This is a genomic window from Pseudomonas sp. GW823-FHT02E01 (genome assembly GCF_058797535.1).
This window is the reverse complement of sequence record NZ_JBXAJS010000002.1, coordinates 453,795-509,860: the sequence shown is the minus strand read 5'-3', so window position 1 is coordinate 509,860 and position 56,066 is coordinate 453,795. Positions and strand designations below refer to the sequence as shown.

Here is a 56,066-nt window from a genome sequence, read left to right as displayed (position 1 = left end):
GGCCCTGGGGCGGGCGCAGGAAGCTGTCCACCAGGCTTTCGTACTCGCTGAACAGCACCGCGATGATCGCCTGCTTGTTCGGGAAGTGGTAGTACAGGTTGCCCGGGGAAATTTCCATATGGGCAGCGATGTGGTTGGTGCTGATGCTGCGCTCGCCCTGCTGGTTGAACAGCTCCAGGCTGTTCTGCACGATGCGCTCGCTGGTTTTGATCCGTGGGGCCATGGCTTGAGCTTTAATTCAGAGTGCGTTGACGGGCATCTTAGATCTATCCGCGAGCGGATAAAACAAAGCTGTTCCAGGATGTCATTTGACTTTTTAGAGCATAGACTCTAAAAAGTGCTTCATTACAATAAATCCGGAGCCGACCATGACTGCTGAAATTTCCTACCTGCAGAACCTACAGCAGCCGCTGGAAGAGCTTCAGGCCCTGTTCGACGCCCAGCGTGCCGCGTACGCCGCCAACCCGATGCCACCGGCCGCGCAGCGCCAGCAATGGCTCAAGGCGCTAAAGGATTTGTTGAACAATGAACGCCAGGCCCTGATCGATGCGATCAGCCAGGACTTCAGCCATCGCAGCGCCGATGAAACCCTGCTCGCGGAACTGATGCCCAGCCTGCACGGCATCCATTACGCCAGCAAACACCTCAAGGGCTGGATGCGAGCCTCGCGACGCAAGGTGGGCGCCGCTTTCCAGCCGGCTTCGGCCAAAGTGGTTTACCAACCGCTGGGCGTGGTCGGGGTCATCGTGCCGTGGAACTACCCGCTGTATCTGGCCATCGGTCCGTTGGTCGGCGCGCTGTCGGCGGGCAATCGGGTGATGCTCAAGCTCAGTGAGTCGACCCCCGCGACCGGCCTGCTGATGAAGCAACTGCTGGCGCGAATCTTCCCCGAAGACCTGGTTTGCGTGGTCCTGGGCGAGGCTGATATGGGCGTGGCGTTTTCACGCCTGCCGTTCGATCACCTGCTGTTCACTGGCGCCACCAGCATCGGCAAACACGTCATGCGCGCCGCCGCGGAAAACCTGACCCCGGTGACCCTGGAACTGGGCGGCAAATCCCCGGCCATCGTTTCCCGGGATGTGCCGCTCAAGGACGCCGCCGAGCGCATCGCCTTCGGCAAGACCCTGAATGCCGGCCAGACCTGCGTGGCCCCGGACTACGTGCTGGTGCCGGAGAATCGCGTCGGAGGTTTCGTCGAGGCCTATCGCACAGCCGTCCGTGGGTTTTATCCGACGCTGGCCGACAACCCGGACTACACCGCGATCATCAATGAGCGACAACTGGCGCGTCTCAACGGTTACGTCAGTGACGCCACCAGCAAGGGTGCGCTGCTGATGCCGCTGTTCGACCAGGGCCAGGGCCGCCGCATGAGCCATAGCCTGCTGCTCAATGTCACGGACGAGATGACGGTGATGCAGGACGAAATCTTCGGGCCGCTGCTGCCTATCGTGCCGTACAAGGATCTGGAGCAGGCATTTGCCTACATCAACCAGCGCCCTCGCCCACTGGCGCTGTATTACTTCGGCTATGACAAGCGCGAACAACAGCGCGTGCTGCACGAAACCCATTCCGGCGGCGTGTGCCTGAACGACACCCTGCTGCACGTCGCCCAGGACGACATGCCGTTTGGTGGCATTGGTGCCTCGGGCATGGGCCACTATCACGGACATGAAGGGTTCCTGACCTTCAGCAAAGCCAAGGGCGTGTTGATCAAACAACGGTTCAACGCCGCGAAGTTGATCTATCCGCCGTACGGCAAGTCGATTCAGAAGCTGATCCAGAAGCTGTTCATCCGCTAACGATAATCACCGTCGGGTAATAACAATAATGACCCCCAGCCTGTCCGATACACCCGCGCTGTCACGGCGCGGGTTGCTTAAATTCAGCCTCGGCGCCACAGCTTTCCTCGCCACCGCCGGACTCGGAGCCAGCCTCAGCGGCTGTTCGTCGAGCGTCCCGGCCAATGGCTTCGTCACGTTACGCAGCGGCGACCTGCTGTTTTTGCGGGCGTTGATCCCGGTCATGCTCGAAGGTGCCGTGACCGCAGAACGGATGCCCGAGGCTGTCGGTGGCACGCTGAAAAGCCTGGATTACAGCCTGGCCCACCTGTCGCCGGAAATGCTCAAGCTGACTCAACAACTGTTCGATGTGCTGGGAATGGCCGTGACCCGCGGACCGCTGACCGGGATCTGGGGCAGCTGGGAAAACGCCAGTGCCAACGACATCCGAGCTTTTCTCGATCGCTGGGAAAACAGCTCGTTGAGCCTGTTGCGCATGGGCCACAGCTCCTTGCTGCAACTGGTGATGATGGCCTGGTACGGCCGCAAGGAATCGTGGGCGCATTGCGGGTATCCCGGGCCGCCAACCGTCTGAAAGCTCGCGATAGCGTCAGCCGCTTCACCGCCTACTCCAACAATAAAAAGAGAATCCGAAAATGCCCGTACCCGATCCGTTCCGCGAAGGCATGGCCCGAGGCTGGAAAACCTACAACGGCTCGCAACTGACCCAGGACCTTACACTCGAAGCGGACGTGGCGATCATCGGCAGCGGTGCCGGCGGCGGCACCACCGCCGAAATCCTCAGCGCAGCCGGCTACAAGGTACTGCTGATCGAGGAAGGCCCCCTCAAGACCAGCAGCGACTTCAAGCTGCTCGAAGACGAGGCCTACGCCAACCTTTATCAGGAAGGCATTGGCCGCATGAGCAAGGACGGCGCGATCACCATCCTCCAGGGCCGGGCGGTGGGCGGTACCACGCTGATCAACTGGACCTCAAGTTTCCGCACCCCGGAGCCGACCCTGGAACACTGGGCCAAAGAGCACAACGTCAAGGGCCACAGCCCGGCGGAAATGGCGCCGTGGTTCGAGAAAATGGAGCAACGCCTGGGCGTCGCGCCGTGGATGGTGCCGCCCAACGCCAACAACGATGTGATCCGCAAGGGCTGCGAAGCACTGAATTACTCATGGCACGTCATCCCGCGCAACGTTCGCGGCTGCTGGAACCTCGGATACTGCGGCATGGGCTGCCCGACCAACGCCAAGCAATCGATGATGGTCACCACCATTCCGGCGACACTGGAAAAAGGCGGCGAGCTGCTTTACCTGGCCCGCGCCGAAAAACTCACGATCAGTGGCGACAAGGTCACCGGCCTGCAATGTTCGGCGATGGATGAACGCTGCGTCGCACCGACCGGACGCACCATCACGGTCAAGGCGCGGCATTTCGTGCTGGCCGGTGGCGGCATCAACAGCCCGGCCTTGCTGATGCGTTCCGGGGCACCCGACCCGCACAAGCGCCTGGGCAAACGCACATTCCTGCACCCGGTAAACATGTCCGCCGCGTTGTTCGACGAAGTGGTCAACCCCTTCTACGGCGCGCCGCAGTCGATCTATTCCGACCATTTCCAATGGCAGGACGGCACCACGGGCAAAATGTCCTACAAACTGGAAGTCCCGCCTCTGCACCCGGCGCTGGCCACGACATTGCTCGGTGGTTTCGGTCAGGAAAACTCGCAACACATGGCCAATCTGGCCCATACCCACGCCATGCTGGCGTTGCTGCGGGACGGTTTTCACCCGGACAGCCCCGGTGGCAGCGTCGAATTGCGCAGCGATGACACGCCGGTGCTGGACTATCAGCTATCACCCTACGCCTGGGATGGATTGCGCCGGGCGTTCCATACCATGGCCGAGATACAGTTTGCCGGTGGCGCCAAGGCCGTGATGCCGATGCACGCCGACGCCCGCTACGTGAAGACCCTCGCCGAAGCGCGCACGCTGATCGACGGCCTGAGCCTGGAGTTGTATCGCACACGCCTGGGCAGTGCCCATGTGATGGGCGGTTGCGCCATGGGTGAAGACCCGACAATCGCAGTGACCGACAGCCTCGGCCGGCATCATCAACTGGGCAATCTGTCGATCCACGACGGCTCGCTGTTCCCCACCAGCATTGGCGCCAATCCGCAGCTGTCGGTCTACGGACTGACGGCGCAACTGGCGACATCCCTGGCCGAGCGTTTAAAAAACCCATGAAAATGACGATAATTCCCATCGTCTATAGTGCTTTCTTACCCAACAGGCGACTTGGCCGACCGGGAAGGCTGCGATACCATCCGACTCCCCAACGGATTCCCGCCAGGACGACGCGATGAACCGAGTGTTGTACCCAGGTACCTTCGACCCTATTACCAAGGGCCATGGCGATCTGGTCGAACGCGCCTCGCGCCTGTTCGATCACGTGATCATCGCCGTCGCCGCGAGCCCGAAGAAAAACCCGCTGTTTCCTCTGGAACAACGGGTAGAACTGGCGCGCGAGGTGACTAAACATCTGCCGAACGTTGAAGTCGTCGGCTTCTCGACGCTGCTGGCGCACTTTGCCAAAGAGAAGAATGCCAACGTGTTCCTGCGTGGTTTGCGCGCGGTGTCGGACTTCGAATACGAATTCCAGCTGGCCAACATGAACCGCCAGTTGGCGCCGGACGTGGAAAGCCTGTTCCTGACCCCGTCCGAGCGTTATTCGTTCATTTCCTCGACGCTGGTCCGTGAAATCGCAGCCCTGGGCGGCGATATCACCAAGTTCGTTCACCCTGTGGTGGCGGACGCACTGACCGAACGCTTCAAGAAGTAAACTGTAGGAGCGAGCCTGCTCGCGATGGACGTCAACGATAACGCGGGAAACCTGACACCCCGCGGCGTTCTCAGGTTTTTCGCGAGCAAGCTCGCTCCCACAGCGCCAATGCGGCACAATTAGACGCATTGGTTTATTGCGCCCGGGCCTGCCGCCCCGGCTGGAGTTAGCATGTCCCTGATCATCACCGACGATTGCATCAACTGCGACGTCTGCGAACCCGAGTGCCCGAACGCCGCCATTTCCCAAGGCGAAGAGATCTACGTGATCGACCCGAACCTGTGCACCCAGTGTGTCGGCCACTACGACGAACCGCAGTGCCAGCAAGTCTGCCCGGTGGATTGCATTCCACTGGACGAAGCTCATCCGGAGACTGAAGAACAGTTGATGGAGAAGTACCGGAAAATTACCGGCAAGGCTTGAATGATGCAGTGCTCTTTCGGGCCTCATCGCGAGCAAGCTCGCTCCCACACTGGAATTGCATCGTTCACAAAACCCCTGTGGGAGCGAGCTTGCTCGCGATGACGTCATCAGCCTCACTGAAAATCTGACTGACTGTCAGCTCTGACAACGCGGGCAAAAAACGCTGGCACGCTGCCCGAGTTTCACTTCCCGAAGGCCCGTGCCACAGACCTTGCAGTGCTCACCACCACGGCCGTACACGAACAGTTCCTGCTGGAAATAACCAGGCTGACCGTCGCCACCGATAAAGTCCCGCAGCGTGGTACCGCCGCGCTCGATAGCGGCCGCCAGGATGCGCTTGATCTCGATAGCCAGCTTCAAGTAACGCGCACGGGAAATGCTCTTGGCTTCGCGGCGCGGGTCGATCCCGGCAGCGAACAACGCTTCGGTCGCGTAGATATTGCCGACGCCCACCACTACCGCGTTATCCATGATGAACGGCTTGACCGCCATCGAACGCCCACGGGACAGCTGGAACAGGCGCTCGCCGTCGAACAGGTCGGTCAGTGGTTCCGGCCCCAGGCGGATCAGCAATTCGTGATTGAGCGGGTCGAGGCTCCAGAGCATTGCGCCGAAACGCCGTGGGTCGGTGTAACGCAAGGCCAGGCCCGACTCCAGTTCGATGTCCACATGCTCATGCTTGGCCGCCGGCAGCCCGGCCTCCACCAGACGCAAATTGCCTGACATGCCCAAATGGCTGATCAAGGTGCCGACTTCGGCATTGATCAGCAGGTATTTGGCGCGCCGCTCCACCAGTACGATGCGCTGCCCGGACAACCGCACATCAAGGTCCTCGGGAATTGGCCAGCGCAAGCGGCGCTCACGCACAATCACCCGGCTGACCCGCTGGCCTTCCAGGAACGGCGCGATACCGCGACGGGTGGTTTCGACTTCTGGCAATTCAGGCATGGTGCTCTCGGATCAGGCGCATGGCCTGGAAGGTTCCGACACTCAGCGATGAGTGCCGAGGTCGCGGATCGTCTGTTTGAGGGTCTCGAAGTCGTAGTCCGAGAGGCCGACATAATCGAGCACCAGCGGCGCGATGCTGTTCCACTCGTGATCTTCGGCCTGATTGCCCAGCACCCGGTACGACGCGCAAATATGCTCGGCCATCTTCAGGATCGCCAGCAGGTTCTTCAACGAACTGTTGCGCGAAGATTCATCACTGAATATCGCCAGGGCATTGTGGTGATTGGCGATCGCAGCACTCACATGTTCCGGCAGACGCCAGGACTTGGCCGTGTAATACCCGACCACCGAGTGATTGGTATTGAACACCTGGTTCTCCGTGTCGACCACCCGGCATTCGGCGCTGGCGTTGGCATAGGCCTGCTCCAGTACACCCATGTAGTCGGGGAAACGCTGGAGCATCAAGGGAACGCCGCAGTCATGGAACAAGCCCAGGGCATACGCTTCGTCGCCATTTTCAACGCCGATGCGCTTGGCCAGGGTCAGACAGGTCATTGCCACGTCCTGAGCGGTGTCCCAGAAACGGTTCAGGGTGACGATGGTGTCGTCATTCATCTCGCCCTTGATCGACTGTGCATTGATCAGGTTGATGACCGAGCGGCTGCCCAGCAGATTCACCGCGCGCTGGATCGAGGCAATCTTGTTGCTCAGGCCGTAATACGGCGAATTGACGATTTTCAGCAAGGAACCGGAAAGGCCCGGATCCTGGGAGATCAGCTTGGCGATGACTTCCAGATCCGGGTCGGGCATGTACTGCTCCATCTGCAAATCCACCATGATTTGCGGCTGGGCCGGTACGCTGATGCCCTGCAGGGCTTGTTGGATCTGTTCGGAAGTCAGCTCTTGGGACATGTGTGCACACTCTGGGTCAGACGGCGATTCTAACCTTTATGAAGTTGGATCCGACATACCAAATCGCAAGACAACCCTCGCCACATGTCCACTTGCAGGCCAATCCGGGGCCTCAACACGCTATACTCCCGCTCTTTTTTCCGGAGCGACGACATGTCCCTGCCTAGCCTGCGCCTCAAAGCCAACGCCGACCGTCGTCTGCGCAACGGTCACTTGTGGGTCTACAGCAACGAAATCGATGTAGCCGCTACGCCTTTGCACGGTTTCAAGGCCGGCGACCAGGCGATCCTCGAAGCCGCCGGCGGCAAGCCGCTGGGCATCGTCGCCATGAGCCCGAACAACCTGATCTGCGCCCGCCTGCTGTCGCGCGACATCAAGCTGCCGCTGGACAAATCGCTGCTGGTGCACCGCCTGAACGTGGCCCTGTCCCTGCGCGAGCGCCTGTTCGACAAGCCGTTCTATCGCCTGGTCTACGGCGACTCCGACCTGTTGCCAGGCCTGGTGGTCGACCGTTTCGGCGACATCCTGGTGGTGCAGATCGCCTCAGCGACCATGGAAGCCCATAAAGACGACGTGATCGCGGCGCTGACCCAAGTGCTCAAGCCAAGCGGCATTCTGTTCAAGAACGACTCCGCTGCCCGTGATGCCGAAGGCCTCAACCGCTACGTCGAAACCGTGTTCGGCCTGGTGCCGGAGTGGGTTGCCCTTGAAGAGAACGGCGTGAAGTTCGAAGCCCCGGTCATCCAGGGTCAAAAAACCGGCTGGTTCTACGACCACCGCATGAACCGCGCACGCCTGGCGCCTTATGCCAAGGGCAAGCGCGTACTGGACCTCTACAGCTACATCGGTGGCTGGGGCGTGCAGGCTGCCGCATTCGGCGCCAGTGAAGTGTTCTGCGTCGACGCATCGGCCTTCGCCCTCGACGGCGTCGAGCGCAACGCCGCGCTGAACGGTTTCGCCGAGAAAATGACCTGCATCGAAGGCGACGTGTTCGAAGCCCTCAAAGAGCTGAAAGCCAGCGAAGAACGCTTCGACGTGATCGTGGCCGACCCGCCGGCGTTCATCAAACGCAAGAAAGACATGAAGAACGGCGAAGGCGCCTACCGCCGCCTGAACGAGCAAGCCATGCGCCTGCTGACCAAGGACGGCATCCTGGTCAGCGCATCCTGCTCGATGCACCTGCCGGAAGACGACCTGCAGAACATCCTGCTGACCAGCGCCCGTCACCTGGATCGCAATATCCAGATGCTGGAACGCGGCGGCCAGGGTCCGGATCATCCGGTGCATCCGGCCATCCCGGAAACCCGCTACATCAAGAGCATTACCTGCCGGTTGTTGCCAAACAGCTAACAACCCAGACCACTGTAGGAGCGAGCTTGCTCGCGATGGTCGTCAACGATAACGCGGGGAACCTGATGCCCCGCGGCGTTCTCAGGTTCATCGCGAGCAAGCTCGCTCCTACGGGGTTATTTCCTTCGGGATAATCCCGCATCAAAACGGGAAACTCCCTACAACGCTTTTGATTGTATTCCCTGCGTCCCAGACTAGTATCGGTTTCTGGTTTCAAGCATGACCGCTTGATCACTCCGGAAAACAAAAACAATGTCTGAGTCCTCTTACCCAGCTCTAAGTGGCGACCTGAAACGCCAACGGGCCTCCCGCTTTATCCTCATTACCAATATTTCGTTAATCAGTTTTTTCCCGCTGAATATCCTCCTGCCTTCTTTTCCTGCCTTGGCCGAGGAATTCAACACTTCAACCGCAGAAATCGCCCTATCCACCAGCCTGTTCACGCTGGTTTTTGCAATTTCTCAATTAATAACCGGCCCGCTCTCAGATAAGTGGGGGCGTAAGGAAGTTCTTCTTGGTTGCATCGTTGTTTCTACGCTCGGCTCGATAGGGTGCGTGCTGGCTACGGACTATCCGGGCTTCCTGCTATTTCGCGCCATCCAGGCAATCGGGTGTGGTTTCTTTGTGCTGGGTCATGCACTGGTGGAAGACTTGTTCGAAGAACAGGATCGGGCCCGAGTGCGAATTTACTACATGACACTGAGCGGCTCCTTTGTTGCACTGTCGCCGCTATTGGGATCATGGTTGCAAACCACGTTCGATTGGCAGGGAAGCTTTTATGGTTTTGCACTCATGGCGCTCGGCATGTTCATCCATGCCCAAGTAATACTGCCCTCCAAAGCAGTCAGCCATCAAAGAACATCCGTTTCCGTGCTACGCACGCTGAAATCCATTGCTGGAAATCGAGACTTCATTCGCTACTGGTGGATTGCCGCATTAGTGTTTGCTTGTTATTTCGCGTTGATCAGCGTAACGCCGCTGATTTTCATGGATGAGTTCAAGTTATCCGAATACCAGTACGCGCTGGTGCTTATGGTGTATGGGTTGGCCTATTTCCTTGGCGGGATAGTTGCCAGCGCCGTGCAGAAACATATCTCCCTCACGCTGCAAATCAACACCGGGCTTGGATTGCTGGGTGTCGCCGGTGTGTTGTTAGCATTGATCGTCCGTTATGAAGCGATGACAACTATCACCCTGCTTATACCGATGCTGATCAGTGCCCTGGCAGTCACCCTGGTGCGACCTGCCGCTATTTCCGCAGCGATGTTGCTGTTCTCAAACAGCGCTGGAACGGCAGCCTCTGCGGGCAATAGCATTATGTTCATCACCGCCGCGCTCAGCAGCGCTGCGCTCGCACAAACCGGGGACAATTTGCTGATGACCATCGCGGTTAGCTTCATCGCCTTCAGCCTTTTGGGGTTGCTGACGAATGCCAGGATAGGGCACTGACTGCAGGAGCAGCCTGTCGACGCTTGGTTGCTCGTGATGGTCGTCAACGATAACGCGGGATACCTGGCACCCCGTGGTGTTCTCGGGTTCATCGCGAGCGAGCTCGCTCCTACAGGGTGCACGACACATCCAGATCCACTGTCGAAGCGACAACCTCCCACCCCACGCCTACCGTTTCCCTTCTAACCACAGAAGAGGACAACGGAATGTCCAACACCCCGAAAGCCCATCGCTTACGCACAGGCCGCCGCTCGGAATCCGGTCGCATCTATCTCCTGACAGCAGTCACCCATGAACGGCAACCGATCTTCCAGAACTGGCGCATGGGTCGCTTGGTGGTGCACGAGTTCAGAAAGGCTCAGGAAACCGGCAATGCCACCTCTATAGCTTGGGTGGTCATGCCGGACCACTTTCACTGGCTAGTCGAGTTGCATAACGGTGATTTACCGAAACTGATGCAAGCCACCAAATCCCGCTCTGCACGACACATCAATCAGGAACGAAGCCTGTGTGCGCCTGTATGGCAAAAAGGCTACTTCGACCGGGCCCTGCGTCGCGAGGAAGACCTGAAATCAGCCGCCCGATACATCATCGCCAACCCTTTGCGGACCGGGCTCGTGACTCGGGTTGGAGACTACCCGCTGTGGGATGCCATGTGGCTCTGATGCACAACGCTAATCCCTGTAGGAGCGAGCTCGCTCGCGATGGTGGTCAACGATGACGCGGGAAGCCTGGCACCCCGCAGCGTTCTCGGGTTCGTCGCGAGCAAGCTCGCTCCTACAGGGGTGGTCGCCGAACGTCTTGTGAATGCTTGCAGCCATTCCCTCCAGCCGCCAGCCGTGTAGAATCGCGAACATTCATCGCCAGTCATCCCCGGCGGGTTTATGAGCTCAAGCTGAAGCGCGCGGCGATCCCGCAAAGTTATCGGCAACTTCCGGACACGCGGCCATTTCTGAGTGTTCCAGACGTCAATAGAAGCTCACTTCCCTTTTGATACCTGATTAGCCGCCCGGAGTGCTTCATGCCTGATTACCGCTCGAAAACATCCACCCACGGCCGCAACATGGCCGGCGCCCGCGCACTGTGGCGCGCCACGGGGATGAAAGATGACGACTTCAAGAAGCCGATCATCGCCATTGCCAACTCCTTCACCCAGTTCGTACCGGGCCACGTCCACCTCAAGGACCTGGGCCAACTGGTCGCCCGCGAGATCGAACGCGCTGGCGGTGTTGCAAAAGAATTCAACACCATCGCCGTGGACGACGGCATCGCCATGGGCCACGACGGCATGCTGTATTCGCTGCCGAGTCGCGAGATCATCGCCGACTCCGTCGAGTACATGGTCAACGCCCACTGCGCCGACGCCATCGTGTGCATCTCCAACTGCGACAAGATCACCCCTGGCATGCTGATGGCGTCACTGCGCCTGAACATCCCGGTGATCTTCGTCTCCGGCGGCCCGATGGAAGCCGGCAAGACCAAACTCGCTTCCCACGGCCTCGACCTGGTCGACGCCATGGTGATCGCCGCCGACTCCAGCGCTTCTGACGAGAAAGTCGCCGAGTACGAGCGCAGCGCCTGCCCGACTTGTGGTTCGTGCTCCGGCATGTTCACCGCCAACTCGATGAACTGCCTGGTCGAAGCGCTGGGTCTGGCATTGCCGGGCAACGGTTCGACCCTGGCCACCCACAGCGACCGCGAGCAACTGTTCCTGCAGGCCGGCCGCACCATCGTCGAGCTGTGCAAGCGTTACTACGGCGAGAACGACCAGTCGGTACTGCCGCGCAACATCGCCAACTTCCAGGCGTTCGAAAACGCCATGACCCTGGACATCGCCATGGGCGGTTCCACCAACACCATTCTGCACTTGCTGGCTGCCGCCCAGGAAGCCGAGATCGATTTCGACCTGCGCGACATCGACCGTCTTTCTCGCAACGTGCCACAACTGTGCAAGGTCGCGCCGAACATCCAGAAGTACCACATGGAAGACGTGCACCGTGCCGGCGGGATCTTCAGCATCCTCGGTTCGCTGGCCCGTGGTGGCTTGCTGCACACCCAGTTGCCGACCGTGCACAGCCGCAGCATGGAAGAAGCCATCGCCAAGTGGGACATCACCCAGACCACCGACGAAGCCGTGCACCACTTCTTCAAGGCCGGTCCTGCGGGCATCCCGACGCAAACCGCGTTCAGCCAGTCGACCCGTTGGGAAACCCTGGACGACGACCGTGAAAACGGCTGTATCCGCAGTGTCGAGCACGCTTACTCGCAAGAAGGCGGCCTGGCCGTGCTCTACGGCAACATCGCTCTGGATGGCTGCGTGGTGAAAACCGCTGGCGTCGACGAATCGATCCACGTGTTCGAAGGCAACGCGAAGATCTTCGAAAGCCAGGACAGCGCCGTACGCGGCATCCTCGCGGACGAAGTGAAGGAAGGCGACATCGTCATCATTCGCTACGAAGGCCCGAAAGGCGGCCCGGGCATGCAGGAAATGCTCTACCCGACTTCGTACCTGAAATCCAAAGGCCTGGGCAAAGCCTGCGCCCTGCTCACCGACGGCCGTTTCTCCGGCGGCACCTCGGGCCTGTCCATCGGCCACGCTTCGCCTGAAGCGGCTGCCGGCGGCGCGATTGGCCTGGTACAGGACGGCGACAAAGTGCTGATCGACATTCCGAACCGCTCGATCAACCTGTTGGTCAGCGACGAAGAACTGGCGGCACGCCGGGTCGAGCAGGACAAGAAAGGCTGGAAACCGGTGGAAGTGCGTCCACGTAAAGTGACCACCGCCCTGAAAGCCTACGCCCTGCTGGCAACCAGTGCCGACAAGGGTGCTGTGCGTAACAAGGCGATGCTTGACGGGCTGTAAGGCTTAAGCGTCGGACAAAAAATGCCCCGCCAAGTGCGGGGCATTTTTGTTTCTGCCGGTCACCTTTCACCTGTAGGAGCGAGCCTGCTCGCGATGGACTGGAGAACGCCGCTGGGTGTCAGGTTTCCAACGTTATCGTTAACGACCATCGCGAGCAAGCTCGCTCCTACAAGTTAATTTTGTGGATCGAGATTATCGAGAGCCTGATTCACCGCCAGCTCGCCCAGCATGATGACCTGCGCAATCCCCAGCATCGTGCTGCGTTGGGAGCCTTCCAGCAGGCCGGCGAAATCGTTGGCCATGACATTGGCCGAGGCGAGTGATTCGCAGGCGTGGGCCAACAGGGTTTCGGTGTCGAGGCCGGGCGCGATCAGGAATGTTCGGCTGGGTTTGCGCGGGGTGGCGTTGATGTGGGCGGAGAGGTTGTTTGATTCGGGAGGATCGGGGGTAATTTTCAGCATTGATAAAACTCCTTACACCATAAGACAAGGAGCCATCACCCTCGCTACCAAACGAAGGTGGCGGCCATGCGCAGGTTGGTAGACCGGGGTGTAAGGAAACCGGCGCGCCCGAAAGCGCCCTGTGCATGACCACCATAAAAAGCAGAGACGCAAGAACGTCTGCAAATCATGATGCTTTGCACCCTACACAGCCAGGCTACCAAACCCGATCACTGATGTTCAGCGACAGGTAGACGGTAGAGTCCGGGAGTAAGGCGCACAAGCCGGCGGATTCTGGCGTAGTCGTAGTCCCTTACGCAAGAAAGCGTAGGTTGCGACTGTCAGGAGATGGCGATCAAACAGAGGCTTTCATTGCACCGACTGGCCTCATCGCGAGCAAGCTCGCTCCCACAATGGATCTGCGCTGAACACTGGATTGGGGAACAACACCGATCAAACTGTAGGAGCGAGCTTGCTCGCGATGAACGCAAGGACACCGCGCCAAATCAGACAGCACGCGTCATCGTTAACGACCATCGCGAGCAAGCTCGCTCCTACAATTACTGGATTTCTTCAGGCTTGACGATCACCCAGTTCTTGTCGGCAGTCACCGTCATCCCTTCCTTGGCCTGGGCCGCGGCATTCTTGGCCATCATGCCGTTAATCTGGGTCATGTACTTGTCCTTGCGGTTGACCCACAGGTGGATGCCGCCCTTGGCCACGTCAACACTGTGGAACAACATGTAACCATCACTGGTCGGGGTATCGCCGCCGACCAGCACCGGTTTTTTCCACTCATCGATGTAGGTCAGGATTGCCGCGTGCTTGCCGGCCATCCAGGTTGCCGGGGTCCACAGGTACGGGGTCAGTTCAAGGCCGAGGTTGGCCTTCTCGTCATACTTGCCGGCGGTGATCTGCTTGCGCGCAGTGGTCAGCTCGCCAGTCTTCGGGTCCTTGAGCAGCAGCGACACGCCGATCACGTTCTGCGGTTTTACGTTGTAGCCGTACTTCGGGTCGGCCGCGACCATGCGCACCAGCTCTTCGGAGGCGGCGGTCATCACGTAGACCTCAATGCCGTTCTCCATCAGTTTGTTGTACAGCTCTTGCTGGCCAGTGAAGATTTTCGGCGGGTTAACGTCGAGCTTCTTGACCACATCGCCTTCGTAATAAGTGGCCGGCACCGGTTTGCCCGACGCCATCATCTCGTCGACGTAGCCCTTGAGTTCCTTGAGCGTAAAGCCGGAGAACACCTGGGCGACCCATGGATAGCAAACCATGTCGTCGAGTTCACAGAGGCGGTAGTAGTAGCTGAACAGGCTTTCCTTGTGGTCGGCGGTGTCCTTGAACGGCATCAGTTTCAGGGAGGGATCGAGCTTGTCGCGGGTGATCAGGCCTTTGTTCTCCATGAACGGCAGCAACGACTCTTCGAGGTCATAGCGGTAACTGGTGTTGTCCATGTCGAACACCGCGTAATTACCTTTGTTGGCGTTGGCGGCGATCATCGCGTCCAGTGCCTTGGCCTGATCAGCGGGCCAGTGTTTCAAATCCGTTGCGAAAGCCTGGCCGGCAAGGCCCAGGCAAAGTGCTGCTGCCAGTAATTTCGGTGCGAACTTCATTGGCGTTTCTCCCTGAATGTGAAAGAGATCGACGCTAACAAATAAGTGTGACAGTCCCCGCCTGTCAGCGACCGTCTGTGTCCCTTTCGCGCCAGTTGCATTTCTGACAGCGACATCCGCTTATTCCAAAAACGACGGATACCATACGTTTTTGATATTAATTCATTAGTTTTCAAACTGTTAGGCTTGCCGGTTCGCAGCTGCCCCGGAAGGCAGCTGGCAAAAGTCTAATGGGAGTTCCAATGAATCTGCCGCTGATTCTCAATCTGCTGGTGTTCCTCGCCCTGCTCCTGGGCCTGGCGCAAACCCGCCACACCACTTGGAGCCTGGCGAAAAAAGTCCTGCTCGCACTGGTGCTGGGCGTGGCATTCGGTGTGGCCTTGCACACTGTTTACGGTGCCGGTAATCCGGTGCTGAAAGCCTCGATCGGCTGGTTCGATCTGGTGGGCAACGGTTATGTGCAATTGCTGCAAATGATCGTGATCCCGCTGGTGTTCGCCTCGATCCTCAGCGCCGTGGCCCGCCTGCACAACGCCTCATCGCTGGGCAAGATCAGCTTCCTGACCATCGGCACGCTGCTGTTCACCACGGCCATCGCGGCGTTGATCGGCATCGGCCTGACCAACCTGTTCGGCTTGACCGCCGAAGGCCTGGTGGCCGGCACCCAGGAAATGGCGCGCCTGCAAACCATCCAGACCGATTACGCCGGCAAGGTCGCCGACCTGAATGTGCCGCAGCTGTTGCTGTCGTTCATTCCGCAAAACCCGTTCGCCGACCTGGCGCGAGCCAAGCCGACGTCGATCATCAGTGTGGTGATTTTCGCTGCGTTCCTGGGTGTCGCGGCGCTACAACTGCTCAAGGATGATGCCGAGAAAGGTCAGAAAGTGATCAACGCCATCGAAACCCTGCAAGCCTGGGTAATGCGCCTGGTGCGCCTGGTGATGAAGCTGACCCCGTACGGCGTGCTGGCGCTGATGACCAAAGTGGTCGCCGGTTCCAACCTGCAAGACATCATCAAGCTCGGCAGTTTTGTCGTGGTGTCTTACATCGGCCTTGGCCTGATGTTTGTGGTGCATGGTGTGCTGGTGTCGGCCGCCGGGATCAATCCGCTGCGCTTCTTCCGCAAGATCTGGCCGGTGCTGACGTTTGCCTTCACCAGCCGCTCCAGCGCTGCGACGATTCCGTTGAGCATCGAGGCGCAGACCAGTCGTTTGGGCATCCCGCAGTCCATTGCCAGTTTCGCCGCTTCGTTCGGCGCGACCATCGGCCAGAATGGCTGTGCCGGTCTGTACCCGGCGATGTTAGCGGTGATGGTGGCGCCGACCGTGGGCATCAACCCGCTGGACCCGCTGTGGATCGCGACACTGGTGGCGATTGTCACGCTGAGCTCGGCCGGTGTGGCCGGAGTGGGTGGCGGTGCGACGTTTGCGGCGCTGATCGTACTGCCGGCGATGGGCTTGCCGGTGTCACTGGTGGCGTTGCTGATTTCGGTCGAGCCGTTGATTGATATGGGGCGTACGGCGTTGAATGTGAGTGGTTCGATCACGGCTGGGGCGATTACCAGTCAGGTGATGCAGCAGACTGATAAAGAATTGCTGGATGCGGATGAGCATTCGGCGTTGGCGCAGGCTTGAGTAGCGTCAGTTAGACCGCTATCGCGAGCAAGCTCGCTCCCACAGGGATCTGTGGTGTTCACACAATTTGTGATTCACCTCAAAACACTGTGGGAGCGAGCTTGTTCCGGGCGGCGATCCGACGATGCTTTTAAACCTTTTCCCAGACTTCGAAGTTGTAGGCCGGCTTGTCATCCACCGCCGGATTTTCGGTGTTGGAAACCAGCTTCCACTGGCCCAAATCAAACTCCGGAAACCACGCATCCCCTTCCGGGCTCAGCGCCACGCGAGTCAGGTACAACCGATCAGCCTGTGCCAAGCCTTGCGCATACAGCTGCGCGCCACCAATCAGCATCAGCTCATCGACGCCCTGTTCCTTCGCCCATGCTTCGGCGCGGACAACGGCGGCTTCCAGCGACGGATAAACCTCCGCGCCTTCGAGCTGCAGATCCGCCTGACGGCTGACCACGATGTTCAAGCGGCCCGGCAACGGACGACCGAGTGAGTCCCAGGTCTTGCGCCCCATGATGATCGGCTTGCCCAGGGTGGTGGCCTTGAAATACTTGAAGTCCCCCGGCAAGTGCCAGGGCATGCTGTTGTCGACGCCGATCACACGGTTTTCACCGAGGGCTGCGATCAGGCTGAGGGGGAGTGATTTAGTCATGCCGGCGAGGATACCAGAGCCTCGCTTTCGCCGATAAGCGTCACAGCGGTTATGCTCACAGCTCAATTAAGCGACGGGATGCCGCGTGACTGAACTCAATACCCTCTGGCTGACAGAAACCATCCGACTGCGCGAAGAACACGCAGGCCCCCTGGAAGACCTTGAAGCCAACCGGCTGGCCCGCAGCGTCGGCGGTGATTTGCCGTCGCGCATTGAACGCCGGGCCCTGTGGCTGGCTGAACGTGATGGCTTGGTTACGGCCCTCAAACACTGGCTGCAAGGCGCACGACTGGCGCTGATCGTAATGGCGGTGCTGGCGGTGATCAGCGGCGCCGGCCTGGCCTTTGCTGCAATGGGCGATGGCCTGCACCCGGTGAATGTGTTCTGGGCCTTGGGCAGCCTGCTCGGGCTCAACCTGATCCTGCTGCTGAGTTGGGCCCTGGGCCTGGCGTTTGCCGGAGAACACGGCGCCAGCCTCGGGCGACTATGGCTGTGGCTAAGTGAAAAACTCGCCCGGGACGCCAAGGCCACGCAACTGGCCCCCGCCCTGCTCCTGTTGTTGCAACGGCAGAAGCTCAATCGCTGGGCCATCGGCGTAGTGGTCAACGGCCTGTGGTTGCTGGCGATGATCAGCGCCTTGGTCATTCTGCTGACACTGATGGCAACCCGGCGCTATGGCTTTGTCTGGGAAACCACCATCCTCAGTGCCGACACCTTTATCGCCGTCACTCAGGCGCTTGGCGCGCTGCCAGCCCTGCTCGGCTTCAGCGTGCCGACCGAGGAGATGATCCGTGCCAGCGGCGACGCCGCACTGAGTATCGAAAGCGCCCGCCAGGCCTGGGCAGCATGGCTGGTCGGCGTTCTGCTGGTCTATGGGATTTTGCCGCGCCTGCTGCTCGCACTGTTTTGCCTGTGGCGCTGGAAATCCGGGCAAACGGCGCTCCGCCTGGATTTGAACCTGCCCGGCTACGCACAGCTTCGCGAACGCTTGATGCCCACCAGCGAGCGTCTCGGCATCAGCGATGCGGCGCCTGAGCAACTGCATCGCGTGGAAAGCGGCGTCAGCGAACAACAAAGTGATGGTGCTCTATTGGTCGCCATCGAGCTGGACGACGACCGCCCGTGGCCACCGCAATTGCCGAAAAACGTCAGCAACGCTGGCATCCTCGACAGCCGCGAATCGCGACACAAACTCCTCGAACAATTGACCCGCTTTCCCCCGGCACGCCTGGCCATTGCGTGCGATCCACGGCGCTCGCCGGATCGCGGCAGCCTGGCCCTGATTGCCGAACTGGCCCGCAGCGCCAGCGCCACCCGAGTGTGGTTGTTGCAGGCGCCCCCCGGTGAAGCGCTGGACGCGGAACGTCTGGGCGACTGGCACGTGGCGCTGCAACAGCTTGAGCTGCCGTTTGCCGATTGTGCACCGATGAACTGGCTGGAGACGGGTCATGACTAATCCCCTGAAACTCGCCGTGGTCGGCCACACCAACGTCGGCAAAACCTCACTGCTGCGCACCCTGACCCGCGACGTCGGCTTCGGTGAAGTGTCCCATCGTCCCAGCACTACACGGCACGTCGAAGGCGCCCGTCTTTCGGTGGACGGCGAGCCGCTGCTCGATCTCTACGACACTCCCGGCCTGGAAGACGCCATCGCCCTGCTCGACTACCTCGAACGCCTGGAGCGGCCTGGCGAACGCCTCGACGGCCCGGCGCGGCTGGCGCGTTTCCTGGATGGCAGCGAAGCCCGGCAACGCTTCGAACAGGAAGCCAAGGTGCTGCGCCAGTTACTGGCGTCGGACGCCGGGCTCTACGTGATCGACGCCAGGGAACCGGTACTGGCCAAGTATCGCGACGAGCTGGAAGTGCTGGCCGGTTGCGGCAAACCCTTGCTGCCGGTGCTGAATTTCGTCAGCAGCGCCAACCACCGCGAACCGGCCTGGCGTGAAGCGCTGGCGCGGCTGGGCTTGCATGCCTTGGTGCGCTTCGACAGCGTCGCGCCGCCGGAGGATGGCGAGCGTCGACTCTATGAAAGTCTCGCCCTGCTGCTGGAAACTGCCCGGCCGCAGCTCGAACGACTGATCGCCGATCAGCAAGCCCAGCGTCTGGCTCGCCAACAAAGCGCAGAGCGATTGATTGCCGAATTGCTGATTGATTGCGCGGCCTGCCGGCGCAGTGTGGTCAGTGAAGCCGAGCAGGAACAAAAGGCAATCAGCGAACTGCGCAAAGCCGTGCGCCAGCGTGAGCAGCGTTGCGTCGAGTCCCTGCTCAAGCTGTACGCCTTCCGCCCACAGGATGCCGCGGCCAGTGATTTGCCGCTGCTAGACGGTCGTTGGGGCGACGATTTGTTCAACCCGGAAACCCTGAAACAACTGGGCGTTCGGGTCGGTGGTGGTATCGCAGCGGGTGCCGCTGCCGGGGCCGGGGTCGATTTGCTGGTGGGCGGCATCACGCTAGGCGCGGCGGCATTGGCCGGAGCGATTGCCGGCGGCGCGCTGCAAACCGCCCGCAGTTATGGCAGTCGCTTGCTCGGCAAGCTCAAGGGCCAGCGCGAACTGACGGTGGATGACAACGTGTTGCGCCTGTTGGCGTTGCGCCAGCGGCAATTACTGCAAGCGCTCAATGCCCGTGGGCACGCGGCGATGGACAGTATTCAGGTGGCCACGCCACAGGATAAAACCTGGCGCGAAGGCAAACTGCCCGAGGCCCTGAACAAGGCGCGGGCGCATCCGCAGTGGTCGTCGCTCAATGCGCATCCGAAGTTGAATCAGGCGGAGCGCCAAGAGCAGGTTGAGGTGTTGGCGCAGCAGCTTTGATACGGTTGATCAGCGCCAGTTGAACTTCAGATACGTGGCGCTTAGCACCGAGGCAAGCTGTTGGTCCACTGCATCCTGATCGCCATCGTTATCCATATCGTAATTGATCACCCAATCCAGCTTGCCGTCGTTATTGGTGTCGTAGGCAGAGGCCGTGTAAACGATGCTTTGATCTGACGGTTTGCCGACACCCTCATGAAAGTGCAGACGTACGGTGTCTGGCGAGTCGTCCTTGGCAAAGTCCTCTGTAAATATCTTGAGATAACGGTCCCAGGTATTTCCACGATTGAACCACTTGAGCCGCAGGAACGCGTCTGCAAACGATTTGAGTAACCGTTCGTCCTTGGTGTTTTCCTTACCGTCGTTGTTCACATCGCCAATCTGAAAATCAACTTTGCCATCGGCAGTGATATCCAGTGCATATGCCTTGTGAACGAGCAGATCTTCGGCACCGTTAGTCTCTTCGAAGAAATGCAGGAGCACGGTGTCAGCCCTGCCGTTCGCGCTTCGGTCCTGGGCAGTGACTTTCAAATAACGCATGTGGATAGCTCAAATCAATATAGGGTCGATCAAGCTATCCCGTCCCGCTGAAACGTTCTGCGCGAATAGTCTCTTCATCTTGTAGGGGGTTTCAGCAACACTTGTCGTTCAAGCCGCCTTGGGCAAAAGGCCTAAAGCCTTGCGCTTCAGAATATCGAGATCGAGAAGCGGCACGTTCATCTCCTTGGCCAACTCATCCCACTGTCGCATGCGCAAACTGACCGCGCACAGCGGATCCTTTTCAAAGATCTCAGCCTCTTCAACCGTCATCACCCCGCCCTGATATTCCAGGGTTCGGCGACTGGCTTCACTCAAGCGCTCGTAGTATCCCGCCTCCTTGAGCGTCAGGTAACGCTTGGCCTGCACGTGGTATTCGACCAGCCGAGCCATACGCTCGCTGAAGCCGGCACGGCGCAGATAATCCGCGCCCAGACGCTCATGGCTGACAACGCCGAAGCCGCCCATGTTCTCCGCGCTTTCGCCACAGATATGCCCGATGTCATGAAAGAACGCCGCCAGCACCACTTCATCGTCGAAGCCTTCGGCCATGGCCAGTTCCGCCGCCTGGGACATGTGCTCGATCTGCGAAACCGGTTCACCGATGTAATCGCTGTCGCCAAAACGCTCGTACAGACTGAATACTTCGGCGACGACTTGTTCATTGCGCCCCATCAGATTTCCCCCAACACAGCTGCGATGTTTCGTTCAGCCATCGCCGGCCCGACGCTCATGCCGACACCGGTGTGCATCAACGCCACGCTCAGGCCTTTTGCCGGGCGCAGGAACGAAAACGGTCCCGGCCCCCGTGAACCATAGACCCCCTGCCAGCGTTCGACCACCTGCACCTTGCAGCCCAGAGTTTGCTCGGCCAGCTCGATCATCCAGTCATCGACCTGCTCGGCATTGAAGGGCGACGGATCGCTGCCGTAATGGTGCGAATCGCCAATGATCAACTCGCCATAGGGCGTCGGGCTGATCAGCAGGTGGATGCCGTTTTCGTGCAGGTGCGGCGTGTGCCGCAGAATGTCTGCCTGCACCGCCGCGGCCTCCGGCAAGTCGGCGAAGGCGTCGTAGTGCACGCAACTCAAACCGGTGAGCAACGCGTGTTGCAGGTTGAGGTGGATTTGCGGTCGGGCGCGGAGCATTTGCAGGCGGCAGATTTGCGGCTCGAGCTCAGCGATCTGTTCGGCCAGTAACGTCTGATAATCGTGGCCGGAGCAGACAATGATCTGCTCGGCACTGAAGCTGCCGGCGGTGCTGTGCAGGCGACCCGGCTCGATATCGCGCACCAGGGTGGAGAAGTGAAACTTGACCCCCAGGTCGCGGCGCAGGAAATCGATCAGCGCCGGAATCGCTTCGCGGGAATACAACTGCTGATCGTCCATGCCATGCAACGCAGCGCGGTGATGGCGGAACTGACCGTCGTACAAATCGCGCAATGCGGCACCGCGCAACAGGTCGACACGGTAACCGTGCTCCACCGCGCGGCCGTCGCAAAAGGCTTGCAGCAGCTGTTCTTCCGCCTCGGTGCGGGCGAACAGGTAAGAGCCATTGCGCTTGAGTTGCAGGCCGGCGAGCTGGGCCCAATCACCCCAGATTCCGCGACTGGCGCGGGCCAGTTCCAGCATCGGCCCCGGCGGCTGGCCGGTGACCAGTGCCTGGCCGAAGTTGCGCACCGAAGCGCCGAGGGGCGTTTCGCTGCGCTCGAAAACCGTGACCTTGAGACCGCGCTTGGCGGCGGCATACGCGTGGGACAAGCCCAGGATGCCGGCGCCGACGATCAGCATGTCGTTGTGTTGTGTCATGGGGTCTTGTCCTGAATTTGAAACCGCTTTCGCGAGCAAGCCCGCTCCCACATTGGAATGCGTACTCCTGTGGGAGCGAGCTTGCTCGCGATGAGGCCCTTTCAGCCGATAAAGATCTTACTTGGCCGCCACTTTCTCGGACTTGCCGTCATAGCGCTTGCGCCACTCGGTCAGGATCTCGTCGCGGTTCTTCGAGGCCCAGGCGAAGTCGTTCTTGATCAGGCGTTGTTCGTAGTCGGCCGGCAGTTCGGTCTGTGGCTTGGCGATGCCAGGCTGGGCGAGCACGGCGAAGTTTTCCTTGTAGAGCTCCATCGCCTCAGGGCTGGCCGAGAAGTCAGCCAGTTTCTTCGCCGCCTCTTCGTGGGCAGTGCCCTTGATCACGGCAGTCGCTTCGATCTCCCAACCCAGGCCTTCCTTCGGCAGGATGATGTCCAGCGGTGCGCCCTGGCGTTTCAGTTGAACAGCCGGGTACTCGAAGGAAATACCGATCGGGAATTCACCAGCCGCCGCCAGTTTGCAAGGCTTGGAGCCGGAGTGAACGTACTGGCCGATGTTCTGGTGCAGGCCGTCCATGTAGGCCCAGCCCTGCTTCTCGCCGAAGGTCTGCAGCCAGGCGCTGACGTCGAGGAAACCGGTGCCGGACGAGGCCGGGTTTGGCATGACGATCTTGCCTTTGTACTCAGGCTTGGTCAGGTCCTGCCAGCTCACGGGCTTGGTCAGGCCCTGCTTTTCGGCTTCGACGGTGTTGAAGCAAATGGTCGCGGCCCACACGTCCATGCCGACCCAGGCTGGTGGGTTGGCCGCGTCGCGGTAGTTGGCGCCGATCTTGCCCAGGTCTTTCGGTGCGTAGCTTTGCAGCATGCCTTGCTGATCGAGAATCGCCAGGCTCGAAGCGGCCAGGCCCCACACGGCGTCAGCCTGCGGACGGGCTTTTTCGGCCAGCAGTTTGGCGGTGATGATGCCGGTGGAATCACGCACCCATTTGATTTCGACGTCCGGGTTGGCCTTTTCGAACGCTTGCTTGTAGGTCTTCAGTTGTTCGGCTTCGAGAGCGGTGTACACCGTCAACTCGGTTTTCGCCGCAAAGGCATTCAGGCTGAAAGCGGTGAGGACAGCAGCGGCCAGGGCCATAGGCTTGAACATGATCTTTTCCTGTTTTTGAGTTGAGGGGTTGTGCAGATTCAATGACCGGGTGTGGTCTGCCGCCAGGCCTGGGAGCGGCGCAGCAAACCGCGCGAGGCCCAGGCCAGCAGCAGGGACACGCCCGCCGAGGTAATCAGGATCAGGGTCGACATCGCCGCTGCACCGCCGACGTTGCCGGCGTCATCCATGTTCAGCACCGCCACTGCCGCGAGGATGGTGTCGGGGCTGTAGAGGAAGATCGCCGCCGAGACGGTGGTCATGGCCGAGACGAACAGGTAGCGCACGATGTCCAGTAGCGCCGGCAGGCAGATCGGCACGGTGACGCGCAGGTAGTGGCGGTACAGCGGCGTCTTGAGCGACAGCGCGGCGGCTTCAAACTCGGCATCGAGTTGACGCAGCGCGGTGGTGGCGGTCATTTGTGCGGTGGTCAAATAGTGAGCAATGGTGCAAACAATCAACAGTGTCATGGTCCCGTAGAGCACATGCAGCGGGTTGCCGGTGAGGTTGAAGAAGAAGACGTAGCCCAACCCAAGCACCAGGCCTGGCACCGCCATCGGCACGAAACTGAGCATGCGCAGGGTCAAGTTCAGGCCGCGCTGACCCTTGGTTTTTTCCATCAGGTAGGCGCCGGTGAAGATCAGCAGGCTGCCGATCAACGCCGTGCCCAAGGCCATCTTCAGGCTGTTGCCGTAGGCCAGCCAGCCACCGCCGGCGGTTTCGTTGAACTGATAATGGTTGAGCGACAGCGACAGGTTGTACGGCCAGAACTTCACCAGGGACGAGAACACCGCCATGCCGAACACCAGCAGCAACGTGGCGCAGATCAGCAGGACGATAGCCAGGTAGCAGCTGTCGCGCAGCTTCGACGGCGCGGGTTTGAACACCTGGGCACGACCGCTCATGGAATCACCGTGACGCCGACGCAACCAGGCATCGACCCCGAAGCTGAACAGCGCCGGTAGCAGCAACACCATGCCGATCAACGCGCCACGACCGAACTGTTGCTGGCCGACCACCGCCTTGTAGGCCTCCAGCGCCAACACTTGATAGTCGCCACCGACAACCACTGGTACGCCGAAGTCAGTGATGGTCAGGGTGAACACCAGACAGAATGCGGCGAACACGGCCTGACGGGTCGCCGGCCAGGTGATGCTGCGGAAGGCTTTTGCAGGACTCGCACCCATGCTGGAGGCGGCATCGAACAGTCGCGCATCGGCCAGGGACAGGGCCGACAGAAGAATCATCAAGGCGTGCGGGAAGGTGTAGATGACTTCACCAAGCACAATGCCCCAGAAGCCGTAGATGTTGTCCGAGAGCAGGCCACGCAGCATGCCCTGGTTGCCGAACAGATAAACCAGCGCGATGCCGGGCAACATCGAGGGCGCCATCAATGGCAGCAGGGAAATGCCACGCCAAATGCCTTTGGCGGGAATCAAGGTTCGTTGCAGCGCGTAGGCAAACAGGTAGGCCAGCGGTACGACAATGGCCGCGACACTGAGGGAAACCTTCAGGCTGTTACCGAGCAACCAGTGGAAGTTCTCGCTGGTCACCAGCTCTTTCGCTGCGACCCAGCCACCGCCCTGCCCGGCCTCGGCGCTGAAACCGCGCCAGAGAATCGCCAGCAACGGCATCAATACGGCAACGCCCAACAACACCAGCATGAGGACTTTGCCGCCGATCACGAACAACCGGTCACCGATCTCGGCGCGGGTGGTCTGCCGAACCTGCTTGTGCGGCAGCGGCAGCGCGATGTTCGCGCTCATCAGGCAAACACCTGCAGGCTACGCGGCGGCAAGGCGACCATGATCTGCTGGGCACCAAGGCGCGGCATGGCTTCTGGCGCCAACTCCGCCAACAGCGGGTGCCCCGGCAACTGATCGAGCTCGAAGCTCATGCGGCAGCGATTGCCGAGGAAGGTGATTTCACGAACCTTGGCCGGGAACAGGTTTTCCTCGTGCACCAGCGGGTTGACGTTGATCGCTTCCGGCCGGCAGAACAAACGGCCCGACGCGGACTTGGCGCTGCCTTCGGCCAGACGCATGTTCATCCCGCCGACCTGGGCGTGGCTGTCGCTGTTGCGCTGGAAGGGTAGCCAGTTACCCTGGCCGACGAACTCCGCCACGAATGGCGTGGCCGGGCGGTTGTAGATTTCCTGCGGCGTGGCGTACTGCTCGACCTTGCCGTTGTTCATCACGGCGATACGGTCGGCCATCAGCATGGCCTCGTCCTGATTATGGGTGACCATCAGGGTAGTGATGCCGAGGTTGCGTTGCAGTTGGCGCAGTTCGGTACACAGATGCTCGCGCACCCGGGCATCGAGGGCCGACATCGGTTCGTCCAGCAGCAATAGCGAAGGTGCCGGGGCCAGGGCGCGAGCCAGTGCAACCCGCTGCTGCTGGCCGCCAGACAACTGGCCGGGATACTTTTTCTCGCTGCCGCCCAGGCCGACCAGTTCCAGCATCTGGCCGACTCGACGGCGCACTTCGTCACGACCGCTGCCGGCGAGGCCGTAGGCAATGTTCGCTTCGACGGTGAGATTGGGAAACAACGCGTAGGACTGGAACAGAATGCCGTAGTCCCGCGCTTGGGGCGCCAGGTGGGAAACGTCGCGATCGCCCAGGTACAACTCGCCGCTGTCCTGTTTCTCCAGACCGGCGATGCAGCGCAGCAAGGTGGTCTTGCCACAGCCCGACGGCCCCAGCAGACACACCAGCTCACCGGCCGCCACATCGAGGGACACGTTGTCCAGCGCGGTGAAGGCGCCAAAACGCTTCTGTACACCGCGCACTTTCATCGGTGCGCCGGGGTTGGTCAGGGCAGTTGCGATCGAGTTGTTCATGGACGGACCTCATCGAGCAGATGGGGGCCATCCTAGAGTTGTAATGAGTCCGTCATGTGGCAGTAAGGCAAAAACTGCCGATAGTGGTATTCAAGGATTTTGGTTCAAGTCTTGTGTTGCCTGAACTGGCCTCATCGCGAGCAAGCTCGCTCCCACAGTGGGTTTGAGGTGAAACACAGATTGTGTGAACACCAAAAAACCCTGTGGGAGCGAGCTTGCTCGCGATGAGGTCGGTACAGGCACCACAGAATTCAGGCCGGGGACATTTCCTGCGCCAACCCCAGAAACGCCGCCGGCAGCCGCGCGTTTTTACGCTCCTTGAGGCAATACAGGTATTCGGGAATCTGCGGCGCATTCTCGATGGTCAGCACCCGCAATTGCGGATCATGGGGCACTTCCTGACGGGCAATGATGCTGATGCCGATGTTGCGCAGCACTGCTTCGCGGATCGATTCGCGGCTGCCGATCTCCAGCAGTGGGCCGAAACACACCCCGGCACTGGCCAGCAACTCTTCGGTCAGGCGACGGGTGGTCGAGCCCGGTTCACGCATCAGCAGGGTATGCCCGGCCAAGGCACCGAGCGGTACGTGATCATGGACCGCCAGCGGATGATTGCGATGCACCGCCAGCACCAGCGGATCGCTGCCGAGTACCCGGCGAATCAACCGCGCATCCTCCAGTAACTGCGAAGAGGCGGCGACATCGACACGGTAATCCTCCAATGCTTCGAGCACTTGTTGGGAGTTACCGATTTCCACCGACACCTCCACCTGCGGCAGGCGCTCGCGGAACGTTTTCACCAGGTCGAGGATGTAATACGGCGCCGTGGCGGCAATACGCAACGTGCCCTGGACCTGGCCGCAGTTACGCAGGAAAAACTCGATGTCGGCTTCTTGCTGCATCAGCACCTTGACCATCGGCAGCAGCCGCGCGCCCTCCTCACTGACGCTGAGACGCCGGCCGCCGCGATAGAACAGCTCGACCGAGTACTGACTTTCGAGGTTGCGGATCTGCGTCGTCACTGTCGGTTGGCTCAGGCCGAGCTTTTTGGCAGCCTGGGTAATGCTGCCCAGGCGGGCCACCATGTAAAACGCCTTCAGCTCGGCACTCAGCACAACCGTCCCTCATCCTTTACTTGCGCAGCAGGCGCAAACCGTTGAACACCACCAGCAAACTCACGCCCATATCGGCGAACACTGCCATCCACATGGTAGCGATCCCGGCAAAGGTTACCCCAAGAAAGATCGCCTTGATGACCAAAGCCAGGGCGATGTTCTGTTTGAGGATGCTCGAAGTCTGCCGGGACAGGCGAATGAATGCCGGAACTTTGCGCAGATCGTCGTCCATCAGGGCGACATCGGCGGTTTCGATCGCGGTATCGGTGCCCGCAGCGGCCATGGCGAAGCCGATTTCGGAACGTGCCAGTGCAGGCGCATCATTGATGCCGTCGCCGACCATGCCGACCCGATGCCCTTGAGCATAGAGAGTTTCGATAGCCTGCAATTTGTCCCCCGGCAACAGGTCGCCCTTGGCCTCGTCGATGCCGACTTGTGCTGCAATGGCCTGCGCGGTGTGGACGTTATCGCCCGTGAGCATCAAGGTTTTGATACCCAGGTCATGCAGTTGCCGGATCGCTTCGCGGCTGGACTCTTTTACCGTGTCCGCCACGGCAAACAGCGCCAACGGGCCGGACGAATCAAGCAGCAGCACCACCGACTTGCCCTGCTTTTCCAGGGCAAACAGCTTTTCTTCCAGCGCTGGCGAACACAGGCCCAGATCCTCCACAAGACGATGGTTGCCCAGATGGTAGAGCTGGCCGTTGATCTCGCCACGCACCCCGCGCCCGCCCAGCGCTTCGAAGTTATCCACAATCAGCGTCGCGGTCTGTTTATCCACAGCCGCCTTGGCGATGGCCAGGGAAACCGGGTGATCCGAGCGCCCGGCCAGCGCGGCGGCAATGGCGGGCGCCGAGTCGTCGGCGGTCGGGTCCAGCGACAGGTAATCGGTCTGCACCGGTTTGCCGTGGGTGATGGTGCCGGTCTTGTCCAGGGCCAGGTAGTCGAGCTTGTAACCGCCCTCCAGATAAACGCCACCCTTGACCAAAATGCCTTTACGCGCCGCCGCCGCGAGGCCGCTGACGATGGTCACCGGCGTGGAGATCACCAGCGCACACGGGCAGGCCACCACCAGCAGCACCAGCGCCCGGTAGATCCAATCGAACCACAACTCGCCCATGAACAATGGCGGGATCACCGCCACGGCCAGGGCCAGGACGAACACTGCCGGGGTGTAGATTTTCGAGAAACTGTCGACGAAACGCTGGGTCGGCGCCCGCGCGCCCTGGGCCTGCTCGACGGCGTGGATGATGCGAGCCAGGGTCGAGTTATCCGCCGCGGCGGTCACCTCGTACTCCAGGGACCCGGCCTGATTGATGGTGCCGGCGAAGATTTTGTCGCCGACGGTTTTTTCCACCGGCAGGCTTTCACCGGTGATTGGCGCCTGATCGATGGTCGAGCGACCGGACAGCACTTCGCCGTCCAGGCCGATACGCTCGCCGGGGCGCACCCGCACCCGCGCGCCGAGCCCAATGTTTTTGACATCCTGCTCAAGCCAGCTCCCGTCAGCCTGCAACACCGTTGCCGTGTCCGGCGTCATTTGCATCAAACCGCTGATGGCATTGCGCGCTCGGTCAAGGGACCTGGCTTCGATCAACTCGGCCACGGTGAACAGGAACATCACCATCGCCGCTTCCGGCCACTGGCCGATCAGCACCGCGCCGGTCACGGCAATGCTCATCAGCGCGTTGATGTTCAGATTGCGGTTTTTAAGGGCGATCCAGCCTTTTTTGTAAGTACCGAGGCCACCACTGAGAATCGAGACCAGCGCGATAACCGCCACCACCCAGTTCGGCGCGAAACCGGTGAAGTGGATAACTTCTGCCAGCAATGCACCAACACCGGACAGTGCCAGGGGCCACCACGGCTTTTTCCGGGGCGCGGGCGCCGGGGTTTCATCACCCTGGTCCATCGGCTCGGCCTGCATGCCCAAGGATTTGATGGCCTCGACGATCGGCTCGATACCGGGCAAATCGTGGGTTACGCCGAGCACCCGATTAATCAGATTGAACTCAAGCTGCTGCACGCCGGTCAGTTTGCTTAGCTTGTTCTGAATCAGCGTCTGTTCAGTTGGACAGTCCATTGCCTCGATGCGGAAACTGCTCAGTCGGGCTCCGGGCGTCGGCGATTCGCTCAGTTTTACCAGCGCAGGCGCTGCCGCTTTAGATGAGCAGCAGGCGTCGCCGTGACCGCCGTGGCCATGTTTTTGCACGGGCTTGAGCTTGTGGCTGTGCTCGTGCTCAGCCCCGGGTTTGTGGGAGTGCAGGGAATCGCTCATTGGTTGCGTCCATAAGAGTGCCTGTTGCCAAGTAAAGACCCTGTAGCCACTATAGGGTCAAGCACCCTTTCTGGAGTTTTGGAGATTGGCGTCATGAAAATTGGAGAGTTGGCGAAACTCACGGACTGCGCCGTGGAAACGATCCGCTACTACGAGCGCGAGAACCTTCTGCCGGAACCGGCCCGCAGTGACGGCAATTATCGCGTCTATACCCAGGCCCACGCCGAGCGCCTGACCTTCATCCGCAACTGTCGCACCCTCGACATGACGCTCGAAGAAATCCGCAGCCTGCTGGCGTTTCGCGACAGTCCGCAGGATCAGTGCGAAAGCGTCAACGCGCTGATTGACGAACACATCCACCATGTAAAGGCGCGGATCGACGGCTTGCTGGCCTTGCAGACGCAACTGCTCGACCTGCGCCAACGCTGCGGCGAAGGGCCAAGTATCGATCAATGCGGGATTTTGCAGCGGCTGGAAGTGAGCGGCGGGGTGGTGGCGACGGAGGTGGAGCATTCCCATGTGGGCCGTAGTCACGGCCACTAGAAACAACACAAAACCCTGTGGGAGCGAGCTTGCTCGCGATGGCGTCTGTTCAGCCAACATGGATGTCGACTGATACACCGCTATCGCGAGCAAGCTCGCTCCCACAGGGTCGGTGGTGTTTTTTCAGACCGCCATCGGCGCGGTCATCGGCGCGTGGTGTTCGTAGCCTTCTAGCGAAAAATCGCCCGGTTCCACCAGCTCCAGCCATTCCGGCTGATAAACACCCGTCTTGGCAAACTCCGGCACACGGTCGGAAATCACCAGTTTCGGCATCGGGAACGGCTCGCGCTTGAGCTGTTCGTTGAGCATGTCCAGGTGGTTTTCGTAGACGTGGGCATCACCGATGAAATAAGTGAACCAGCGCGGCGTGTAGCCGGTCAGGCGACCGATCAGGCTCAGTAGCGCAGCGCCTTCGGTGAGGTTGAACGGCGTGCCCAGGCCCAGGTCGTTGGAGCGGATGTAGAGGGTCAGGGAAATCTCCCTGGTCTCGACATTCGGGTGGAACTGGTACAGCAAGTGGCACGGCGGCAGGGCCATTTCATCGAGCTGGGCGCAGTTCCAGCCGTGGAACAGGATGCGGCGGCTGCCCGGGTCCTTGATGATGGTATCGACGCACTGGCGAACCTGGTCGATGGCCTTGTACAGCACCGCGTAGGCCTGACCATCTTCCTCGCCTTCGGCAATCTGGCGATAACCCTGATTCAGGGTCTGCTCGATGGCAGCCGGGTTGCTGAGCGGAATCTGCTTGTACGCCGGCCATTTGCGCCATTGCACGCCGTAGATTTCGCCGAGGTCGTCTTCGCCCTGACGGAACGGGTTGGCCAGCCACTGGGCGTTTTCGTTGGCGTTCTGGTCCCAGACCTTGCAGCCCAGGGCGCGGAATTCGGCAGCGTTATTTACGCCACGCAGGAATCCGCACATTTCGCCGATGGCGGATTTGAAGGCCATCTTGCGCGTGGTGATCGCCGGGAATCCTTCCTGCAGGTCATAACGCAGCATCGCACCGGGAAAACTGATGGTGTTCACGCCGGTACGGTTGGCCTGTTTGGTGCCGTTCTTGATGACGTGGGCGACCAGTTCGAGATATTGCTTCATGAATTACCTGTGTCCTTGAACCCGCAACCATCGCTGCGGGGTTCGAATTTTATACGGCCGCCGCTGGAGTCGCCGGGGCGCGGTGATACGCCAGCCAGATCAGGAACAGCCCGCCGACGATCATCGGCACGCACAGTACCTGCCCCATGGTCAGCCAGTTCCAGGCGAGATAGCCCAACTGGGCGTCCGGTACGCGGACGAACTCGACGATGAAACGGAAGATGCCATAGAACAGCGCGAACATCCCCGATACCGCCATGGTCGGCCGCGGCTTGCGCGAGAACAGCCACAGGATCAGGAACAGTGCCACGCCTTCGAGGGCGAACTGGTACAGCTGCGACGGATGACGCGCCAGTTGCGCCGGATCGGTCGGAAAGACCATCGCCCACGGCACGTCGGTTGCCTTGCCCCACAACTCGGCGTTGATGAAGTTGCCGATACGCCCGGCGCCCAGGCCAATCGGCACCATCGGCGCAACAAAATCCATCAGCTGGAAGAACGACTTGTTGTTCTTCTTGCCGAACCACAATGCCGCCAGCATCACGCCGATGAAACCGCCGTGGAACGACATACCGCCCTTCCACACTTCGAAGATCAGCGTCGGGTTGGCCAGATAGGCGCCCAGATCGTAGAACAGCACATAACCCAAGCGCCCGCCGACAATCACCCCCATCGACATCCAGAACACCATGTCGGAGAGTTTTTCCTTGGTCCAGGTCGGGTCGAAGCGGTTCAACCGGCGGGAGGCCAGCAGCCAGGCGCCGCCGATGCCGATCAGGTACATCAGACCGTACCAGTGGATTTTCAGCGGACCGATGGCCAGGGCCACCGGGTCGATCTGCGGGTAAGGCAGCATTGCGACTCCTCGTTAGAGTTCAAATCTTAAAAATTCCCGGGCGACGCTGCCACCTCAGGATTAAGCCAGGATTGCGCTGCCCGTCAGAGCAGATGCTTCAGACTAGAAAGTTCAGGCCAACGCAGAACAGCAAAGCGGCAAACAGCCGTTTCAGCAACCTCGGCGACAACCTGTGGGCCAATCGCGCGCCCAAGCGGGCGAACACCATGCTGGTCAGGGCAACGCCCAGCAACGCCGGCAAATAAATGAAACCGAGACTATGGGCCGGGAGCAACGGATCGTGCCAGCCCAGAATCATGAAACTTAATGCACTGGCCAGGGCAATCGGCAGACCGCAGGCCGATGAAGTGGCCACGGCTTGCTGCATCGGCACACTGCGCCAGGTCAGGAATGGCACGGTCAACGAACCGCCGCCAATGCCGAAAATCGCCGAAGCCCAGCCAATCACGCTGCCGGCCACGGTCAGACCGAGTTTGCCCGGCACCGTTCGGCTGGCCTTGGGTTTGACCTCAAGCGCCAGCTGCGCGGCGATCACCAGGGCGAAAACACCAATGAGCTTCTGCAGGTTGGGGCCGGAAATCGCTTCGGCCGTCAGCGCGCCAAACCCGGCACCGACCAGAATGCCGACGGTCATCCACATGAAGATCGGCCAACGCACGGCGCCACGGCGATGATGCTCGCGTACCGCGTTGACCGAGGTAAAGATGATCGTCGCCAGGGAGGTACCCACCGCCAGGTGCGTGAGGATCGACGGATCGAACCCTTGGGCCTTGAAGCTGAACACCAGCACCGGGACGATGATGATCCCGCCGCCCACGCCAAACAGCCCGGCGAGTACACCTGCACAGGCGCCGAGCGCCAGATAGAGCAGAAATTCCATGTCGTCCCGCCCGCATCCCCAAAACCGGAGCGGCATGGTAACGGATGCATGGCCTCAAGCTCCACTGCGCAAGGCGATGGATCGATGAGCGATGTCTGCGTAGAGTGAGCAAAAAACACACAAGGACAGCCTGATGTGCCTGATTGTTTTTGCCTGGCGACCGGGTCATGCCCAGCCGCTGGTCGTGGCGGCCAATCGCGATGAATTCTACGCCCGCCCCAGCCTGCCCCTGGCGCCATGGCCCGAAGCGCCGCATGTGCATGCCGGGCGCGACCTCGAGGCCGGTGGCACCTGGCTCGGTGTCGGTGCCAACGGACGATTTGCGGCGCTGACCAACATCCGCGATCCCCATCGACCGCCGGGACGCAAGTCTCGTGGGGAGCTGGTCGCGCGATTCCTCGAGGGCGATTGCTCGATTGATGACTATTTGGCCGACGTTGTCAGACGTTCGCCTGAATATGGCGGTTTCAATCTACTGGTTGGCAACAGGAACGAGCTCTGGCACTTCAACGCCCGGGAATCGGAAGCCGTAATGCTGCAACCGGGAGTCTACGGCGTGTCGAACGCCGGGCTGGATACACCGTGGCCGAAGCTGCTCAAGGCCAAGGCTGCATTGAGCGAGGTGCTGGATGATCCGCAGCCTCAGGCGCTGCTGGCGTTATTGAGCGATGCGCAGACCGCGCCGTTTGCCGAGTTGCCGGATACCGGAGTGGGGCTGGTCACCGAAACGCTGTTGTCGAGCGTGTTCATTGCCAGCCAGAGTTATGGAACGCGGGCGAGTACGGCGTTGATTGTGCAGGCGGATGGGGCGCTGCATATGGTCGAAAGGAGTTTCGGGCCGTATGGCGGGCATCTTGGGGAAGTGGAGATCAGGCTTTAGTCTTGTGTTGCCAGCACAGGCCTCATCGCGAGCAAGCTCGCTCCCACAGGGGATTTGCGGCGTTTACAGATCCAGTGTGGGAGCGAGCTTGCTCGCGAATGGGGCGCCGCAGCTCTAGAGGGGCTTGATTGCTGCCGGATTGATCATCCGCGCCAACCCGAGGTTCTTCAGCGCCAGCTGCAACGAGCTGTGAATCACTTGCGGGTTATCAATGGTCATGAGCTCAGCCAGCAATTCCCTGGCCTTGCTCAGGTTGATCTGGCGCAGCATCCACTTCACTTTCGGCAAGTTGGTGGCGTTCATCGACAGGCTGTCGAACCCCATCGCCATCAACAGCACCGCCGCCGCCGGATCACCGGCCATTTCACCGCAGATACTCACTGGCTTGCCTTCGGCGTGGGCATCACGCACCACGTTCTGCAGCGCCTGAAGCACCGCCGGGTGCAGGTAATCGTAGAGGTCGGCCACTCGCGGGTTGTTGCGGTCCACGGCCAGCAGGTACTGGGTCAGGTCGTTGGAACCGACCGACAGGAAATCCACTTGCCGCGCCAGTTCTTTGGTCTGGTACACCGCCGCCGGAATCTCGATCATCACGCCAATCGGCGGCATCGGCACGTCGCAGCCTTCGTCGCGTACTTCGCCCCAGGCGCGGTGGATCAGGTGCAGCGCTTCTTCCAATTCATGGGTGCCGGAGATCATCGGCAGCAGAATCCGCAAGTTGTTCAGGCCTTCGCTGGCCTTGAGCATGGCACGGGTCTGCACCAGGAAGATTTCCGGGTGGTCGAGGGTGACGCGAATGCCGCGCCAGCCGAGGAACGGGTTATCTTCCTTGATCGGGAAGTACGACAGTGACTTGTCGCCGCCGATGTCCAGGGTACGCATGGTGACGGGTTGCGGGTGAAACGCAGACAGTTGCTCGCGGTAGATCGCCAGTTGTTCCTTTTCGCTCGGGAAACGCTGGTTGATCATGAACGGCACTTCGGTGCGGTACAGGCCCACGCCTTCGGCACCACGCTTCTGCGCACGCGCCACATCCGCCAGAAGGCCGGTGTTGACCCACAGCGGCATGCGGTGGCCATCGACCGTCACGCACGGCAGATCGCGCAGCGCATCCAGCCCCAGGGCCAGTTGTTTCTCTTCCTCGACCACCTCGGCGAACTGCTTGCGCAGCACTTCACTCGGGTTGGTGTAGACCTCGCCGTGGTAGCCGTCGACGATCATCTGGATGCCGTCGACCTTGGAGTACGGCAGGTCGACCAGGCCCATCACGGTCGGGATGCCCATGGCGCGGGCCAGGATCGCGACGTGGGAGTTACCGGAACCGAGTACCGACACCAGGCCGGCCAGCTTGCCTTCCGGCACCTCGCCGAGCATCGCCGGCGTCAGTTCTTCGCTGACCAGAATGGTGTTGTCGGGGTAGACCAGGGTTTGCTGGCGCTCTTCCTGCAAATAAGCCAGCAGGCGACGGCCGAGATCCTTGACGTCGGATGCACGCTCGCGCAGGTAAGCGTCGTCCATCAATTCGAAACGGTTGACGTGATCGGTGACCACCTGGCGCAACGCACCCTGGGCCCACTGGCCGGTCTTGATCACGGTGGTCACTTCGCTGCCCAGCGCAGCATCGTCGAGCATCATCAGGTAGACGTCGAACAAGGCCCGCTCTTCCGGGCGCAACTGCGTGGCAAGCTTGGCGGACAAGGTGCGCATGTCGGCGCGCACGCCCTCGATGGCGGTCTTGAACAGCCCCAGTTCAGCGTCGATGTCGGTGATGGTCTTGTCCGGCACCACGTCCAGGTCAGCGGGCGGCAGCATGACCACCGCAGTACCGACCGCGGCACCCGGCGAGCCCGGCACACCGACGAACTTGGCTTCCTGGATGCCCTTGCCCTGACGACCCAGGCCACGGATGGAGCCTGTGGCCTCGGCATGGGCGATAACGCCGGCCAACTGTGCGCTCATGGTCACGAGGAAGGCTTCTTCCCCTTCATCGAACTGGCGACGCTCTTTTTGCTGGATGACCAACACACCGACGACGCGACGGTGGTGGATGATCGGTGCCCCGAGGAACGAAGCGAAACGCTCTTCACCGGTTTCGGCGAAGTAGCGATAGCGCGGGTGGTCCGCGGCGTTTTCGAGGTTCAGGGGTTCTTCACGCGTGCCGACCAGACCCACCAGACCTTCGTTGGGGGCCATGCTGACCTTGCCGATCGAGCGCTTGTTCAAGCCCTCGGTGGCCATCAGTACGAACCGGTTGGTCTCCGGATCAAGCAGGTAGACCGAGCAGACCTGGCTGCCCATGGCCTCTTTGACGCGCAACACAATAATCCCCAACGCCGCCTTGAGATCCTTGGCGGAGTTAACTTCCTGGACGATCTTGCGCAGCGTATTGAGCATGGCTCGGGGTCGAACTCCGTCGTCAGTCGCGCGCTAAAAGGCGCGGGGCAAGCTCTTTGAGAGCGCGTCGATACACCTCGCGCTTGAATGTCACCACCTGGCCCAACGGATACCAATAGCTGACCCAGCGCCAGCCATCGAATTCCGGTTTACCGGTCAAATCCATCCGCACCCGCTGCTCGTTGGAGACCAGGCGCAGGAGAAACCATTTCTGTTTCTGGCCGATGCACAGCGGTTGGCTGTGGGTACGTACCAGACGTTGCGGCAAACGATAGCGCAACCAGCCCCGGGTGCAGGCGAGAATTTCAACATCTTCGCGCTCAAGGCCCACTTCTTCGTTCAGCTCGCGGTACAAGGCGTCTTCTGGCGTCTCTTCGGGGTTGATTCCCCCCTGCGGAAACTGCCAGGCATCTTGATTGATTCGGCGAGCCCATAGCACCTGGCCGGCGTCATTCGTCAGAATGATCCCGACATTGGGGCGAAAACCATCGGGGTCGATCACGGCAACAACCTCGCAAACGCATGTCGCCGCATTGTTCCACAAAGGTTGTGAAGGCGGCAACGAAGGTTCCTACCTTATGTGCACTCTTGTGAAAAGACCGTATTCTTGTCGCCTTTTTACTGACTTTTCAGCGGGTAACTGCAATGCGCCTGGCTTTATTCGATTTGGACAACACCCTTCTGGGCGGTGACAGCGATCACGCCTGGGGCGATTACCTGTGCGAGCGCGGCTTTCTCGACGCCGTCGCCTACAAGGCTCGCAACGATGCGTTCTACCAGGATTACCTGGCCGGCAAACTGGATAACGCTGCTTACCTGAACTTCTGCCTGGAAGTACTCGGCCGCACCGAAATGGCCACGCTGGATCAGTGGCACAGCGATTACATGCGCGACTGCATCGAACCGATCGTGCTGCCCAAGGGACTTGAACTGCTGAAGAAGCACCGCGATGCCGGCGACAAACTGGTGATCATCACGGCGACCAACCGCTTCGTCACAGGCCCCATTGCCGAGCGCTTGGGGGTCGAAACCCTGATCGCCACAGAATGCGAAATGGTCGACGGCCGCTACACCGGGCGCAGCACCGACGTGCCGTGCTTCCGCGAGGGCAAGGTTACGCGCTTGAATCGCTGGCTGGAGGAAACCGGGTTTACGCTGGAAGACAGCTACTTCTATAGCGATTCGATGAATGATTTTCCGTTGCTGGAGCAGGTGACCCATCCGGTGGCGGTCGATCCGGATCCGAACCTGCGGGCCGAGGCCGAGAAGCGTGGCTGGCCGGTGATCAGCCTGCGCGGCTGATATCGCCTTACTGTAGGAGCGAGCTTGCTCGCGATGGTCGTTAACGATAACGCGGGGCACCTGATGCCCCGCGGCGATCTTGAGTTTTTCGCGAGCAATCGAGCGTCGACCGGCTGCTCCTACACAGGCTTCGCGCCCATCAACCCGGCAATGGCAACAAAGCAGACAAAACTGAACAACGCCAAGGCAAAGGTGAATTTCCCCACGCCACCCGGTGTCTTGCGCAGTTTGTTGAGCCGCACCAGCAGCCAGAACCACGCCAGCGCCGCCACGGTGTAAAGCACGCTGGAGGCCAGCAACCAGGTCTGCCCCAGCGGCCAGCCCACCAGGTGCACCATCCACCAGCCGGTAAACGGCATGCTCAGTAGCGCCAGGCCCATCAGCAGCCAGACAAACACCCTTGGCCGCTGCAAGGTGCGACTACCCGCCGTCGCGTCACCCTTGCGCCGCGCCAGCAAAACCCAGACTCCCAGCCCCAGCGCACAAGCCAGCAGTACAACTGTTGCCACCATGTGCGCCGCTTTCAGAGCAGTTAACGTTTCCATCGTCAGATTTCCTTATTGCCTTGCCCGTCAGCGTAGCCGTTCAGCCAAGAAACAGCTGATAGGCCGGGTTGTCGCTTTCGTCCCAGTACGGGTAACCGATTTCTTCCAGCGCCGCCGGCACCAGGTGGCGCTCGTCGTGGGGCACCTGCAGGCCCGCGACGACTCGGCCATCCGCCGCGCCATGGTTGCGGTAGTGGAACATTGAGATGTTCCAACGCCCGCCCAGCTTGTTGAGGAAGTTGAACAGCGCCCCCGGACGCTCCGGGAATTCGAAACGCAGGATCACTTCATCGACCACATGCGCCGCACGCCCGCCGACCATGTGACGGATGTGCAGCTTGGCCAGTTCGTTGTCGGTCAGGTCCAGCACCGGGAAACCCTGCTCGCTCAGGCTGGCGATCAGCGCGCTGCGCGGGTCGTTTTCCGGGTGGGTCTGCACGCCGACAAAGATGTGCGCTTCGCTGCCGGTGTTGTAGCGGTAGTTGAATTCGGTGATCTGGCGCTTGCCTATGGCCTCGCAGAACGCCTTGAAGCTGCCCGGTTTCTCGGGAATGGTCACGGCGATGATTGCTTCGCGGCCCTCGCCCAGCTCCGCACGCTCGGCGACGTGGCGCAGGCGATCGAAGTTGACGTTGGCCCCGGAGTCGATGGCCACGAAGGTCTGGCCGCTGACGCCGCGTTGCTCGACATACTTCTTGATCCCGGCCACGCCCAAGGCGCCGGCAGGTTCGGTGATCGAGCGGGTATCGTCGTAGATATCCTTGATGGCGGCGCAGATTTCATCGGTGCTGACGGTGATCACTTCGTCGACATGGTCTTTGCAGATGTCAAAGGTGTGCTGACCGATCTGGGCCACCGCAACACCGTCGGCGAAGAGGCCTACGGTCGGCAGTACCACGCGCTCGCCGGCCGCCATGGCCGCTTGCAGGCAATTGGAGTCATCCGGTTCGACGCCGATGATCTTGATGTCCGGGCGCAGGTACTTCACGTACGCCGCGATGCCGGCGATCAGGCCGCCGCCACCCACCGGGACGAAAATCGCATCCAATGGCTGCGGGTGCTGGCGCAGAATCTCCATCGCCACGGTGCCCTGCCCGGCAATGGTGTGGGGATCGTCGTACGGGTGAATGTAGACGTAGCCTTTTTCGTCGACCAGTTTCAGCGAGTAGGCCAGGGCTTCCGGGAACGAGTCGCCGTGCAGCACCACTTTGCCGCCGCGGGAGCGCACGCCTTCGACCTTGATCTCCGGGGTGGTCTTGGGCATGACGATGGTCGCTTTCACACCCAGCACCTTCGCCGCCAGGGCCAGGCCTTGTGCATGGTTGCCCGCCGACGCGGTGACCACGCCGCGAGCGCGTTCTTCGTCGCTCAACTGGGTCAACTTGTTGTAGGCGCCGCGAATCTTGAACGAGAACACCGGCTGCAAGTCTTCGCGCTTGAGCCAAATGCTGTTGCCCAGCCGCTCGGAGAGCTGGCGGGCAGACTGCAACGGAGTTTCTACGGCAACGTCATAAACGCGCGAGGTGAGGATCTTTTTGACGTACTGTTCAAGCATCGGAAAGCATCACTGAGCGGGTTGGGCAGGACCAAGGAGTCTAACCCGGCTTTTGTCCGTACGACCACCTGTTGTAGGAGCGAGCTTGCTCGCGAGAAACCCAAAGGCGCCGCGGGGTACCTGGTTTTACGCGTTATCGTTCACGTCCATCGCGAGCGAGCTCGCTCCTACAGGAATCGGGAACGCACCTGATCTGCCAATCGGGCAATGACCTTCCCCGCCCCGAAGCCTATAATGCCGGCCTTTCGTCCCCTCCCAGGCACCCCGGAGCCCGCATGAACCAGGATCAACTCAAACAGGCAGTGGCTCAGGCCGCCGTCGACTTCATCCTTCCGAAACTCGACGACAAGAGCATCGTCGGGGTCGGCACCGGCTCCACCGCCAACTGCTTCATCGACGCGCTGGCCAAGCACAAGGGCGCATTCGACGGCGCCGTCGCCAGTTCCGAAGCCACCGCCGCGCGCCTCAAGGGCCACGGGATTCCGGTGTACGAACTGAACACCGTCAGCGATCTGGAGTTCTACGTCGACGGCGCCGATGAAAGCGACGAGCACCTGAACCTGATCAAGGGCGGCGGCGCTGCCCTGACCCGCGAGAAGATTGTCGCGGCCGTGGCCAAGACCTTCATCTGCATCGCCGACGCCAGCAAACTGGTGCCGGTCCTCGGTACTTTCCCGTTGCCGGTGGAAGTGATCCCGATGGCCCGCAGCCACGTGGCCCGCGAGCTGGTGAAGCTCGGCGGCGACCCGGTTTACCGCGAAGGCGTGCTGACCGACAACGGCAACATCATCCTCGACGTGTTCAACATGCAGATCACCAATCCGGTGGAGCTGGAGACGCAGATCAATGCGATCGTCGGCGTGGTCACCAACGGTTTGTTCGCGGCACGTCCGGCGGATCTGTTGTTGCTGGGGACCAGCGAAGGCGTGAAGACCCTGCGCGCCGAGTAACCTGGACCACCCACACTTTTTGTGGGCAGATGAAAAACCTGTGGGAGCGAGCTTGCTCCGGGCGGCGTTCCGACGATGAGGCCGTGTCAGTCGACTGAGATGTTGAATGACAGACCGCTATCGCGAGCAAGCTCGCTCCCACAGTGTTTTGTGGTGTCGGTCAGAGTTGCGTGGGTTTCTTGAACACGTAGAACAGGTTCGGCTCGCTGACGATGTACAGCGTACCGTCGTCGTCCACGGCGATCCCCTCCGCTTGCGGCACGGTTTTTTGCAGGCCATGGCGTCCCTTGCTCAATGACATTGTGCTCAGCGGCCGCCCATCCACATCCAGCTCCAGAATCAATCGCGACTCATCCGACAGCGCCAGCAAATGCCCGCTGCGCTCATCGTATTGCAGGCTCGACAGGTCCCGCACGAACATCCCGGCATCACGCTTGGGGTCGTTGATCACGTGCACCGAGTAGGATTCTTCAGGATTGAAGCGCGGAAAACCGTGCACCTCGTAGATCAGCATCGGGTTGCGCTCCTTGGCGACGAACAGGCGCTTGCCGACTGAATCGTAAGCCAGGCCCTCGAAGCCCTTGTTGCCGCCCATGTGAACGCCAATGGTCATCTGCTCGGCATCTGCCGCATCAACGAAAGTTGTGTCCTGCTCCAGACGAATCTTGATCAGCCGCTGCTGACTTTCGTCAGTGACCACGTAGATATCTTCGCTGATGAACTCCACCGCCTCCGGATCGCCGAAACCGACCAGCGCCACACGACGCAAGATCCTGCCGTCGAGGGACAACTCGATCAGCTCGCTTCGTTTGTTGGTGACGGTGAACAGGCTTTTGCGTACCGGGTCGTAGGTCAGCGCTGAAACGTTGTCGGCCAGGCTATCGATCACCTGCGCCTCGGTCACAATCTGGTATTGGTCCAGGCCCATCGACCGGGAACTCACCGGCTGCCACAGCGTATGCAGATTGAACCAGGTACGCTCGAACAGGCGCATGTACTGGGCGATCGCTATCAATGCGATCAGCAAGATCACCGACAGGATCAGGATCAGGGATTTGGGGCGGGCAAATCGACGCATTCGGGTGGGCTCGGGGTCAAAACAGGCGGATGAAATATCACGCCCGTCTGAACTGAAGCTTAATGGCCGCCGGCCTTTTACGTACAGGCAATCAGCGCAGGCGTTGGTTACTTCTGTTTTTCGAAGCGATAAAACAGGTTCGGCTCACTCACCATGTACAGCGTGCCCGCTTCATCCATGGTCACGCCTTCGGCACGGGGAATGGTATTTTTCAGGCCGTTGAAGCCACGCAGCAGGGTGATGAAACTGACCTGCTCACCCTTCTTGTCCAGCTCCAGCAACAGGTGCGAGTCGGCGGACAACACCAGCATGTGGCCAGTCCGCGGGTCGACGGCCAAGGCAGACAGGTTGCGCATGTCCAGTGCATGGCTGGCTAGCTTCAGCTTGTCGCCGGTCAGGACCTTGCCGTCACCTTTCCAGGCAAACAATGCCGGCGGGCGCTCTTCGCCCAGCAGCAGTTGCTGATTGCTCGGGTCCCAGGTGACACCCTCGAACGCCTTGTTCTGGTCGCTGGAAGGCCCGAGGTCGTATTTCGGGAAGTCGGCCATATTCAATTCGCGGGTATCGGCATCGACCTTGACGATAGCGATCAGATGCTCGCGCTCATCGACAATGGCCAGCCGGCCGTCGCCCAGCACGGTGACGCCCTCAGGGTTGCTCCAGCCCACCAACGGCATTTTGCGCAGCACATCGCCCTGCAGGTTCAATTCGACCAGGAACGGGTTCTTGCCCATGACCGAAAACAGAGTCTTGGTCTGAGGGTCGTAGACCATGTCCGATGCTTCATCCTTCTCCATGCCCGGCAACGGCTTGGCATCGATCACCGCACGATAGTCCGGCAGCCAGATGCTCGCCTGGCGCTCGGCCGGGCTCTTGAATTGCTCTTTCACCCAGAGCACGGCCCGCGCATCCCAGTGCATGGCAAATGCAACGCCGTAGGCGACAACGGCCACCAGCAGTAGCCAGGTGTGCCAACGCAGGGCGAAGCGCGAACGGCGGACAGGTTCAAGCGTGGAAAGCGGAGAAGTGGCCATCGGGGAATGCGTTCCAGAAATTCAGGCTAGGGGTAATAGCACAGTTTGGGGCCGGCTCAGAGGCCGAAAGCCCTGAAATTATCCAGACTGGATGTGAAAAAAACGGGAAATGACAGGGTGAGTCTTTTATAGGCCACCACAAAACCAATGTGGGAGCGGGCTTGCTCACGAAAGCGGTGTGTCAGGCAACACTTAGTCGACTGTCACGCCCTCTTCGCGAGCAAGCCCGCTCCCACAGGGTTTGGCGGTGCCTGGACTAGCGAACGCTGCTGGTGAAACTGCTGGCGCCCGGCAATTCAAGAACGATCTCGTCACCGACATTCAGCGGGCCAACGCCCACTGGCGTGCCGGTGAGGATCACGTCCCCGGCCTGCAACGAGAAGCAGCCGGCCATGTGCTGGATCATCGGCACGATCGGGTTGAGCATCGCGCTGCTGTTACCGTCCTGGCGCACTTCACCGTTGATGGTCAGGCGGATGCCGATGTCGGTCAGGTCGGCAAACGTGCTGCCGGACACGAACGGAGCAAGCACTGCCGCGCCGTCGAAGGACTTGGCGATTTCCCAGGGCAGGCCCTTGGATTTCAGCTCGGCCTGCTTGTCGCGCAGGGTCAGGTCCAGGGCTGGAGCGAAACCGGAGATGGCGTCGAGCACTTCTTCGCGGCTCGGTTTGGTCGACAACGGCTTGCCGATCAACACCGCGATTTCCGCTTCGTAATGCACCGAACCGCGCTCGGTCGGAATGCTGAAGCCGCCTTCCAGCGGCACTACGCAACTGCCCGGTTTGATGAACAGCAGTGGCTCGGTCGGCACCGGGTTATCCAGTTCCTTGGCGTGTTCGGCGTAGTTACGGCCGATGCACACCACTTTCCCCAACGGGAAGTGAATGCGCGTACCGTCGACATACTGGTGCTGATAGCTCATTACCGACTCCTGCTTCGTTGGCTCTTAAAGTTCGAAAATCAAACAGCGAAAATCTTGCCCGGGTTCATGATGCCGTTCGGGTCGAACACCGCCTTGACCGCTTTCATGTACTCGATCTCGACCGGCGAGCGGCTGTAGGTCAGGTAGTCACGCTTGGTCATGCCCACGCCGTGCTCGGCGGAGATCGAACCGTTGTACTTCTCAACGGTTTCGAACACCCACTTGTTGACGGTGGCGCACTTGGCGAAGAACTCATCCTTGCTCAGGTTATCCGGCTTGAGGATGTTCAAGTGCAGGTTGCCGTCGCCGATGTGGCCGAACCAGACGATTTCGAAGTCCGGGTAGTGTTCACCGACGATCGCGTCGATTTCCTTCAGGAATGCCGGAACTTTCGATACGGTGACCGAAATGTCGTTCTTGTACGGCGTCCAGTGGGAAATGGTTTCGGAGATGTATTCGCGCAGCTTCCACAGGTTCTGCAACTGGGTTTCGCTCTGGCTCATCACGCCGTCCAGCACCCAGCCCTGCTCGACGCAGTGCTCGAAGGTTTCCAGGGCGTGGTTGGCCACTTCTTCGGTGGTCGCTTCGAATTCCAGCAGCGCGTAGAACGGGCAATCGGATTCGAACGGCGCCGGCACATCGCCACGGGCCATGACTTTGGCCAGGGCTTTGTCGGAGAAGAATTCGAAGGCGGTCAGGTCAAGCTTGCTCTGGAAGGCGTGCAGCACCGGCATGATCGAGTCGAAATCGGCGGTTCCGAGGACCATGGCGGTGAGGTTTTTCGGCGCGCGGTCCAGGCGCATGGTCGCTTCGACCACGAACCCGAGGGTGCCTTCGGCGCCGATGAACAGCTGACGCATGTCGTAGCCGGTGGCGTTCTTGATCAGGTCGCGGTTCAGCTCCAGCACGTCGCCCTTGCCGGTGACCACTTTCATGCCGGCAACCCAGTTACGGGTCATGCCGTAGCGAATCACCTTGATCCCGCCGGCATTGGTGCCGATATTGCCGCCAATCTGGCTCGAACCCGCCGAAGCGAAGTCCACCGGGTAGTACAGGCCGTTTTCTTCGGCCACGTTCTGCAGGTGCTCGGTGACCACGCCCGGCTGGCAAACGGCCGTGCGGTCAGTGAGGTTCACGTCGAGGATCTGGTTCATGTAGTCGAACGACACGACCACTTCACCATTGGCCGCCACCGCTGCCGCGGAAAGACCGGTACGACCACCCGACGGCACCAGCGCCACCTTGTGTTTGTTGGCCCACAGGACTATGGCCTGGACCTGCTCGGTGGTCTTGGGGAACACGATGGCGGTCGGGGCCGGGGCGAAATGCTTGGTCCAATCCTTTCCGTAAGCATTCAGGGAGTCGGCATCGGTCAGCACCTTGCCAGGCTCAACCAGGGTCTTCAGCTCTTCAATCAGGGCAGGATTGGTCATCGACAGAACTCTCGAACAATTCATGGTCATCCTGAGAACGCTTCACGTCGCAGGAATGAGTGTTTAGCGGGGTGCATATGCTAGCATAACGACCCCGCAGGATAGTGCCCAAGGGCTGTTCTGCGGTGACGGCTTTCCTGCCGTGCGGGTCAGCTCCGGGCTGCTCCCTTTCCTGCCATTTTTCTCCGGGATACAGGTTTACGCAGATGAGCAAGACTTCTCTCGATAAGAGCAAGATCAAGTTCCTTCTTCTCGAAGGCGTCCACCAATCGGCTGTCGACGTCCTCAAGGCGGCGGGCTACACCAGCATCGAGTACCTCACTGGTTCTCTGCCGGAAGCCCAGCTCAAGGAAAAGATCGCTGATGCTCACTTCATCGGCATTCGCTCCCGCACTCAACTGACCGAAGAGATCTTCGATCACGCGAAGAAGCTCGTGGCTGTAGGGTGTTTCTGCATCGGCACCAACCAGGTCGACCTGGACGCGGCCCGCGAACGCGGCATCGCGGTGTTCAACGCACCGTACTCCAACACCCGTTCCGTAGCGGAGCTGGTGCTGGCCGAAGCGATCCTGCTGCTGCGCGGCATCCCTGAGAAGAACGCTTCCTGCCACCGTGGCGGCTGGATCAAGAGCGCGGCCAATTCCTTCGAGATCCGCGGCAAGAAGCTGGGCATCGTCGGTTACGGCTCGATCGGTACTCAACTGTCGGTCCTGGCGGAAGGCCTGGGCATGCAGGTGTACTTCTACGACACCATCACCAAGCTGCCACTGGGTAACGCCACTCAGGTAGGCAACCTGCACGAGCTGCTGGCGATGTCCGACATCGTTTCGCTGCACGTACCGGAAACCGCCGCCACCCAGTGGATGATGGGCGAGAAGGAAATCCGTGCCATCAAGAAAGGCGGCATCCTGATCAACGCCGCCCGCGGCACTGTGGTCGAACTGGACCACCTGGCGGCTGCCATCAAGGACAAGCACCTGATCGGCGCGGCCATCGACGTATTCCCGGTGGAGCCACGCTCCAACGACGAAGAGTTCGAAAGCCCGCTGCGTGGCCTGGACAACGTGATCCTGACCCCGCATATCGGTGGTTCCACCGCTGAAGCCCAGGCCAACATCGGCCTGGAAGTGGCGGAAAAACTGGTCAAGTACAGCGACAACGGTACGTCGGTATCGTCCGTGAACTTCCCGGAAGTGGCCCTGCCGGCTCACCCTGGCAAGCACCGCCTGCTGCACATCCACGAAAACATTCCGGGCGTGCTCAGCGAGATCAACAAAGTCTTCGCCGAAAACGGCATCAACATCTCCGGTCAGTTCCTGCAGACCAACGAGAAGGTCGGCTACGTGGTGATCGACGTCGACGCCGAGTACTCGGACCTGGCGCAAGAGAAGCTGCAACACGTCAAGGGCACCATCCGTAGCCGGGTGCTGTTCTGATCGCGACTTGAGCGACAAAAAAAGGGAGCCTTCGGGCTCCCTTTTTCATTCACGCTACAACGTTACTTGACGTTGACGGTGATCTTCTCGGAAACGATCGGCGGATCGAACGGCATGTGGTTGCTATCGCCAAGTTCAAGCTGCAAGGTGTGTTTGCCCGGCGTGAGCGTTACTTCAGCCTGGGTCTGCGCGTTGCCGAAATGCTGGTGGTTGGCATCTTTGGGAATCGGCGCACCGGCGGCTGGCAGTTCGTCGACGTCGATCAGCAAGTGGTGATGACCGGTGTTCTTGGTGGTATTGCCCGCCGGTGCCAGGGCAACGTTCTCGACAGCGAACTTGACGACGACCGTCTGTGGAACCGTCGCGCCATCCTTGGGAGACACGATAGACACTTCGGCGCCCTTCGGAGCCGGCGTTGCACTGGCCAGCACCGAAACACCCATCAACAGGCCAGCCAAAGCAGCACGTGACATAAAGGTTTTCATTCTCTTCTCCAGTTTTTCCGTAAAATTCGCGTGACCATGACAACTTCATGGCCATTCGTTGTCGAAGGCACTCGACAACCATAGCAAAGCGAGCCTGAATCAGAGGATCGCGATAATAAATTCAAAGGAGTGACCATGCGCTTTCTGCCTGGCCTGATCTGCCTGCTACCCCTTCTGAGCCCTTTGGCTCATGCCGAATTGATTGATGACGTCAACGACCGGGGCGAATTGCGCATTGCCGTTGAAGCCAACACTCCCCCGTTCAATTTCAAGGATGACGACAAGCTCACCGGCTTCGAAATCGAGTTGGGCCAACTGCTCGCAAGTGAACTCGATGTCCGGGCCGACTTCGTCGTCACCGACGGCAGCGATCTGCTGACCGGCGTCGAAAGCGGCAAATACGACATCGCTATCAACCACGTAGCAGTGACCCCGGATCTCAAGGATCGTTTCGACTTCAGCGAACCTTACATTCAAACCAATGCGCAATTGATCGCGCAGAAAGAAGAGCCTCGCTCCATTTTGCTGGTCCAGTCGCTGACGGAAGAGAAGCCCAAAACCAACCCGGCCGTGAGCCTGGCGATTCCGTTTCAGAAGGGTAATCCGGCGTTCCATGCCAGCCTGGAAAACGCATTGCAGCGGATCAAGGATGATGGGCGCCTGCAAGCGCTGGAGCAGAAGTGGTTGGGGGCGGATGCGGGTGTGGTGCCCAAGCCTTGAAGTGTTGCAGGTCTGGAGTGAAAGCTGATCCTGTAGGAGCGAGCCTGCTCGCGATGGCGGCCTGACATTCAACATCAATGCTGACTGGACTGGCCTCATCGCGAGCAAGCTCGCTCCCACAGTGCCTTGTGTCGCTCGTTAATCGAGCATTGCCAACGCCTGTGCCGCCTGCGGCAACTCCAGCTCACTGAACACCTGCACCCCGTGACGGTTGAGTAGCGCAGCCGTCACGCCCTCGCCACTGACTTTCACGCCGCTGAACGTCCCGTCATAGGTCAGCAAATTGCCGCAGGACGGGCTGTTGGCCTTGAGGACGGCGATGCGGATGCCATGCTTTTTTACCAGTTCCAGTGCCTGATACGCCCCCGACAGAAACTGCGCACTAACGTCCTCGCCCTCGGTGGTGATCACCAACGCCTGGCCATCGAGGACTTGCGTGCCCTGCCCGCCTGGAATTTCCGCCGCCGCCCGAGGTGTTGGCAATCCACCAGCCACCTCCGGGCACAACGGCACGACCCGCCCCTCATCAAGCCACTGCTGAAGCTGATCGAAAGGCCCGCTGGCCCCGCCGTCGTAACGTACGCGGTGGCCCAACAGGCAGCGGCTGACGAGAATTTTCTGCATGATCAGAACGGCTCGTTGCCACGCCGCCGGAACCAGCCGGTCAGCGACAGTCGATCCCGGGTCGCGGGCAAGACTTCGTGGGGAACCTCGCCGGAGAGAAACACCACCAGGCAGCCACCGACAGGTTCCACGTCGTAGACGCGATCATTGTCGAGGTACATGCGCAACTGGCCGCCGTGTTCGGGAAGCCAGCCGTCATTGAGATAAACCACCGCCGAAACCATGCGCCGGTCGTCATCGCGAAAACGGTCGACGTGCTTCAGGTAGAAGGCGCCGGGCGGGTACATCGCAAAATGGCTTTCGAAATCCTCCAGGCCGAGAAACAGACCGCGATTGATCGCCTCGCGCAGGCTGTCCATCAAACTCAGATAGCTGTCGCACGCCTCGGCCTGGCCGGGGTCGATCCACTGGATATGGTCGCCACGAATCCCTTCGCGGATCTCCGATGACGGCCCACGGCCCACGGCGGCCGGAGCCAGCTGTCCCTCGGCAGCACGTTTGCGACACTCGGCCGCCAGCTCTCGGGTCAAGTCCTGAGGCAGGAAAATATTCTGCTGCGACCAGCCGTGCTCGGCCAGGTCGTCGACGATTCGTAGCAGCAGCGGGTGATCAGAGGATATTTGCATGGCGCGCATAGTATTCCTGTGCCCGGAAATCCGACAGAGCCGCGCGGCGGGTTGATACGAATTCTCGACAAGCAGGGGTGCCACACGGAGAATAGTCGCCTGCTGACTGGAGTCCCTATGCGCCGTTTGCTTTTATCCCTGCTGATGTTCTGCGTTTTGCCCGCCTGGGCAGACGGCCACGATCAGTTGTACAAGGTCGCCGGCTGGCCGGAACAACGCGCGCATTTCAGCGATGCCCTCTCGGCTGCTCAGCAACGCTACCAGGGCAGCCTGCCGCCGGCGGTGTTTCAGGCACTGGTCAGCAACAGCAATCAGCGATTTTCCGCCAAGGCCGTGGACCAGCGTGCCGAAGCGCAATTGCGCAAGAACCTCGCCGACCCCAAACCCGCGCTGACGTTTTTCCAGTCGCCCCTGGGCAAGAAAATCGTCGCCGCCGAGTTGCTGGCGACCCGTCGCGACCAACTGGCAAAAAACGCCAAGGGTCTGCCAAAGATGCAGGCCAGCGACAGCCGCATGTTGATCATCGGCCATTTGGCACAAGCCCTGCCCGCTCGCGAGGCCGGTGCGGAAGTCAGTCTGGCGATTGCTGGCGTCGCCGCCGATAGCTTGAGTTCAATGATCCCGGGATTGCTCGGTGCCGGTCAGGCGCAGGGCATGCTCAACGGCCAGCGCCAGCGCCTGATGGAGCAGATCGGTAGCGACCTCAACAACACACTGCTGTATGTCTATCGCGACCTGTCGGACAACGAACTGGAAGAGTTCGCAACCTTTGCCGAATCGGCGGAAGGCCAGGCTTATTATCAAGCGGCGCTGGCGGCGATTCGGGCGGGGTTGGCGGTGGGGCAGAGCAATTCTAACCTGACCCAGTGATCTTCGGCACCTGACCGATCGCTATCGCGAGCAAGCTCGCTCCCACATTGGATCTGCGTACGCCGGCCCATTGTGGGAGCGAGCTTGCTCGCGATGGGGCCGGAACAGGCACTAGGGATTGCGACCCTTGATCCGCCTGGTCAAAAACCCGAAATACTCCTGCCGCATCACCAGCGTCTCATTCGCCAGATGATGTCGTGCCTCGGGCAGCATCAGCACCTGCGGCCGATCAAACTTGCCCCGCAACACTTCCAGGTTGTGCTCCCAATCCACCGTCATGTCGGCCTGCCCCTGCACGATCAGCGGCCGGCGGGTGCTCATGGGTGCGGCCTCGATGCGTTTGATCCAGCGCGCCAACGCACCCACCCAGGCTGTCGGCAGGCGCAGCGGCTGCAACGGATCGGCCTGCAGAAACGGCAGAAAGGCCGGGTCGCTGGAGTTCTCGCTGAAACGCCGGGCGATGGCTTTGACGAAAGGCTTGAGCAGGTAATAACTCAGTTGCGACCAACCCCACGCCCGCGGCCGCACCAGCGGCGACAGCAAAATCACCTGGCCCTGGGCCGGGCTGCTCGCCCCCGCATTCAACACATGATCGATCACGATCGCCCCGCCGGTGCTCTGCCCGCACAAGTGCCACGGCTGCGGCAAGTCGAGGGATTGCGCCTCGCGGAACAACCCTTGCAATGCGTCCTGATACTCGGCGAAATCCTTGATGCTCGCCCGTTCGCCACTGGACAGGCCATGCCCCGGCAAGTCGCAGGCAATCACCGCAAAGCCCTGGTCCAGCGCCCACTCGATCACATGCCGATAGAGCCCGGTGTGGTCGTAGAAACCGTGGATGACAAACAGCGTCGCCTTGGCTCGCTCGGGCCACCAGAACTGGCTGACCAGCTCATAACCGTCGACCTCGAATCGCCCAAGGCCGCTGCGCAACTGACGCGGGGCAAAATCCAGCCCGTAGAATCGCTGGTAAGCCTGCGCCTGCGCCGACAACGGCTGCCCGGCAGCCAATGGCAGCAGGCTTGCACGTAGAAGATCAGGGTCGAAAGTGGCCGGCATGGACGATTCCAGAACGTGAAACGGACTTTATAGGCCTGCGATATTCATCTGTCGCGGCAAGCATGGCAAGCTAGCCACCCTTCGAGGATTGAACCGATGCGCTCGCCCCTTCGCGCCCCCCTGTTTGCCAGCCTGCTCGCCGTGGTGTGTGCTGGCGTATTGTGGGCGGCCTACGACTGGTTTCAGGGGCGTTACCTGCGGGCGTTCAGCGAGCACACCGCGATGTTTTCCGGTGATCCGCTACGCCTTCCCGAATCCCTCGCCGGCCCTGGCGCCATCCGCCTTGTGCATTTCTGGGACCCAGCCTGCCCGTGCAATGTCGGCAATCAACAACACCTGACCGAGCTGGTCGAGCGCTACCGACCCCATGGCGTGGAATTCTATGCCGTGCAAAAACCCGGTAGCCACGGCCAATTGCCGAGCACCTTGAGCAGCCTCAAAACCATCGACATCCTGCCCGGCTCCGAACAGATCCCCGCCAGCCCGGCCGTGGCGATCTGGGATCGCAGCGGCAAACTGGCGTACTTCGGCCCCTACAGCGAAGGCCTGACCTGCAACTCGAGCAACAGCTTTATCGAGCCGATCCTGCAAGCGCTGGATGAAGGCCGTGCGGTGAGTGCCACACACACACTGGCGGTGGGGTGTTACTGCCCGTGGCCTGTCGATCCAACTAAATAGGGAAAGACGGGGTAATACGAATCCCTCCTACGGGCGATGCGCCAAATCGGCACCCCGTGTTACACAGTGGCATCAGGAATCACAATAACAACAAGGACTCTTATGAAACGCAGCCTGACCGCTCTCGCTCTGTTGATCGTCGTGCTGGCCTCCGGAGCCGGCTGGTACCTCTACAGCAAGCAGCCGTCACGCCAGGGCATGGTGGAACTGCAACACCTGCAAGGCTCCGTCACCGTGCGCTACGACGAACGTGGCATCCCGCACATCCGCGCCGACAACGAAACCGACCTGTACCGCGCACTCGGCTACGTGCATGCCCAGGACCGCCTGTTCCAGATGGAAGTCCTGCGTCGCCTGGCCCGTGGCGAACTGGCTGAAGTGCTCGGGCCGAAGCTGCTCGACACCGACAAACTGATGCGCAGCCTGCGCATTCGCGAACGCGCAGAAACTTACCTGGCGAACCTCGACAAGCAGTCGCCCTCCTTCATCGCCATGCAAGCCTATCTGGACGGTATCAACCAGTATCAGGACAGCCACGCCAAACCCGTGGAGTTCGATGTGCTGGGCATTCCAAAACGCCCGTTCACGGCCCAGGACACCATCAGCATCGCCGGCTACATGGCCTACAGTTTTGCTGCGGCATTTCGTACCGAACCCCTGCTGACATTCGTGCGCGATCAACTGGGGCCCCAATACCTGAACATCTTCGATCTCGACTGGCAGCCCAAGGGCGTGCTCAACGGGACCGGCACCACCTTGGCCAGCGCCGACTGGAAAGACCTCAACGCCCTCGCCCGCTTGAGCGAACAAGCCCTGGCTGACAACGGCCTGCCACAGTTCGAGGGCAGCAACGCCTGGGTCGTCGCGGGCAGCCGGACCCAAAGCGGCAAGCCGCTGCTGGCGGGTGATCCGCATATCCGTTTTTCCGCGCCGTCGGTGTGGTACGAAGCGCAGCTCTCGGCGCCCGGCTTCGAACTCTACGGCCACTATCAGGCCTTGATGCCGTTTGCGTCGCTGGGCATGAACCACGACTTCGGCTGGAGCATCACCATGTTCCAGAATGACGACCTCGACCTGATCGCCGAGAAGGTCAACCCGGACAACCCCAATCAGGTCTGGTATCGCGGCAAGTGGGTGGACATGACGACCAGCGAGCAGCAGATCGCAGTCAAGGGCCAGGCGCCAGTCACCCTGGTGTTGCGTCAGTCGCCCCACGGGCCGATCGTCAACGATGCCTTGGGCAGCGGCGTCGGTAAAACGCCGATTGCCATGTGGTGGGCATTTCTCGAAAGCCAGAACCCGATCCTGGAGGGTTTCTACCAGCTCAATCGCGCCGACACCCTGGCCAAGGCCCGTGGTGCCGCGGCAAAAATCCAGGCCCCGGGCCTGAACGTTGTCTGGGCCAATGCCAAGGGAGATATCGGCTGGTGGGCGGCGGCGCAATTGCCTAAACGCCCGGCGGGTGTACGCCCGTGGTTCATCCTCGACGGCAGCACCGCCGAGGCGGACAAGGATGGCTTCTACCCGTTCAGCGCCAACCCTCAGGAAGAAAACCCGGCCCGGGGCTACATCGTCTCGGCCAACTTCCAGCCGGTGTCGCCAACCGGCATGGAGATTCCCGGCTACTACAACCTTGCCGATCGCGGCCAGCAACTCAATCGCCAGCTCAGCGACAAAGCGATCAAATGGGACCTGGAAAACAGCCAGAAACTGCAACTGGGCACCACTACCGCCTACGGCCCGCGCCTGTTGGCACCGCTGTTGCCGGTGTTGCGCGAAGTGGTGAGCGATCCCGCCGAACTCAAACTGGTGGAGCAACTGGCCCAGTGGAAAGGCGATTACCCGCTCGACTCGACCAGCGCCACGCTGTTCAACCAGTTCCTGTTCAACCTGACTGACGCGACGATGCGCGATGAACTGGGTAACGACTTCTTCGAAACGCTGCTCTCGACCCGGGTGATCGACGCCGCGCTCCCCCGCCTGGCCGCCAGCGCCGATTCGCCGTGGTGGGACAACCGCAGCACCCTCGGCAAGGAAACCCGTGCCGACACGGTGAAGGCCGCCTGGCAATCCAGCCTCGCGCACCTCAAGAGCACTCTCGGCGCAGACTCCTCGCAATGGCAGTGGGGCAGCGCGCACACATTGACCCATGGCCATCCGCTCGGGCAGCAAAAACCGCTGGACCTGTTCTTCAATGTCGGCCCCTTCGCCGCACCCGGCAGTCATGAAGTGCCGAACAACCTCTCGGCGAAAATCGGACCGGCACCCTGGCCCGTCACCTACGGCCCTTCGACCCGGCGCCTGATCGACTTCGCCGACCCGGCCCACAGCCTGACCATCAACCCGGTCGGCCAGAGCGGAGTCCTGTTCGACAGCCACTATGATGATCAGGCCGAGGCCTACGTCGAGGGGATGTACTTCCAGGCGCATCTCAATGACGAGGAAGTCACAGCCAATACCCGCAGTACGTTGAAGCTGTTGCCGGCGCGGGCTGTACCATAGATTTTTGCTGGCCGGGCTGGCCTCATCGCGAGCAAGCTCGCTCCCACAAGGATCTGTGTCGAACACAAATTATGTGAACACCAGAGAAACCTGTGGGAGCGAGCTTGCTCGCGATGGGACCCTGATAGACGCCTACAAATTCAGCTCAAACCATCGCCGCAAAGTTCAGCCGGAACTGCTGCGGCGTCACCCCCAACCTGCGATTGAACACACTGCGCATGTGCTGGGCATCGCGAAAACCGCATTGATAGGCCACGGTCTTGAGCGGCGCACGGGTGCTTTCCAGTAGCGTGCGCGCCGCATCGACCCTCGCTCGCTCGACGAACTCGGCCGGGGTGATTTTCGCTTCCCTGGCAAACACCCGGGAGAAGTTGCGCGCACTCATGTTGGCGGCATTGGCCAGGTCGACGATGGCCAGGTCGCCCGTCAGGTTGGCCAGCACGTAATGCTGCACCATCGCTACCGCCGAATCCGCTTCGGCGTGGGGCGTGAGGAACGGGCTGAATTGCGACTGCCCGCCCGAACGCTGGGTGAACACCACCAGCCGCTTGGCGACGCTCAGTGCAACTTCCGGCCCGTGATCCCGACCCAATAGATACAACGACAGATCGATCCCCGCTGTGACCCCGGCCGAGGTGAACAGCTCGCCGTCCTCAACATACAGTCGATCCGCTTCCACCCGGGAGGAGGGACACAGTGCAGCCAGATCCGATGCGTCCTGCCAATGCGTAGTGACCATGCGCCCCTCCAGCAATCCGGCCCGGGCGAGCATGAACGCGCCGTTGCAGATCGAGCCGAAGCGCTTGGCCCGCACGCAGGCATCGCGCAACCAGCCGTCGAATGCCATGCCGAAATCCATGAACGGCAACTGCGGCCCGCCCGCCACCAGCAACAGGTCATACGGCTCCAGCGCTTCGCTGAAATGCCGATGGGCATTGAGTGCCAAACCGTTGGAGCACGCCATCATCCCGCGCTCGACGCCGATCACCTCCAGCCGATAGTGATCCTGCGGGGCAAGGAAGCGATTGGCCTCGGAAAACACATCCATGGGGCCGGTGACATCCAGCGACTGGACGCCGGCGAACACCACGATGGCTACGGTTTTACTCATGGTTCGAAGAGCCTCTCATGGCACCGATTGCAACGCTCACCTGTAGGAGCGAGCCTGCTCGCGATGGACGTCAACGATGACGGGAGCTGGCTGGATGTACGCGGTGCCCTCACGTGCATCGCGAGCAAGCTCGCTCCTACAGGGTCTGCATGCACCCTAGCCAATCCACGCCCAACAAGCGAGGTTGGCGCGATATGCACGCTCATTGGCCGGGATCGCAGCCATGGATCGATTGTCCGGTTTCCGGGGCCGGAACAGACTGAAACCCTCAGCGCCGCCAAGGCGTTCACGACGAGGAAAACTCCATGAGCACCACCATCGCCGGCATCAAGATCCCCGACAGCACTTTGGCCAAGGCCACCACCGAATACATCCGCGACATCGAGTCCGACCTGCTCTACCACCACTCGCGCCGGGTCTTCCTGTTCGGTGCTCTGAGCGGCGAGCGCAAGCAACTGGCCTACAACCCGGAGTTGCTGTACGTCGGCGCGATGTTCCATGACCTGGGACTGGTGCAAGGTCATCGCAGCGACAACGAGCGCTTCGAAGTCGACGGTGCCAACGCGGCAGCGGCGTTCCTCAAGCCTTACGGATTGAGCGATGACGACATCGAACAGGTCTGGCTATCGATTGCCCTGCACACCACGCCGGGCGTGCCTCAGCATTTACGGCCCACCGTGGCACTGGTCACGGCTGGCGTCGAGATGGACGTGCTGGGCATGGACTACGCGGCGTTTTCCAGCGTGCAGCGCGAAGCGGTGGTGCATGCGCATCCACGGGGCGAGGGATTCAAGGAGTGCATCATCTGCGCGTTTGCCGACGGCTTGCGCCATCGTCCGCAGACAACGTTCGGCAATGTGAAGACTGATGTGCTGGTGGATCAGGAGCCGGGGTTCAAGCCGATGAACTTCGTCGAGGTCATTCGTAAATCCCCTTGGATTTCCTGACCGCAGAAGAACCTGTGGGAGCGAGCTTGCTCGCGATGAGGGCATCACAGTCAACATCGATGTTGAATGTCAGTCCGCTATCGCGAGCAAGCTCGCTCCCACATT

At 60.6% G+C, this 56,066-nt stretch carries 52 protein-coding genes (1 of these 52 only partly in view); 22 read left to right on the top strand and 30 right to left on the bottom strand.

Translation table 11 applies throughout. From position 1 onward, the window contains the following. On the bottom strand, positions 1-223 hold the 5' portion of the coding sequence (locus AC1RDQ_RS06140) for a TetR/AcrR family transcriptional regulator (protein ID WP_057712900.1). The gene continues 449 nt to the left of window position 1, outside the view; 223 of the gene's 672 nt are visible here — the first part of the coding sequence; it begins with the start codon at positions 221-223; the stop codon falls past the left edge of the window. Positions 224-368: 145 nt separating this feature from the next. On the opposite strand from AC1RDQ_RS06140, the gene AC1RDQ_RS06135 reads away from it, so the two are divergent. The 5 genes from AC1RDQ_RS06135 (at position 369) to AC1RDQ_RS06115 (ending at position 5,048) form a co-directional block, all read left to right on the top strand. Then, on the top strand, positions 369-1,799 hold the full coding sequence (locus AC1RDQ_RS06135) for a coniferyl aldehyde dehydrogenase (protein WP_057712899.1): 1,431 nt from the start codon (positions 369-371) through the stop codon (positions 1,797-1,799). Between the two features lie 28 nt (positions 1,800-1,827). Continuing rightward, entirely contained in the window at positions 1,828-2,373 is a 546-nt protein-coding gene (locus tag AC1RDQ_RS06130; protein WP_090451964.1) for a twin-arginine translocation pathway signal protein, read from the top strand. Positions 2,374-2,434: 61 nt separating this feature from the next. Then, entirely contained in the window at positions 2,435-4,030 is a 1,596-nt protein-coding gene (locus AC1RDQ_RS06125; protein ID WP_150814812.1) for a GMC family oxidoreductase, read from the top strand. 115 nt (positions 4,031-4,145) lie between these two features. Next, a complete protein-coding gene (gene coaD, locus AC1RDQ_RS06120; RefSeq protein ID WP_046039203.1) occupies positions 4,146-4,625 on the top strand; it encodes a pantetheine-phosphate adenylyltransferase in 480 nt (159 codons plus the stop codon). 171 nt (positions 4,626-4,796) lie between these two features. Then, positions 4,797-5,048 (top strand): YfhL family 4Fe-4S dicluster ferredoxin, encoded by a 252-nt coding sequence (locus AC1RDQ_RS06115; RefSeq protein ID WP_003195146.1) that lies wholly within the window; start codon positions 4,797-4,799, stop codon positions 5,046-5,048. Between the two features lie 135 nt (positions 5,049-5,183). Here the strand turns inward: AC1RDQ_RS06115 and mutM are convergent, their stop codons facing one another. Both mutM and AC1RDQ_RS06105 read right to left on the bottom strand, forming a co-directional pair. Then, positions 5,184-5,996, bottom strand: coding sequence for a bifunctional DNA-formamidopyrimidine glycosylase/DNA-(apurinic or apyrimidinic site) lyase (mutM, locus tag AC1RDQ_RS06110; protein WP_057712896.1), 813 nt, complete (start codon positions 5,994-5,996; stop codon positions 5,184-5,186). 42 nt (positions 5,997-6,038) lie between these two features. Next, the gene (locus tag AC1RDQ_RS06105) at positions 6,039-6,908 is read right to left on the bottom strand and encodes an HDOD domain-containing protein (RefSeq protein WP_090451968.1); all 870 of its coding nucleotides are present in this window, start codon (positions 6,906-6,908) and stop codon (positions 6,039-6,041) included. A 153-nt stretch (positions 6,909-7,061) separates the two neighbouring features. Between AC1RDQ_RS06105 and AC1RDQ_RS06100 the strand changes: the two genes are divergently transcribed. The 4 genes from AC1RDQ_RS06100 to ilvD all read left to right on the top strand — a co-directional run bounded on the left by AC1RDQ_RS06100 (position 7,062) and on the right by ilvD (position 12,570). Next, entirely contained in the window at positions 7,062-8,258 is a 1,197-nt protein-coding gene (locus tag AC1RDQ_RS06100) for a class I SAM-dependent rRNA methyltransferase (protein ID WP_057712894.1), read from the top strand. Positions 8,259-8,510: 252 nt separating this feature from the next. Further along, complete coding sequence (locus AC1RDQ_RS06095) at positions 8,511-9,707, top strand: MFS transporter (protein ID WP_057712893.1); 1,197 nt, start codon at positions 8,511-8,513, stop codon at positions 9,705-9,707. Positions 9,708-9,913: 206 nt separating this feature from the next. After that, the gene (locus tag AC1RDQ_RS06090; protein ID WP_492586725.1) at positions 9,914-10,372 is read left to right on the top strand and encodes an REP-associated tyrosine transposase; all 459 of its coding nucleotides are present in this window, start codon (positions 9,914-9,916) and stop codon (positions 10,370-10,372) included. A 356-nt stretch (positions 10,373-10,728) separates the two neighbouring features. Next, positions 10,729-12,570 carry a dihydroxy-acid dehydratase gene (gene ilvD, locus AC1RDQ_RS06085; RefSeq protein ID WP_102670604.1) on the top strand — a complete coding sequence of 614 codons (1,842 nt, stop codon included), beginning with the start codon at positions 10,729-10,731 and terminating at the stop codon, positions 12,568-12,570. A gap of 173 nt (positions 12,571-12,743) precedes the next feature. Here ilvD and AC1RDQ_RS06080 read toward each other — a convergent pair whose 3' ends face one another. Next, entirely contained in the window at positions 12,744-13,031 is a 288-nt protein-coding gene (locus AC1RDQ_RS06080) for a DUF6124 family protein (protein WP_218494687.1), read from the bottom strand. 539 nt (positions 13,032-13,570) lie between these two features. After that, positions 13,571-14,626 (bottom strand): HAD family hydrolase, encoded by a 1,056-nt coding sequence (locus AC1RDQ_RS06075; RefSeq protein ID WP_407516158.1) that lies wholly within the window; start codon positions 14,624-14,626, stop codon positions 13,571-13,573. A 242-nt stretch (positions 14,627-14,868) separates the two neighbouring features. Here AC1RDQ_RS06075 and AC1RDQ_RS06070 point away from each other — a divergent pair, with 242 nt between their 5' ends. Continuing rightward, positions 14,869-16,260: an L-cystine transporter gene (locus AC1RDQ_RS06070; protein ID WP_492586723.1), complete on the top strand. Its 1,392-nt coding sequence runs from the start codon at positions 14,869-14,871 to the stop codon at positions 16,258-16,260. 130 nt (positions 16,261-16,390) lie between these two features. On the opposite strand, the gene AC1RDQ_RS06065 is transcribed toward AC1RDQ_RS06070, so the two are convergent. After that, a complete protein-coding gene (locus tag AC1RDQ_RS06065) occupies positions 16,391-16,903 on the bottom strand; it encodes a dihydrofolate reductase (RefSeq protein WP_057712886.1) in 513 nt (170 codons plus the stop codon). 85 nt (positions 16,904-16,988) lie between these two features. Here AC1RDQ_RS06065 and AC1RDQ_RS06060 point away from each other — a divergent pair, with 85 nt between their 5' ends. Together AC1RDQ_RS06060 and AC1RDQ_RS06055 are read left to right on the top strand one after the other, a co-directional pair. Beyond that, the gene (locus AC1RDQ_RS06060) at positions 16,989-18,359 is read left to right on the top strand and encodes a DUF2868 domain-containing protein (protein WP_492586721.1); all 1,371 of its coding nucleotides are present in this window, start codon (positions 16,989-16,991) and stop codon (positions 18,357-18,359) included. Further along, positions 18,352-19,716, top strand: a complete 1,365-nt coding sequence (locus AC1RDQ_RS06055; protein WP_492586720.1) for a GTPase/DUF3482 domain-containing protein — start codon at positions 18,352-18,354, stop codon at positions 19,714-19,716. Before AC1RDQ_RS06060 ends, AC1RDQ_RS06055 begins: the two co-directional genes overlap by 8 nt. A 9-nt stretch (positions 19,717-19,725) precedes the next feature. Here the strand turns inward: AC1RDQ_RS06055 and AC1RDQ_RS06050 are convergent, their stop codons facing one another. From AC1RDQ_RS06050 to AC1RDQ_RS06015, 8 genes are all read right to left on the bottom strand, one after another. Then, positions 19,726-20,256 (bottom strand): hypothetical protein, encoded by a 531-nt coding sequence (locus AC1RDQ_RS06050; protein ID WP_057712883.1) that lies wholly within the window; start codon positions 20,254-20,256, stop codon positions 19,726-19,728. A 108-nt stretch (positions 20,257-20,364) separates the two neighbouring features. Continuing rightward, positions 20,365-20,928, bottom strand: coding sequence for a phosphonate degradation HD-domain oxygenase (locus AC1RDQ_RS06045; RefSeq protein ID WP_057712882.1), 564 nt, complete (start codon positions 20,926-20,928; stop codon positions 20,365-20,367). After that, the gene (locus tag AC1RDQ_RS06040) at positions 20,928-22,061 is read right to left on the bottom strand and encodes a TIGR03364 family FAD-dependent oxidoreductase (RefSeq protein WP_492586718.1); all 1,134 of its coding nucleotides are present in this window, start codon (positions 22,059-22,061) and stop codon (positions 20,928-20,930) included. The genes AC1RDQ_RS06045 and AC1RDQ_RS06040 overlap by 1 nt, the downstream gene beginning before the upstream one ends. A 117-nt stretch (positions 22,062-22,178) precedes the next feature. After that, complete coding sequence (locus AC1RDQ_RS06035; protein ID WP_057712880.1) at positions 22,179-23,204, bottom strand: putative 2-aminoethylphosphonate ABC transporter substrate-binding protein; 1,026 nt, start codon at positions 23,202-23,204, stop codon at positions 22,179-22,181. Between the two features lie 38 nt (positions 23,205-23,242). Then, the gene (locus AC1RDQ_RS06030; RefSeq protein WP_492586717.1) at positions 23,243-24,967 is read right to left on the bottom strand and encodes a putative 2-aminoethylphosphonate ABC transporter permease subunit; all 1,725 of its coding nucleotides are present in this window, start codon (positions 24,965-24,967) and stop codon (positions 23,243-23,245) included. Then, positions 24,967-26,043 (bottom strand): putative 2-aminoethylphosphonate ABC transporter ATP-binding protein, encoded by a 1,077-nt coding sequence (locus AC1RDQ_RS06025; protein ID WP_057712878.1) that lies wholly within the window; start codon positions 26,041-26,043, stop codon positions 24,967-24,969. Before AC1RDQ_RS06025 ends, AC1RDQ_RS06030 begins: the two co-directional genes overlap by 1 nt. A gap of 251 nt (positions 26,044-26,294) precedes the next feature. Continuing rightward, on the bottom strand, positions 26,295-27,158 hold the full coding sequence (locus AC1RDQ_RS06020; RefSeq protein WP_150815359.1) for a LysR family transcriptional regulator: 864 nt from the start codon (positions 27,156-27,158) through the stop codon (positions 26,295-26,297). A 16-nt stretch (positions 27,159-27,174) separates the two neighbouring features. After that, on the bottom strand, positions 27,175-29,436 hold the full coding sequence (locus AC1RDQ_RS06015) for a heavy metal translocating P-type ATPase (protein ID WP_492586715.1): 2,262 nt from the start codon (positions 29,434-29,436) through the stop codon (positions 27,175-27,177). Positions 29,437-29,529: 93 nt separating this feature from the next. Between AC1RDQ_RS06015 and cadR the strand changes: the two genes are divergently transcribed. Continuing rightward, positions 29,530-29,979, top strand: a complete 450-nt coding sequence (gene cadR, locus AC1RDQ_RS06010; RefSeq protein ID WP_057712875.1) for a Cd(II)/Pb(II)-responsive transcriptional regulator — start codon at positions 29,530-29,532, stop codon at positions 29,977-29,979. Between the two features lie 123 nt (positions 29,980-30,102). Here the strand turns inward: cadR and AC1RDQ_RS06005 are convergent, their stop codons facing one another. From AC1RDQ_RS06005 to AC1RDQ_RS05995, 3 genes are all read right to left on the bottom strand, one after another. Beyond that, positions 30,103-31,074, bottom strand: coding sequence for a thymidylate synthase (locus AC1RDQ_RS06005; protein WP_492586713.1), 972 nt, complete (start codon positions 31,072-31,074; stop codon positions 30,103-30,105). A gap of 49 nt (positions 31,075-31,123) precedes the next feature. Beyond that, on the bottom strand, positions 31,124-31,930 hold the full coding sequence (lgt, locus tag AC1RDQ_RS06000) for a prolipoprotein diacylglyceryl transferase (RefSeq protein ID WP_057712873.1): 807 nt from the start codon (positions 31,928-31,930) through the stop codon (positions 31,124-31,126). Between the two features lie 97 nt (positions 31,931-32,027). Then, positions 32,028-32,810, bottom strand: coding sequence for a sulfite exporter TauE/SafE family protein (locus AC1RDQ_RS05995; RefSeq protein WP_057712872.1), 783 nt, complete (start codon positions 32,808-32,810; stop codon positions 32,028-32,030). Between the two features lie 133 nt (positions 32,811-32,943). Here AC1RDQ_RS05995 and AC1RDQ_RS05990 point away from each other — a divergent pair, with 133 nt between their 5' ends. Next, the gene (locus tag AC1RDQ_RS05990; protein WP_218494675.1) at positions 32,944-33,690 is read left to right on the top strand and encodes an NRDE family protein; all 747 of its coding nucleotides are present in this window, start codon (positions 32,944-32,946) and stop codon (positions 33,688-33,690) included. A 114-nt stretch (positions 33,691-33,804) separates the two neighbouring features. Here the strand turns inward: AC1RDQ_RS05990 and ptsP are convergent, their stop codons facing one another. Together ptsP and AC1RDQ_RS05980 are read right to left on the bottom strand one after the other, a co-directional pair. Beyond that, positions 33,805-36,084, bottom strand: coding sequence for a phosphoenolpyruvate--protein phosphotransferase (ptsP, locus tag AC1RDQ_RS05985; protein ID WP_057712870.1), 2,280 nt, complete (start codon positions 36,082-36,084; stop codon positions 33,805-33,807). Positions 36,085-36,106: 22 nt separating this feature from the next. Then, on the bottom strand, positions 36,107-36,586 hold the full coding sequence (locus AC1RDQ_RS05980; RefSeq protein ID WP_053163553.1) for an RNA pyrophosphohydrolase: 480 nt from the start codon (positions 36,584-36,586) through the stop codon (positions 36,107-36,109). A gap of 143 nt (positions 36,587-36,729) precedes the next feature. Here AC1RDQ_RS05980 and AC1RDQ_RS05975 point away from each other — a divergent pair, with 143 nt between their 5' ends. Continuing rightward, complete coding sequence (locus AC1RDQ_RS05975) at positions 36,730-37,386, top strand: histidinol-phosphatase (protein WP_150813768.1); 657 nt, start codon at positions 36,730-36,732, stop codon at positions 37,384-37,386. A 119-nt stretch (positions 37,387-37,505) separates the two neighbouring features. On the opposite strand, the gene AC1RDQ_RS05970 is transcribed toward AC1RDQ_RS05975, so the two are convergent. Then, positions 37,506-37,931, bottom strand: coding sequence for a DUF2269 domain-containing protein (locus AC1RDQ_RS05970; RefSeq protein WP_057712868.1), 426 nt, complete (start codon positions 37,929-37,931; stop codon positions 37,506-37,508). Positions 37,932-37,971: 40 nt separating this feature from the next. Beyond that, positions 37,972-39,486: a threonine ammonia-lyase, biosynthetic gene (gene ilvA, locus AC1RDQ_RS05965; RefSeq protein ID WP_057712867.1), complete on the bottom strand. Its 1,515-nt coding sequence runs from the start codon at positions 39,484-39,486 to the stop codon at positions 37,972-37,974. A 275-nt stretch (positions 39,487-39,761) separates the two neighbouring features. Here ilvA and rpiA point away from each other — a divergent pair, with 275 nt between their 5' ends. After that, complete coding sequence (gene rpiA / locus AC1RDQ_RS05960; RefSeq protein WP_046039153.1) at positions 39,762-40,436, top strand: ribose-5-phosphate isomerase RpiA; 675 nt, start codon at positions 39,762-39,764, stop codon at positions 40,434-40,436. A gap of 160 nt (positions 40,437-40,596) precedes the next feature. Here the strand turns inward: rpiA and AC1RDQ_RS05955 are convergent, their stop codons facing one another. From AC1RDQ_RS05955 to AC1RDQ_RS05940, 4 genes are all read right to left on the bottom strand, one after another. Continuing rightward, entirely contained in the window at positions 40,597-41,514 is a 918-nt protein-coding gene (locus AC1RDQ_RS05955; RefSeq protein ID WP_492586711.1) for an SdiA-regulated domain-containing protein, read from the bottom strand. 107 nt (positions 41,515-41,621) lie between these two features. Beyond that, the gene (locus tag AC1RDQ_RS05950) at positions 41,622-42,548 is read right to left on the bottom strand and encodes an SdiA-regulated domain-containing protein (RefSeq protein WP_057712865.1); all 927 of its coding nucleotides are present in this window, start codon (positions 42,546-42,548) and stop codon (positions 41,622-41,624) included. Positions 42,549-42,804: 256 nt separating this feature from the next. Further along, positions 42,805-43,470: a fumarylacetoacetate hydrolase family protein gene (locus tag AC1RDQ_RS05945; protein ID WP_056726437.1), complete on the bottom strand. Its 666-nt coding sequence runs from the start codon at positions 43,468-43,470 to the stop codon at positions 42,805-42,807. Between the two features lie 38 nt (positions 43,471-43,508). Next, positions 43,509-44,903 (bottom strand): FAD-binding oxidoreductase, encoded by a 1,395-nt coding sequence (locus AC1RDQ_RS05940; RefSeq protein ID WP_032829505.1) that lies wholly within the window; start codon positions 44,901-44,903, stop codon positions 43,509-43,511. Positions 44,904-45,109: 206 nt separating this feature from the next. Here AC1RDQ_RS05940 and serA point away from each other — a divergent pair, with 206 nt between their 5' ends. Continuing rightward, the gene (serA, locus tag AC1RDQ_RS05935; RefSeq protein ID WP_007976393.1) at positions 45,110-46,339 is read left to right on the top strand and encodes a phosphoglycerate dehydrogenase; all 1,230 of its coding nucleotides are present in this window, start codon (positions 45,110-45,112) and stop codon (positions 46,337-46,339) included. A 62-nt stretch (positions 46,340-46,401) separates the two neighbouring features. Here serA and AC1RDQ_RS05930 read toward each other — a convergent pair whose 3' ends face one another. After that, positions 46,402-46,824: a DUF4399 domain-containing protein gene (locus tag AC1RDQ_RS05930; protein ID WP_057712864.1), complete on the bottom strand. Its 423-nt coding sequence runs from the start codon at positions 46,822-46,824 to the stop codon at positions 46,402-46,404. Positions 46,825-46,959: 135 nt separating this feature from the next. On the opposite strand from AC1RDQ_RS05930, the gene AC1RDQ_RS05925 reads away from it, so the two are divergent. Next, complete coding sequence (locus AC1RDQ_RS05925; RefSeq protein WP_492586710.1) at positions 46,960-47,544, top strand: transporter substrate-binding domain-containing protein; 585 nt, start codon at positions 46,960-46,962, stop codon at positions 47,542-47,544. 138 nt (positions 47,545-47,682) lie between these two features. On the opposite strand, the gene AC1RDQ_RS05920 is transcribed toward AC1RDQ_RS05925, so the two are convergent. After that, positions 47,683-48,168, bottom strand: coding sequence for a 2-thiouracil desulfurase family protein (locus tag AC1RDQ_RS05920; protein ID WP_057712862.1), 486 nt, complete (start codon positions 48,166-48,168; stop codon positions 47,683-47,685). 2 nt (positions 48,169-48,170) lie between these two features. Further along, a complete protein-coding gene (locus AC1RDQ_RS05915) occupies positions 48,171-48,803 on the bottom strand; it encodes a 2OG-Fe(II) oxygenase (protein WP_218494670.1) in 633 nt (210 codons plus the stop codon). 108 nt (positions 48,804-48,911) lie between these two features. Between AC1RDQ_RS05915 and AC1RDQ_RS05910 the strand changes: the two genes are divergently transcribed. Beyond that, entirely contained in the window at positions 48,912-49,664 is a 753-nt protein-coding gene (locus AC1RDQ_RS05910; RefSeq protein WP_057712860.1) for a DUF2059 domain-containing protein, read from the top strand. A 111-nt stretch (positions 49,665-49,775) separates the two neighbouring features. Here AC1RDQ_RS05910 and bipL read toward each other — a convergent pair whose 3' ends face one another. Next, on the bottom strand, positions 49,776-50,723 hold the full coding sequence (gene bipL / locus AC1RDQ_RS05905) for a phospholipase BipL (RefSeq protein WP_492586709.1): 948 nt from the start codon (positions 50,721-50,723) through the stop codon (positions 49,776-49,778). Between the two features lie 96 nt (positions 50,724-50,819). Here bipL and AC1RDQ_RS05900 point away from each other — a divergent pair, with 96 nt between their 5' ends. Together AC1RDQ_RS05900 and AC1RDQ_RS05895 are read left to right on the top strand one after the other, a co-directional pair. Further along, a complete protein-coding gene (locus tag AC1RDQ_RS05900) occupies positions 50,820-51,401 on the top strand; it encodes a DUF6436 domain-containing protein (RefSeq protein ID WP_090452017.1) in 582 nt (193 codons plus the stop codon). 102 nt (positions 51,402-51,503) lie between these two features. Continuing rightward, complete coding sequence (locus AC1RDQ_RS05895; RefSeq protein WP_492586708.1) at positions 51,504-53,903, top strand: penicillin acylase family protein; 2,400 nt, start codon at positions 51,504-51,506, stop codon at positions 53,901-53,903. Between the two features lie 145 nt (positions 53,904-54,048). On the opposite strand, the gene AC1RDQ_RS05890 is transcribed toward AC1RDQ_RS05895, so the two are convergent. Then, positions 54,049-55,014, bottom strand: coding sequence for a GlxA family transcriptional regulator (locus tag AC1RDQ_RS05890; RefSeq protein WP_492586707.1), 966 nt, complete (start codon positions 55,012-55,014; stop codon positions 54,049-54,051). 305 nt (positions 55,015-55,319) lie between these two features. On the opposite strand from AC1RDQ_RS05890, the gene AC1RDQ_RS05885 reads away from it, so the two are divergent. Continuing rightward, the gene (locus AC1RDQ_RS05885) at positions 55,320-55,961 is read left to right on the top strand and encodes an HD domain-containing protein (RefSeq protein ID WP_492586706.1); all 642 of its coding nucleotides are present in this window, start codon (positions 55,320-55,322) and stop codon (positions 55,959-55,961) included. Positions 55,962-56,066 lie beyond the last annotated feature (105 nt).

Bases quoted from the DNA above. Each gene is read 5' to 3' on its own strand.
- AC1RDQ_RS06075 (WP_407516158.1), bottom strand. From the start codon at position 14,626: ATGAAGTTCGCACCGAAATTACTGGCAGCAGCACTTTGCCTGGGCCTT.
- AC1RDQ_RS05990 (WP_218494675.1), top strand. From the start codon at position 32,944: ATGTGCCTGATTGTTTTTGCCTGGCGACCGGGTCATGCCCAGCCGCTG.
- serA (WP_007976393.1), top strand. From the start codon at position 45,110: ATGAGCAAGACTTCTCTCGATAAGAGCAAGATCAAGTTCCTTCTTCTC.
- AC1RDQ_RS06130 (WP_090451964.1), top strand. From the start codon at position 1,828: ATGACCCCCAGCCTGTCCGATACACCCGCGCTGTCACGGCGCGGGTTG.
- AC1RDQ_RS06125 (WP_150814812.1), top strand. From the start codon at position 2,435: ATGCCCGTACCCGATCCGTTCCGCGAAGGCATGGCCCGAGGCTGGAAA.
- AC1RDQ_RS05885 (WP_492586706.1), top strand. From the start codon at position 55,320: ATGAGCACCACCATCGCCGGCATCAAGATCCCCGACAGCACTTTGGCC.
- AC1RDQ_RS06105 (WP_090451968.1), bottom strand. From the start codon at position 6,908: ATGTCCCAAGAGCTGACTTCCGAACAGATCCAACAAGCCCTGCAGGGC.
- AC1RDQ_RS05900 (WP_090452017.1), top strand. From the start codon at position 50,820: ATGCGCTCGCCCCTTCGCGCCCCCCTGTTTGCCAGCCTGCTCGCCGTG.
- mutM (WP_057712896.1), bottom strand. From the start codon at position 5,996: ATGCCTGAATTGCCAGAAGTCGAAACCACCCGTCGCGGTATCGCGCCG.
- AC1RDQ_RS06135 (WP_057712899.1), top strand. From the start codon at position 369: ATGACTGCTGAAATTTCCTACCTGCAGAACCTACAGCAGCCGCTGGAA.
- AC1RDQ_RS06070 (WP_492586723.1), top strand. From the start codon at position 14,869: ATGAATCTGCCGCTGATTCTCAATCTGCTGGTGTTCCTCGCCCTGCTC.
- AC1RDQ_RS05940 (WP_032829505.1), bottom strand. From the start codon at position 44,903: ATGACCAATCCTGCCCTGATTGAAGAGCTGAAGACCCTGGTTGAGCCT.
- ilvD (WP_102670604.1), top strand. From the start codon at position 10,729: ATGCCTGATTACCGCTCGAAAACATCCACCCACGGCCGCAACATGGCC.
- AC1RDQ_RS05915 (WP_218494670.1), bottom strand. From the start codon at position 48,803: ATGCGCGCCATGCAAATATCCTCTGATCACCCGCTGCTGCTACGAATC.
- AC1RDQ_RS05920 (WP_057712862.1), bottom strand. From the start codon at position 48,168: ATGCAGAAAATTCTCGTCAGCCGCTGCCTGTTGGGCCACCGCGTACGT.
- AC1RDQ_RS05950 (WP_057712865.1), bottom strand. From the start codon at position 42,548: ATGGCCACTTCTCCGCTTTCCACGCTTGAACCTGTCCGCCGTTCGCGC.
- AC1RDQ_RS05910 (WP_057712860.1), top strand. From the start codon at position 48,912: ATGCGCCGTTTGCTTTTATCCCTGCTGATGTTCTGCGTTTTGCCCGCC.
- AC1RDQ_RS05895 (WP_492586708.1), top strand. From the start codon at position 51,504: ATGAAACGCAGCCTGACCGCTCTCGCTCTGTTGATCGTCGTGCTGGCC.
- AC1RDQ_RS06015 (WP_492586715.1), bottom strand. From the start codon at position 29,436: ATGAGCGATTCCCTGCACTCCCACAAACCCGGGGCTGAGCACGAGCAC.
- lgt (WP_057712873.1), bottom strand. From the start codon at position 31,930: ATGCTGCCTTACCCGCAGATCGACCCGGTGGCCCTGGCCATCGGTCCG.
- AC1RDQ_RS06115 (WP_003195146.1), top strand. From the start codon at position 4,797: ATGTCCCTGATCATCACCGACGATTGCATCAACTGCGACGTCTGCGAA.
- ilvA (WP_057712867.1), bottom strand. From the start codon at position 39,486: ATGCTTGAACAGTACGTCAAAAAGATCCTCACCTCGCGCGTTTATGAC.
- rpiA (WP_046039153.1), top strand. From the start codon at position 39,762: ATGAACCAGGATCAACTCAAACAGGCAGTGGCTCAGGCCGCCGTCGAC.
- AC1RDQ_RS05930 (WP_057712864.1), bottom strand. From the start codon at position 46,824: ATGAAAACCTTTATGTCACGTGCTGCTTTGGCTGGCCTGTTGATGGGT.
- AC1RDQ_RS05925 (WP_492586710.1), top strand. From the start codon at position 46,960: ATGCGCTTTCTGCCTGGCCTGATCTGCCTGCTACCCCTTCTGAGCCCT.
- AC1RDQ_RS05970 (WP_057712868.1), bottom strand. From the start codon at position 37,931: ATGGAAACGTTAACTGCTCTGAAAGCGGCGCACATGGTGGCAACAGTT.
- AC1RDQ_RS05955 (WP_492586711.1), bottom strand. From the start codon at position 41,514: ATGCGTCGATTTGCCCGCCCCAAATCCCTGATCCTGATCCTGTCGGTG.
- cadR (WP_057712875.1), top strand. From the start codon at position 29,530: ATGAAAATTGGAGAGTTGGCGAAACTCACGGACTGCGCCGTGGAAACG.
- AC1RDQ_RS06035 (WP_057712880.1), bottom strand. From the start codon at position 23,204: ATGTTCAAGCCTATGGCCCTGGCCGCTGCTGTCCTCACCGCTTTCAGC.
- AC1RDQ_RS05995 (WP_057712872.1), bottom strand. From the start codon at position 32,810: ATGGAATTTCTGCTCTATCTGGCGCTCGGCGCCTGTGCAGGTGTACTC.
- AC1RDQ_RS06050 (WP_057712883.1), bottom strand. From the start codon at position 20,256: ATGCGTTATTTGAAAGTCACTGCCCAGGACCGAAGCGCGAACGGCAGG.
- coaD (WP_046039203.1), top strand. From the start codon at position 4,146: ATGAACCGAGTGTTGTACCCAGGTACCTTCGACCCTATTACCAAGGGC.
- AC1RDQ_RS06045 (WP_057712882.1), bottom strand. From the start codon at position 20,928: ATGGGGCGCAATGAACAAGTCGTCGCCGAAGTATTCAGTCTGTACGAG.
- bipL (WP_492586709.1), bottom strand. From the start codon at position 50,723: ATGCCGGCCACTTTCGACCCTGATCTTCTACGTGCAAGCCTGCTGCCA.
- AC1RDQ_RS06090 (WP_492586725.1), top strand. From the start codon at position 9,914: ATGTCCAACACCCCGAAAGCCCATCGCTTACGCACAGGCCGCCGCTCG.
- AC1RDQ_RS06055 (WP_492586720.1), top strand. From the start codon at position 18,352: ATGACTAATCCCCTGAAACTCGCCGTGGTCGGCCACACCAACGTCGGC.
- AC1RDQ_RS06095 (WP_057712893.1), top strand. From the start codon at position 8,511: ATGTCTGAGTCCTCTTACCCAGCTCTAAGTGGCGACCTGAAACGCCAA.
- AC1RDQ_RS06100 (WP_057712894.1), top strand. From the start codon at position 7,062: ATGTCCCTGCCTAGCCTGCGCCTCAAAGCCAACGCCGACCGTCGTCTG.
- AC1RDQ_RS05975 (WP_150813768.1), top strand. From the start codon at position 36,730: ATGCGCCTGGCTTTATTCGATTTGGACAACACCCTTCTGGGCGGTGAC.
- ptsP (WP_057712870.1), bottom strand. From the start codon at position 36,084: ATGCTCAATACGCTGCGCAAGATCGTCCAGGAAGTTAACTCCGCCAAG.
- AC1RDQ_RS06025 (WP_057712878.1), bottom strand. From the start codon at position 26,043: ATGAACAACTCGATCGCAACTGCCCTGACCAACCCCGGCGCACCGATG.
- AC1RDQ_RS05945 (WP_056726437.1), bottom strand. From the start codon at position 43,470: ATGAGCTATCAGCACCAGTATGTCGACGGTACGCGCATTCACTTCCCG.
- AC1RDQ_RS06040 (WP_492586718.1), bottom strand. From the start codon at position 22,061: ATGACACAACACAACGACATGCTGATCGTCGGCGCCGGCATCCTGGGC.
- AC1RDQ_RS06080 (WP_218494687.1), bottom strand. From the start codon at position 13,031: ATGCTGAAAATTACCCCCGATCCTCCCGAATCAAACAACCTCTCCGCC.
- AC1RDQ_RS06030 (WP_492586717.1), bottom strand. From the start codon at position 24,967: ATGAGCGCGAACATCGCGCTGCCGCTGCCGCACAAGCAGGTTCGGCAG.
- AC1RDQ_RS06065 (WP_057712886.1), bottom strand. From the start codon at position 16,903: ATGACTAAATCACTCCCCCTCAGCCTGATCGCAGCCCTCGGTGAAAAC.
- AC1RDQ_RS06005 (WP_492586713.1), bottom strand. From the start codon at position 31,074: ATGAAGCAATATCTCGAACTGGTCGCCCACGTCATCAAGAACGGCACC.
- AC1RDQ_RS05890 (WP_492586707.1), bottom strand. From the start codon at position 55,014: ATGAGTAAAACCGTAGCCATCGTGGTGTTCGCCGGCGTCCAGTCGCTG.